Origin of the sequence: Candidatus Campylobacter infans (genome assembly GCF_013416015.1) — a bacterium.
Classification (GTDB): Bacteria; Campylobacterota; Campylobacteria; order Campylobacterales; family Campylobacteraceae; genus Campylobacter; species Campylobacter infans.
On sequence record NZ_CP049075.1, the window covers coordinates 917,567 to 975,237 of the forward strand.

50 protein-coding genes (1 of these 50 cut by a window edge) are annotated in these 57,671 nt (G+C 35.8%); 13 read left to right on the forward strand and 37 right to left on the reverse strand.

The window, feature by feature from the left end:
* Positions 1 to 195: 195 nt before the first annotated feature.
* The 10 genes from cas4 to CINF_RS04730 form a co-directional block, all read right to left on the reverse strand.
* Positions 196 to 762: a CRISPR-associated protein Cas4 gene (gene cas4 / locus CINF_RS04685; protein ID WP_275690490.1), complete on the reverse strand. Its 567-nt coding sequence runs from the start codon at positions 760 to 762 to the stop codon at positions 196 to 198.
* Complete coding sequence (gene cas2, locus CINF_RS04690) at positions 759 to 1,028, reverse strand: CRISPR-associated endonuclease Cas2 (protein WP_178695418.1); 270 nt, start codon at positions 1,026 to 1,028, stop codon at positions 759 to 761. Before cas2 ends, cas4 begins: the two co-directional genes overlap by 4 nt.
* Entirely contained in the window at positions 1,029 to 1,988 is a 960-nt protein-coding gene (gene cas1, locus CINF_RS04695; RefSeq protein ID WP_179974666.1) for a CRISPR-associated endonuclease Cas1, read from the reverse strand. It lies immediately after the preceding gene.
* Positions 1,966 to 6,372, reverse strand: a complete 4,407-nt coding sequence (locus CINF_RS04700; RefSeq protein ID WP_179974667.1) for a hypothetical protein — start codon at positions 6,370 to 6,372, stop codon at positions 1,966 to 1,968. The genes cas1 and CINF_RS04700 overlap by 23 nt, the downstream gene beginning before the upstream one ends.
* A gap of 23 nt (positions 6,373 to 6,395) precedes the next feature.
* Positions 6,396 to 7,664 carry a glutamyl-tRNA reductase gene (hemA, locus tag CINF_RS04705; protein WP_179974668.1) on the reverse strand — a complete coding sequence of 423 codons (1,269 nt, stop codon included), beginning with the start codon at positions 7,662 to 7,664 and terminating at the stop codon, positions 6,396 to 6,398.
* A complete protein-coding gene (locus tag CINF_RS04710; protein WP_179974669.1) occupies positions 7,664 to 8,554 on the reverse strand; it encodes a polyprenyl synthetase family protein in 891 nt (296 codons plus the stop codon). The genes hemA and CINF_RS04710 overlap by 1 nt, the downstream gene beginning before the upstream one ends.
* A gap of 15 nt (positions 8,555 to 8,569) precedes the next feature.
* On the reverse strand, positions 8,570 to 9,019 hold the full coding sequence (locus CINF_RS04715) for a hypothetical protein (RefSeq protein ID WP_179974670.1): 450 nt from the start codon (positions 9,017 to 9,019) through the stop codon (positions 8,570 to 8,572).
* On the reverse strand, positions 9,012 to 9,269 hold the full coding sequence (locus CINF_RS04720) for a DUF2018 family protein (RefSeq protein WP_178695432.1): 258 nt from the start codon (positions 9,267 to 9,269) through the stop codon (positions 9,012 to 9,014). Before CINF_RS04720 ends, CINF_RS04715 begins: the two co-directional genes overlap by 8 nt.
* Before the next feature lie 508 nt (positions 9,270 to 9,777).
* Positions 9,778 to 10,017 carry a hypothetical protein gene (locus tag CINF_RS04725; protein WP_178695434.1) on the reverse strand — a complete coding sequence of 80 codons (240 nt, stop codon included), beginning with the start codon at positions 10,015 to 10,017 and terminating at the stop codon, positions 9,778 to 9,780.
* Between the two features lie 14 nt (positions 10,018 to 10,031).
* Positions 10,032 to 11,588 (reverse strand): DUF3373 family protein, encoded by a 1,557-nt coding sequence (locus CINF_RS04730; RefSeq protein ID WP_179974671.1) that lies wholly within the window; start codon positions 11,586 to 11,588, stop codon positions 10,032 to 10,034.
* Positions 11,589 to 11,813: 225 nt separating this feature from the next.
* Between CINF_RS04730 and CINF_RS04735 the strand changes: the two genes are divergently transcribed.
* The 5 genes from CINF_RS04735 to CINF_RS04755 are packed head-to-tail and all read left to right on the forward strand — an operon-like array spanning position 11,814 to position 16,179.
* Complete coding sequence (locus CINF_RS04735) at positions 11,814 to 12,305, forward strand: 3-isopropylmalate dehydratase small subunit (RefSeq protein WP_179974672.1); 492 nt, start codon at positions 11,814 to 11,816, stop codon at positions 12,303 to 12,305.
* A gap of 2 nt (positions 12,306 to 12,307) precedes the next feature.
* Positions 12,308 to 13,378: a 3-isopropylmalate dehydrogenase gene (gene leuB, locus CINF_RS04740; RefSeq protein WP_179974673.1), complete on the forward strand. Its 1,071-nt coding sequence runs from the start codon at positions 12,308 to 12,310 to the stop codon at positions 13,376 to 13,378.
* Between the two features lie 2 nt (positions 13,379 to 13,380).
* Complete coding sequence (locus tag CINF_RS04745; protein ID WP_178695442.1) at positions 13,381 to 13,608, forward strand: hypothetical protein; 228 nt, start codon at positions 13,381 to 13,383, stop codon at positions 13,606 to 13,608.
* Positions 13,590 to 14,102, forward strand: coding sequence for a CiaD-like domain-containing protein (locus tag CINF_RS04750; protein WP_179974674.1), 513 nt, complete (start codon positions 13,590 to 13,592; stop codon positions 14,100 to 14,102). The genes CINF_RS04745 and CINF_RS04750 overlap by 19 nt, the downstream gene beginning before the upstream one ends.
* On the forward strand, positions 14,062 to 16,179 hold the full coding sequence (locus CINF_RS04755) for a Ppx/GppA phosphatase family protein (protein WP_179974675.1): 2,118 nt from the start codon (positions 14,062 to 14,064) through the stop codon (positions 16,177 to 16,179). Before CINF_RS04750 ends, CINF_RS04755 begins: the two co-directional genes overlap by 41 nt.
* A 2-nt stretch (positions 16,180 to 16,181) precedes the next feature.
* Here CINF_RS04755 and CINF_RS04760 read toward each other — a convergent pair whose 3' ends face one another.
* Positions 16,182 to 17,570 (reverse strand): MATE family efflux transporter, encoded by a 1,389-nt coding sequence (locus CINF_RS04760; RefSeq protein ID WP_240156092.1) that lies wholly within the window; start codon positions 17,568 to 17,570, stop codon positions 16,182 to 16,184.
* A 102-nt stretch (positions 17,571 to 17,672) separates the two neighbouring features.
* On the opposite strand from CINF_RS04760, the gene abc-f reads away from it, so the two are divergent.
* The 4 genes from abc-f to CINF_RS08965 all read left to right on the forward strand — a co-directional run bounded on the left by abc-f (position 17,673) and on the right by CINF_RS08965 (position 23,795).
* Positions 17,673 to 19,607, forward strand: a complete 1,935-nt coding sequence (gene abc-f, locus CINF_RS04765; RefSeq protein WP_178695448.1) for a ribosomal protection-like ABC-F family protein — start codon at positions 17,673 to 17,675, stop codon at positions 19,605 to 19,607.
* A 71-nt stretch (positions 19,608 to 19,678) separates the two neighbouring features.
* The gene (metG, locus tag CINF_RS04770; RefSeq protein WP_179974676.1) at positions 19,679 to 21,598 is read left to right on the forward strand and encodes a methionine--tRNA ligase; all 1,920 of its coding nucleotides are present in this window, start codon (positions 19,679 to 19,681) and stop codon (positions 21,596 to 21,598) included.
* A gap of 74 nt (positions 21,599 to 21,672) precedes the next feature.
* Entirely contained in the window at positions 21,673 to 22,632 is a 960-nt protein-coding gene (locus CINF_RS04775) for a hypothetical protein (protein WP_179974677.1), read from the forward strand.
* Positions 22,633 to 23,294: 662 nt separating this feature from the next.
* Positions 23,295 to 23,795, forward strand: coding sequence for a type II secretion system protein (locus CINF_RS08965; RefSeq protein WP_240156093.1), 501 nt, complete (start codon positions 23,295 to 23,297; stop codon positions 23,793 to 23,795).
* 791 nt (positions 23,796 to 24,586) lie between these two features.
* On the opposite strand, the gene CINF_RS04785 is transcribed toward CINF_RS08965, so the two are convergent.
* From CINF_RS04785 to glmU, 8 genes are all read right to left on the reverse strand, one after another.
* Positions 24,587 to 25,168 carry an NUDIX domain-containing protein gene (locus CINF_RS04785; RefSeq protein ID WP_179974678.1) on the reverse strand — a complete coding sequence of 194 codons (582 nt, stop codon included), beginning with the start codon at positions 25,166 to 25,168 and terminating at the stop codon, positions 24,587 to 24,589.
* Positions 25,153 to 26,508: a magnesium transporter gene (gene mgtE, locus CINF_RS04790; RefSeq protein WP_179974679.1), complete on the reverse strand. Its 1,356-nt coding sequence runs from the start codon at positions 26,506 to 26,508 to the stop codon at positions 25,153 to 25,155. The genes CINF_RS04785 and mgtE overlap by 16 nt, the downstream gene beginning before the upstream one ends.
* A 9-nt stretch (positions 26,509 to 26,517) precedes the next feature.
* Positions 26,518 to 27,699 (reverse strand): peptidoglycan DD-metalloendopeptidase family protein, encoded by a 1,182-nt coding sequence (locus tag CINF_RS04795; RefSeq protein ID WP_179974680.1) that lies wholly within the window; start codon positions 27,697 to 27,699, stop codon positions 26,518 to 26,520.
* 59 nt (positions 27,700 to 27,758) lie between these two features.
* Positions 27,759 to 28,565: a prepilin peptidase gene (locus CINF_RS04800; protein WP_179974681.1), complete on the reverse strand. Its 807-nt coding sequence runs from the start codon at positions 28,563 to 28,565 to the stop codon at positions 27,759 to 27,761.
* A gap of 115 nt (positions 28,566 to 28,680) precedes the next feature.
* The gene (gene uppS / locus CINF_RS04805; RefSeq protein WP_179974682.1) at positions 28,681 to 29,358 is read right to left on the reverse strand and encodes a polyprenyl diphosphate synthase; all 678 of its coding nucleotides are present in this window, start codon (positions 29,356 to 29,358) and stop codon (positions 28,681 to 28,683) included.
* A gap of 3 nt (positions 29,359 to 29,361) precedes the next feature.
* Positions 29,362 to 30,066: a hypothetical protein gene (locus tag CINF_RS04810; RefSeq protein WP_178696117.1), complete on the reverse strand. Its 705-nt coding sequence runs from the start codon at positions 30,064 to 30,066 to the stop codon at positions 29,362 to 29,364.
* A complete protein-coding gene (gene coaBC / locus CINF_RS04815) occupies positions 30,063 to 31,244 on the reverse strand; it encodes a bifunctional phosphopantothenoylcysteine decarboxylase/phosphopantothenate--cysteine ligase CoaBC (RefSeq protein WP_179974683.1) in 1,182 nt (393 codons plus the stop codon). Before coaBC ends, CINF_RS04810 begins: the two co-directional genes overlap by 4 nt.
* A gap of 173 nt (positions 31,245 to 31,417) precedes the next feature.
* Complete coding sequence (gene glmU, locus CINF_RS04820) at positions 31,418 to 32,788, reverse strand: bifunctional UDP-N-acetylglucosamine diphosphorylase/glucosamine-1-phosphate N-acetyltransferase GlmU (RefSeq protein WP_179974684.1); 1,371 nt, start codon at positions 32,786 to 32,788, stop codon at positions 31,418 to 31,420.
* A 102-nt stretch (positions 32,789 to 32,890) separates the two neighbouring features.
* On the opposite strand from glmU, the gene fliP reads away from it, so the two are divergent.
* Positions 32,891 to 33,619, forward strand: a complete 729-nt coding sequence (fliP, locus tag CINF_RS04825) for a flagellar type III secretion system pore protein FliP (protein ID WP_179974685.1) — start codon at positions 32,891 to 32,893, stop codon at positions 33,617 to 33,619.
* Positions 33,620 to 33,796: 177 nt separating this feature from the next.
* Here the strand turns inward: fliP and CINF_RS04830 are convergent, their stop codons facing one another.
* The 13 genes from CINF_RS04830 to yajC form a co-directional block, all read right to left on the reverse strand.
* Positions 33,797 to 34,780 (reverse strand): agmatine deiminase family protein, encoded by a 984-nt coding sequence (locus CINF_RS04830; protein WP_179975942.1) that lies wholly within the window; start codon positions 34,778 to 34,780, stop codon positions 33,797 to 33,799.
* A 41-nt stretch (positions 34,781 to 34,821) separates the two neighbouring features.
* Positions 34,822 to 35,298 carry a TlpA family protein disulfide reductase gene (locus CINF_RS04835; RefSeq protein WP_179974686.1) on the reverse strand — a complete coding sequence of 159 codons (477 nt, stop codon included), beginning with the start codon at positions 35,296 to 35,298 and terminating at the stop codon, positions 34,822 to 34,824.
* A gap of 8 nt (positions 35,299 to 35,306) precedes the next feature.
* Positions 35,307 to 36,569, reverse strand: coding sequence for a peptidase U32 family protein (locus CINF_RS04840; RefSeq protein ID WP_179974687.1), 1,263 nt, complete (start codon positions 36,567 to 36,569; stop codon positions 35,307 to 35,309).
* A gap of 5 nt (positions 36,570 to 36,574) precedes the next feature.
* Positions 36,575 to 37,252 carry a chemotaxis protein gene (locus CINF_RS04845; protein ID WP_178696130.1) on the reverse strand — a complete coding sequence of 226 codons (678 nt, stop codon included), beginning with the start codon at positions 37,250 to 37,252 and terminating at the stop codon, positions 36,575 to 36,577.
* A gap of 54 nt (positions 37,253 to 37,306) precedes the next feature.
* The gene (locus CINF_RS04850; protein WP_179974688.1) at positions 37,307 to 38,272 is read right to left on the reverse strand and encodes an asparaginase; all 966 of its coding nucleotides are present in this window, start codon (positions 38,270 to 38,272) and stop codon (positions 37,307 to 37,309) included.
* Entirely contained in the window at positions 38,272 to 39,942 is a 1,671-nt protein-coding gene (locus tag CINF_RS04855) for a DNA recombination protein RmuC (protein ID WP_179974689.1), read from the reverse strand. The genes CINF_RS04850 and CINF_RS04855 overlap by 1 nt, the downstream gene beginning before the upstream one ends.
* Positions 39,943 to 39,982: 40 nt before the next feature.
* Positions 39,983 to 41,539: a GGDEF domain-containing protein gene (locus CINF_RS04860; RefSeq protein WP_179974690.1), complete on the reverse strand. Its 1,557-nt coding sequence runs from the start codon at positions 41,537 to 41,539 to the stop codon at positions 39,983 to 39,985.
* Between the two features lie 8 nt (positions 41,540 to 41,547).
* Positions 41,548 to 42,078: an LPS assembly lipoprotein LptE gene (lptE, locus tag CINF_RS04865; protein ID WP_179974691.1), complete on the reverse strand. Its 531-nt coding sequence runs from the start codon at positions 42,076 to 42,078 to the stop codon at positions 41,548 to 41,550.
* A 39-nt stretch (positions 42,079 to 42,117) separates the two neighbouring features.
* Positions 42,118 to 44,562, reverse strand: coding sequence for a leucine--tRNA ligase (gene leuS / locus CINF_RS04870; protein ID WP_179974692.1), 2,445 nt, complete (start codon positions 44,560 to 44,562; stop codon positions 42,118 to 42,120).
* A 39-nt stretch (positions 44,563 to 44,601) separates the two neighbouring features.
* Positions 44,602 to 44,940 carry a DUF6394 family protein gene (locus tag CINF_RS04875; protein ID WP_178696142.1) on the reverse strand — a complete coding sequence of 113 codons (339 nt, stop codon included), beginning with the start codon at positions 44,938 to 44,940 and terminating at the stop codon, positions 44,602 to 44,604.
* 240 nt (positions 44,941 to 45,180) lie between these two features.
* Positions 45,181 to 46,155 carry a protein translocase subunit SecF gene (secF, locus tag CINF_RS04880; RefSeq protein ID WP_179974693.1) on the reverse strand — a complete coding sequence of 325 codons (975 nt, stop codon included), beginning with the start codon at positions 46,153 to 46,155 and terminating at the stop codon, positions 45,181 to 45,183.
* Positions 46,142 to 47,749, reverse strand: coding sequence for a protein translocase subunit SecD (secD, locus tag CINF_RS04885; RefSeq protein WP_179974694.1), 1,608 nt, complete (start codon positions 47,747 to 47,749; stop codon positions 46,142 to 46,144). Before secD ends, secF begins: the two co-directional genes overlap by 14 nt.
* Positions 47,746 to 48,051: a preprotein translocase subunit YajC gene (yajC, locus tag CINF_RS04890; RefSeq protein ID WP_178696148.1), complete on the reverse strand. Its 306-nt coding sequence runs from the start codon at positions 48,049 to 48,051 to the stop codon at positions 47,746 to 47,748. The genes secD and yajC overlap by 4 nt, the downstream gene beginning before the upstream one ends.
* Between yajC and lnt the strand changes: the two genes are divergently transcribed.
* Positions 48,027 to 49,268 carry an apolipoprotein N-acyltransferase gene (gene lnt / locus CINF_RS04895; RefSeq protein WP_476695827.1) on the forward strand — a complete coding sequence of 414 codons (1,242 nt, stop codon included), beginning with the start codon at positions 48,027 to 48,029 and terminating at the stop codon, positions 49,266 to 49,268. The genes yajC and lnt overlap by 25 nt on opposite strands.
* 128 nt (positions 49,269 to 49,396) lie before the next feature.
* Here the strand turns inward: lnt and CINF_RS04900 are convergent, their stop codons facing one another.
* Entirely contained in the window at positions 49,397 to 49,945 is a 549-nt protein-coding gene (locus tag CINF_RS04900) for an SCO family protein (RefSeq protein WP_179974696.1), read from the reverse strand.
* 148 nt (positions 49,946 to 50,093) lie between these two features.
* Between CINF_RS04900 and CINF_RS04905 the strand changes: the two genes are divergently transcribed.
* Both CINF_RS04905 and CINF_RS04910 read left to right on the forward strand, forming a co-directional pair.
* On the forward strand, positions 50,094 to 51,887 hold the full coding sequence (locus CINF_RS04905) for a biotin attachment protein (protein WP_179974697.1): 1,794 nt from the start codon (positions 50,094 to 50,096) through the stop codon (positions 51,885 to 51,887).
* A gap of 1,586 nt (positions 51,888 to 53,473) precedes the next feature.
* Positions 53,474 to 53,953 (forward strand): type II secretion system protein, encoded by a 480-nt coding sequence (locus CINF_RS04910; protein ID WP_179974698.1) that lies wholly within the window; start codon positions 53,474 to 53,476, stop codon positions 53,951 to 53,953.
* Positions 53,954 to 54,875: 922 nt separating this feature from the next.
* Here CINF_RS04910 and CINF_RS04915 read toward each other — a convergent pair.
* The 4 genes from CINF_RS04915 to CINF_RS04930 all read right to left on the reverse strand — a co-directional run.
* Positions 54,876 to 55,760, reverse strand: coding sequence for a DMT family transporter (locus CINF_RS04915; RefSeq protein ID WP_179974699.1), 885 nt, complete (start codon positions 55,758 to 55,760; stop codon positions 54,876 to 54,878).
* A gap of 118 nt (positions 55,761 to 55,878) precedes the next feature.
* The gene (locus tag CINF_RS04920) at positions 55,879 to 56,601 is read right to left on the reverse strand and encodes a transporter substrate-binding domain-containing protein (RefSeq protein WP_179974700.1); all 723 of its coding nucleotides are present in this window, start codon (positions 56,599 to 56,601) and stop codon (positions 55,879 to 55,881) included.
* Between the two features lie 9 nt (positions 56,602 to 56,610).
* Positions 56,611 to 57,342: an amino acid ABC transporter ATP-binding protein gene (locus CINF_RS04925; protein WP_179974701.1), complete on the reverse strand. Its 732-nt coding sequence runs from the start codon at positions 57,340 to 57,342 to the stop codon at positions 56,611 to 56,613.
* Positions 57,335 to 57,671 carry the final stretch of an amino acid ABC transporter permease gene (locus CINF_RS04930; RefSeq protein WP_179974702.1) on the reverse strand. 374 nt of this gene lie beyond the right edge of the window, so 337 of the gene's 711 nt are visible here — the last part of the coding sequence; the start codon falls outside the window, past its right edge — the gene reads right to left on this strand; it ends in the stop codon at positions 57,335 to 57,337. The genes CINF_RS04925 and CINF_RS04930 overlap by 8 nt, the downstream gene beginning before the upstream one ends.

The window sequence follows — 57,671 nt, forward strand, 5'->3', positions numbered from 1 at the left end:
TATCGTAAAATGCTGATTTTTTCCACTTTAAAAAAAACTGCAAAAACATTGCGTTTTGTGGAAAATTTAGCTACAATCCCATCGCAAATTATATTATAAAACCACAAAGCGTTTGAAATCACCATAAGGTGTGTTCGGACCCCGTATCTGCATAGTCACCGGGGTGATTGGCTAAGTTTAACACTTAGCCAAATTTTATTCTCTATCATCACAATAATTTCTAAACTCACATTGAGCGCAGGCTGCTAAGCTAGCTGAGCTATTTGGGAAATTTTCATTTTCTAAAATCACTTTCATTTGCTCTAAAATTTTATTAAAATTTGCTATATCTGCTTGGTTTATTTGAAAAATTTTAAATTTCAAATTCTTGCCGTGGCATAAAATTATTTTATTAAATGGCTTATTGAAAAACTCGCTAGTTAGTTTAGAATACGCAATTAATTGCATTTTAGAACCTGCGCTTAGCCTTAAAGTGCCTTGATTTTTAAACTCAGCCACGATAATTTCATCATTGCATTCTAAAATCAAATCTGCCACTCCGCACAATTCATTATTTTCCAAATAAAAATTATTGTAAATTTTAATGTATGGTATTTGAAATTTAGAAAATTTTCTGCTTTTAAATAATTCATCTTGCTTTGCGTGAAATTCCACGCCGGCTTTTACATATTCTGGGTAATGCAATTTAATATCGCAAAAATTATAAAAATAAAAAATGCGCGGGCAAAACATAAATTGCCTAATGTGGCTAATTAAAATCATAAAATTTCAAATTCTTTCTTTGTAAAATCGTCTTTTTCATAGCCTAGCGTATCTTCTATTTTTAAGCTAGCAGCGGTTATTATGGCTTTATCGCCATCTAAGCAGTATTTTTTTAAGAAAATTTTAACGCTTAATTTTTCAGCATTTGATAACTCGCCATAAAAAAGCGATTTTTGCACTGGTTTTAATCCAAAATCTTTTAATTTTTCAAATAATTTTGTGCGGTTTTTTGTGTTTTCAATATCATAAGCTATTAAATATTGCATTTACCACCTAAAAATGTATGATTTATATTTTTTATCATTTTCGCATAAAAATGCGCTGATTTTGTAAATTTGGCGTTGAATTATGCTTTCAAGGCTTAGTTTTGAGTGATTGTAAATCAGCCTTTTGCCAAGTGAGTTTAAGATATTTGTGGCAATTATTTTTTTAATATCTTGGCTAAAATCATCTTTTAGATTTGCGCGAATTTTGATGATATTTCTATCTACTACAAAACTTCTATATTCTTCCATTATATCAAGCGCTAGCGATGGTTTGGAGCTGCGCATAGTATGCAAAACGCCAAAATACGGATTAAGGCCAGCATTTATCACGCTTTTATAAATTATATTTAAAAGTATAGCGTAGCCGTAATTTAGCGCTTTATTTGTAATCTCATCGCTATTTCTTTTGGTTCGCACCCAAAAGCTAGCTGGCAAAAGATTTTGCGTGCGTAAAAACTCAAAATACGCACTAGCCACGCTACCTTCAATGCCAAATATTTTATCTTTATTAAGTTTTGTATCGTGCTTTAAAGTATAAATTGCGCCATTTAAGTAGTTTAAAATTTTAAATTTTTCTGGCAAGGTTTTGTTTCTTGTAAAATATAAAATCGTGGCGCGCTGATTTTTGATTTTGCCGATTATAAATTCTTTGGCTAGATTTATGGCTTTGCCGTTATTTTCGCTATTAAACTGCTGGCGCAAGACATTTACGCCTTTATGCTCGTATAATGAATGCGTAGCACAAAAACTATCAAAATTTTGAAAAAACACCTTGATTCCACGCAAAGAGCAAGCAAATACCAAATCACTTGATAAACTAATGCCAGGTGAGTTTATGTGGATGGTTTTAATGGATTTTAGAGCGATTTCTTTTATAATTTCTTTATTTTTATAAACTACTAACCGCTCTGATTTTAAACCCAAAAATAAGCCAAAACTATTTAGCACTAGGTGTTTCATTTAAAAGTTCTTTTATTAAGGCTTTAAAATTTGCTGAGTTGCTTGCTGTGTATTCAAAGCCCAAAATTTCGCTATCGTTTTGTAAAATTTTCGCACTAAATAGCTTTTGCTTTTCAACCCTTGGAGTGCCTAAAACAGATTTAAATAACTTATCGTAGTTTTCATAAAGTTTTACAAATTCTTTATTTGATAATGTAAAGTCTTTTAGCTCGTCAAAATTTATATCATCAAAGCTATTTTTGCGCAAATAAAGCCTTATTATGTGCCTGGCTGCTTCTGAAATCACAAAATCAAGCTTAGCGATGTGTTTAGCAATATTTTGAGGCATAATTTCGGGCGAAATTTTGGCTAAATTTATATCTGTGAAATCATAAACAAGCAAGGCATCTTTTGGCAAACTTAAAATTGTTAAAATATCACTAATTTTTTTAGGCAAAACATTTTTGCTATAAAAAGGCACGCTTTGTATTTTGTTTTTAAAAAGATAATTCTTAGCAGCAATTTTATCTCCTTTTAGCCCCATATATCCGCCATTTCGGCGTATTACATATTGGCTATTATCAGCGACCATACTCAATGAATAAATGCAACGCGTTTTATTGCGTTTGCGTTTTTCGCCCTTATCAAAGGTTTGTTTATATAGCAATTTTATGGCATTCTCATCGATTTTAACTTTACTATCTTCTATACGGCTAATTTTATCTTCGTTCTCTTTTAAAATTTGATAAAATTTAGTTATATTTGGTGTAGCATATTTTTCTTTTTTTATAATAATCTTGTTATCATTACCAATGCCAAAGATGTCTGTAATATCTTCGCGCTTATAGCTTTGTAGATAATTATCTAAAAATTTTAATTCTTTGAGCCCATCGATATTTTTATTTTCAAAATATTCAAAAATTTTATCAAAAACTTTATGCGTGCTAACAAAATACTTTTTTAGAGCATTTTCATCGATAGCTTGGCCAGCTGGCACTTGTATTTTTTTGCCATTTTTGCGAGTATGAAGCAGCTCTAAATCGCGCAAAATTTCTAAGTTTTTTATGCTAATAAATTTGCCTTTGTTATCGCATTGTTCATACACCAAGCTATACACGCTATCATCAAACAAACGCTTTCTAGCAATATTTGTTTTAAGCTCTAAATATTGCTTATTTTTAGGTGTGATTATCTCGCTTTGGCTAAGATAAATTTCATCAAAATAATCATATAAAAATTCTCTTTGGCTATTGCTATTTTTAATTAATTTGGAATTTACCAAATGAAAAACCAAGCTAGCATCAATGCAGTGGCTATGGCTATCTTGGATATTTTGTTTTCTTATATCTTCGCGCATAATTGATAATTCTGTGCGCGTAGCACTAAGCATTTTGCTATCTATAAAATTTACGCTAAATTTTTGTATTTTGCTTAATTTTTTGATTTTTTCTATTAGTAAATTCACAAATCTTTTTTGAGTGCCATTTGAGTAGCCTTTGATTTTATCTTGATTTAATAATCTCACGGCTTTGCCAAAATCTTTGCCTTCACGCAAAAATAAAGCATAACGGAAGGCGATTTGCTCTTTTTTACTAAGATTGTAAAAATTTGTGTAGGTTTTTTCATCTATGGTGGCTAAATTTTTGCTAATAAAATCTTTAATTTCAGCCTGATTGCTAGTGCCAAAAACGCTTTGTAGATGTTTTGGATGTAAATCATCAAGTTTATAAATTTTATTTGATTTTTCTAAATTTGCAGATGATTTACAAGGTATTAGATTTGCCGTAGAGTTAAACACGATATTAAAGCCATTATCATTTCTAGCTATGATATGATCATATTCGCAATTACTTTGGCTAATATCTTCGTCGCCGCTATAAGGGCAAATCAAATCGTTTTCGTTTTTAGCTTTTTTAGTTTTTTTAGCTTTTTGAGCTTTTTCATCGTTTTCATCGTTTTTTGCTCCCTTTTTTAGACCGATGGCAATCGCATTCTCTTCAAAAGCAAATTTATTCATCTCCACATTGATTTCTACCTCGTCAAAATCATCAAGTTTAGGGCTTTGCTTGATAATTTCATAAGCTAAGCGGTCTAAATACATTTCTATCTTGCCATTTATTAGCTTGCCTGAGTTGCTAGGCAGCCTTGAAGCCATAGCTTCACCACCTGAGCGGAGCAAATTCTCCATAGTATGCTCTTTACAAGTTTTCAAAAATCCAGCGTTTTTATCGCTAAAAATTATATCCCCAAGCTGTAAGAGATAGTTTAAATTTGTAGCTAAATTTGAAGCCTCAAATGGAGTTTGAAATTTACAAAAGTTAATATTTTCTTGGATACTCTTAGCTATTATTTCGTAATCTTGGACAATTTTTCTTAAATTGGCATCTAAATTTTTATCGTTATTTTCATTCAAAGCTTTTAAGGTGTTTAAAGCCTCGTTAAAAAAGGCATTTTGATAAGATTTTCTAACCTCATCTAAATCCTCAAAAAACTTAGCAATTTTCCTAGGTTTAGTATTTTTTGCTTTGCTTTTATATTCGCCAGTATTTTGCATAAAATCGCATAATTTATCAAATTCTTCGCTTGAAATTTGCCCGTGATTTTTGATATTTTTGATAAAAAGTGCTGAAATAAGTTCGGCTTTATTTTTGTGTTTGTGCGGAGTATGCAAGCCACAAACTTTTAAAATTTTACCCTTTAAAACGCCTTTTTTAGCACTATCTACTTCATCATAATAAGCCCTTGAAAATTTTAAAAATTCGGTTATTTCATCATCACTTAATGCAAAAAATCTCTTAAAAATTTCAATTTTTTGTGCGTTGTCTTGGATTAAATTTCTAGGATACAAATCGCTATCATTTAGCTTTGATTTTGAAATATCTAAAAATCTTTGTAAATACTTTGCTGTGATTTTAGTATCGTTAAAATCAGGCGTTGTAATCTCGCCATTTTCATTAATTAGCAAAAAGCCAAACTCATTATTGGCAAAAATTTTTTTCGTAATATTTGTTAGGTTTGGAGTAATTATTTTTGATTCTGGTTTTATGCTCATTGCGTTACAAGCCCTAGGATTTTTGTTAATGCGCGATTCATAAGGCGGTATAGTTAAAACCGGATCTGTGCTTTTTAAAAATGTAAGCGCTAAAAGGCTTTTTTGCTCTTTTTTACTTTTTAGCTCTTTCATTAAATTTTGCATAATTGGTTTTATTTTTTCAAAAGTGTCTTTTTCATGCTTTTTTTCGTAGCGAAAATCTCTAAAATTTCTTAAAATTTGCTTGGCAAGTTTGATATCATCGTAAATTTTAAGTTTATCTTTATCAAAATTTGGCATTTTATAATTTGCAAAATTAAAATACCTGCGCCACACCCTAGTTTGGATATTTGCTACATTGCCTACAAACTTATAAAACTCATCCTTGCTCCATTTTTTGCCCTCAACCTTATCGCGCAAATTATTAAAAATTTCATCATACTCCCAAGCTAAAATTTTATTATCACTACTATTAAGTTCTTTATTTATGTCTTTTAAATATGCTTTGCGGTGCTTATTATTGCGTTCTAATTCGCTTTTTGCGGCATTTATTAATTCGTTAAAAAATTTCACAAATTTTAAAGTTAAAGTTTTATCTTTATCTTTTAAAATTTCTACAAATTTTGGATAGTTTTTTTGTAAATTTTCTAGTTTTGTTTGTAGATTTGCTAAGTTTTCATCATCATTGCTAAGCGCATTTATTTCTTGTTGTGCTATCTCTATGGCTTTTGCGTTGTTTTTTAAGGCCTTATCGCTTAAATTATTTGTTGTATCATAAAACTCTTTAATATCATTTATAATTTTGCTTTGTTTATTTAAAAAATTAAGCATATCATCTTTAAAACTATTGCTATTTGAAAGCTCATCGGCTTTTTGATTTATAAAATTTTCAAAATCCTCCAAGCATCTACACTCGCTAAATTCATAGCCATATTCTTTTAAAAACTTAAAATTTTCAAGCAAACAAATAAAATTTTCATCATCAAATACTTCATTCTTAATCTTTATATTCTGGTAATTAAAACCGCGATTTTTAAATAAGCCAAAAATCAATTCTTTTGGTTCTTTTAATTCTTTTTTATACTCTATTTTTTGATTTTCTATTTTTTCTAAAAGTTCTTTTCTTGTTGGTAATTTATCAAGATCAAAAATCTGCCCGGCAAAACGCAAAACAAAACCATCTCTATCAAAAGAGCGGCGAGTATGCCTTTTAGCAAGCCTATTAGCCCTATCAAGCACAAAATTGTCCCCTTTATCAATCTTAATATTAAAGGCCGATTTGTTCGTAATTTTCGCGCTAGCACCTTCTACGCTAGCTAAAAACACGCCATTATTTTTAGCACCCATATCTACATTGATAGAAAATTTTTTCATTTTTATCCTTTAAACTTTTAAAATCAAACAATTTCATCATCATTTTTAATTTTTATATCAAAGAGCGTTTCTAGCGCATTTAGCGTAGTTTTATCATTTAGCGTTTTTAACGCCACGCTTGGAGAATGCAAAAAAGCCTTAAATGCTTGGTGAAGTAATTTTTTAGCTTCAATTTCATCGCTTTTTTTCAAATAGCCTTTTTTAATGGCGATTTTTAGCTCTTGCTCGCAAACTTGCCTGGCTTTATCGCGCAAGGCCTTTATGGCTGGTGCTGAGTTTTTAGCCTTTAACCATTTATAAAACTCCACCACGCCAGCTCTAACTATGGCATAAGCTTCATTTGCTTGATCTTGCCTTAATTCTAAGTTTTGGCGCACAATCTCATCTAAATCATCTACAAAAAACACCTCTACATTATCTTGCTCGCTTAATGCCACATTTCTTGGCACGCAAATATCAAAAATATATCGCCTAAACTCGCACGGCCTAATTAATTCATCTTTAATAATAGCCTCACAAGCAGAAGTTGCCACAAAAATTAGCCTGTGAGAATTAAGCAATTCATCAAGCTTTGAAAAATCCTCTACTTTAATAACTCCATTTAAATTTTGTGCTAAATTTTGCGCTTTTTGTGCGGTGCGATTTACTAGTGTGATATTTGTATTATTTGCTATCAAATGCTTACACACCAAGCTTGCCATTTGTCCTGCGCCGATTACTAGGGCATTTGCGCCGTTTAAGCTTTTATTGATTTGCTCATAAATTTGCTTAGCTTTTATCACAGCCACAGAGCTTACAGAAACTGGATTTTTAGATATTTGAGTAAGATTTTTTACATTCGCTGCTGTTTTTAGGGCAAAATGAATTAAGCTAAAAATTCCCCCAGCCGCGTTTGCGCTATTATAAGCAAATTTAAAGGCTTTTTTTAATTGTCCTGGTATTTGATTTTCGCCCACCACCAAGCTATCAAGCGAACTAGCCACCGAAAACAAATGATGCACCGCGCCTTCATTTTCATAAATTGTGGCGCGGTATTGTAAAATTTGCGGGCTAACTTGGCTTAAAAGAGAAAGTGAATTAAAAATATGTTTTGTAGCTTTTTTAATATCATCAGCGCAAACTATTATCTCAACGCGATTACAAGTGCTTAGTGCCATCGCTTCGCTGATATTTGAGTTAGCGCACACTAAGCGCAAAATTTCTTTTTGTTTGCCCTCATCGTTTAAAGCAAGCTTTTCTCGCAATTTAATATCTGTATTTTTATGCGTCCAGCTAGCGATAAGATAATGCATCAAAAACTCCTATTTATCATATCTGCTGCAATGCTTGAAAGCTCGGTATTTGGCGTGGCTTGTATGGCTAGCTGGCTGTATTGATGTGCGATTTTTTTGCATTCATTTATTATGTTGTACTTTGAAATTTTATCTTTTAGCCAGGCTAATTCATCAGGGCTTAATTCTTTTTTAAATAGGCTTTTTAGTTTGATTTTGTCGGTATTTTCTAGCTTTTGGTATAATAAAATATAAACCAAGGTGGTTTTGCCCTCTTTATAATCATTCATCGCAGGCTTGCCAAGGCTTTTTTCATCGCCTGTGATATCTAAAATATCATCAATTATTTGAAAAGCAAGGCCTAAATTTTTACCATAAATTTCATAGGGTTTATCATCAAGCCCTGCTAGCATAGCAGCTGAGCTACTAGCAGCTTGGATTAGCGCTGCTGTTTTATACTCTATCATTTGTAGATATTTTTGGAGATTATCGTTGAAATTTTGACTTAAATCCACATCCATTAGCTCGCCCACTGAAAGCTTACAAACAGCCCCAGAGATCGCAATAATAATATTTGGATTAAAATTTGCTAATTGCATAAAGCCCCTAGAATACAAAATATCACCAAGCATAATTGCGTTTTTTGTGCCATATTGTGCGTTTATGCTAGGCTTAGCGCGTCTTAGCATTGCATCATCAATCACATCATCGTGCAATAAACTTGCAAGATGAATCAATTCAATAATAGCGCATAAATCAATAGCCCTATCGCTATGGCCGGCGATTTTTAGCACAAGCTTTGAGCGTAGCATTTTGCCATTATTTAAGCTAGCAAACATCTTGCTAGCACGCTCATAAGCTAAATCCTTTACCATTTCTTGCATTCTTGCGTTTATTTTTTGTAGTGGCATATTCTCCCTTTTGGTTTAATTATCATTTAGCTCATATAGTGGGTGGTATTCTAAATCCACTCTTTTGGCTAAATCGCGCACTAATAGCTTTAAATACGCCCTGCCAGTTTGAAATTTCACAAACTCTAAATACACGCGCACTTCATCTGTGTAAGGATTAGCCATAGTAGGCAAAACGCTTTGGCTATACAGCGATAACGCGCGGCGCGTAGAAAGCATTATTTGGCGTGGATATTTGCGGAATTTAGTGTGCGTTACTAGATTTAACCCATCATATAAGGTCCAAGAAAACTCGAAAATTTCTTTAATTTGCGTTTTTTTTTCAGTGATATATAAATAAGCTTTTTCATCTTTTTTCAATTTAAAAATGCGCTCAAATGCAAACTCAGGCTCGCTAGCGCTTAAAAAGCTAAGCCAAAAAAGCGCACAAAAAGCGCACAAAAATATTTTATTGATTTTATTCATTTTGGCTTAAAATTGAACTTGTAAGCTCGATATACAAATCGCTTAAACCCTGCTCCATCTGGCCGTTGTTATTAAAAATAAAATTATTTATTTCTTCATTGCTTACATTTGCGCGCGCGCTTAATTCTCTAAGGGCGACTAGCTCAGCAAATAAACGCTCTAATTCAATCTGCGTAACGCTACGATTAGCAGCAAAAAGCACATCAAAGCAATTATCCTTTAATGAGCCTTCAAAAATTTCATCAAACATCTCTAATCCTTAAAAAAACGAAATCTTATAATAATTTTTGTAAAAATAAAATAAAATCAAATTAGAGATTTTGCTGACTAAGCTTAGATAAAGAAAAATTAAGGGCTAAATTTTAAAATTTATTTAGCTAGCGTGTTTAGTGCTAATAAATTTTCAAAATTTAAATTAAGAGAGCATTTTTACTAATAAAATTTAACTGCCAAAACAGCTAACAAACCTTAATCACTACCAAAATATTTTAAAAACATAAATTAAAATTTAGCACACAAAACGCACCACAGCCCAAAAATGCTTTAAAATTTTAAAATTTAAGCTAATTATTTGATTGTTAATTTTTTGTAACATAAAATATTTGTATTAAAAATGAGTATGCAAATTTTATTGATAAGAATTATAAAAAAGTAGTTTTAGGCTAGCAAAACTAGCCCCGGTGCAATTTAAACGCTTAGCAAAAATAAAATAAATAATTTGAATAAAACACTTGCTAATCTAGCAAGATAGCAAGTTGCTATCTGCCTGCTACTTGCTCTTTATTAGGATTGTCGGCTGCTTCTGCAATTAGACAAGATTCTAATTCTTTTGCATCGGCTGGATTATCGCCCACCTTGCGCTCTATCCAACGAGAAATTTGCGCCATTGTTTTTGTAGAAGGATCTGGCGCGTCATATTTAGCGATAAGCGCCTCGCAATTTATCCCAAATGACAAGCTAATAAGCGCAAAACCTAATAATAAAAATTTCCTAAACATAGACACTCCCGCCATTAAAATCTCACATCATACATTAAAGATATAATATCTGCTCTATCATTTGTTTTTTCAGTACCGCCTATGCCTCTGCCGTTGTTTGTGTAATCATAATCTATATGAGTAAAGCTTAAACGCAAATATTGGTTGAAATCAAGTTGCCAAATTCCATAAATATCATAGACATTTCCACGAGTATTACGAAAATCTAGCGGATCGCTAATGCCAGTACGGCTCATAGAATACCAGTATTTACTACCATGGAAAAACTCAGCGCCAAGCTTAAATTCTTTTGTAAAATCATATCTAGCACCCAAATGCACCGCCCAAGAATGTTTTTCATTCCATTTTAATGCTTTACTAAAAGCTTGCGTTAATTGCGCCTCCATCATATTGCCATAAGCTTCATAGGCCTTATATGTAGCCATATCGCCAGCCATAGCACTTATTAGTTTTAGTTGCTGTAAGGTTTGGCCACCACTTGAATCTATAGCTTCAGCCACGGCTTTTTTCGTGTTATCTATACCATTTTTGCCTTTATGCCAGCTAGCTGAAATAAACCAAGAAAGCGGAGTATCAAAGGTTTCGTAATTTTCAAAGTGTAAATTAGCCACATCAAAATCGCCAATATTATACACACTATTTAGCACGGTATGGCCTAGCATTTCTGCTCTTAGAGGTGATGAGTAATTTTCAACATGTCCATAACTAAGCATAAATAAGTTTTTACCCATATCGCCTAGTGGCAACTGTGCTTCTGCCATAGCCATATAAACGGTGCTATCTTGCTTATCGCTTACGCCAAGCAAGCTTCTACCATCAGAGCGCCCAAACTCTGAACCTTGATAAAAACGCACATAACCAAGGCGAGAAGCAAATTTATAATCTCTTAGAGCTTCTGGCTTATATGTAAGAACAACAGCATCGCCCATAGCATTTACTAGCAAGGCAGGATAAGTGCTCATTCTAACTGAGTTATTGCGTAAATTTGAGCCTGGGCCATCAGTGCCTGGCTGACGCCCTACTGTGGCTGTTAAAACACCTGGGATAATATCATAATCCAAATACGCCCTGCTTACATATAAAACTGAGTTACCATTAGGATCTCTACCACCATCAAAATCATAAACGCCACCATAAGTGCCTAAATTACCCCAATATTTTGCCATAGATAAACGACCGGTAAATTTTGTGCGATCGTTGATGTGAGCGTTCATATTTAAATGTAATTCTGTAGCGAATTTGCCATTATTATGTCTTTTGCCACCTGTGCCATCGGTATCATTAGTAGCGCGCAGGCTAGTTACGGCGTTTGAAAAATCTAAGCCAAATTTTACTTTATTGAGCGCATTTTGTAATTCATTTTCATCTACGCGCTCGTGGAGAGTGTCTATCTCTTTGTCTAGCTCTACTTTGCTTATTTTGTCATTTTGAGCGTTTTTTAACTCGTTTATTTGAGCTTGGAGAGCATTTATTTGCTCTTGGAGAGCTTGAATATCTACTTCTTGTGTAGGAGCGGCTAGTATAATGCTCGCAAAAGTTGATGAGAGCAAAAGAGTTCGTAATGATTTCATTATATACGCCTTAATTTTATAAAGTGGTGATTTAAAGGGCGAATGCTAACCAAAAAGACTTTAATTTTTTATTAAAAGACTTTTTTTAATAAAAAATAACAAAAAAATAGTAAAAGGCGCAAATTTTAAAATATAATATTTTTATAACATTTTTATATATAAAAATAATCTTATTTTAAAATTTATCTGCTAAAATCTCGCCATTTTTTATTCTAAGGATCTAAGATGAGCGCTCATAAGGTTTGGAAATTCCCAGATAACATAGACACCGATGTAATCATTGCTGCGCGGTATTTAAATACAAGCGACCCTTCGTATTTAGCCTCTCATGTAATGGAGGATTTTGATAAAGATTTTAGCAAAAAAATCAGCACAGGCGATATAATCGTAGCAGGCGAAAATTTTGGCTGTGGAAGCAGCAGAGAGCATGCGCCAATTGCCATTAAGGCTGCTGGGATAGATGTGGTAATAGCTAAAAGTTTTGCTAGGATTTTTTACCGCAACAGCTTTAATACCGGGCTTTTAATCCTAGAATGTGCCGATACCGATAAAATCAGTGGGGGCGATAATTTAAGCGTAGATTTAAATGCGGGCATTATAAAAAATGAAAGCAAAAATGAAAGCTACACATTTGCGCCTATACCTGAGTTTATGCAAGAACTTGTGCGTGCTGGCGGATTAATAAATTATGCAAAAAAATCATTAAATTTGGAGTAAAAATGCAAACATATAATATCTGCGTAATAAAAGGCGATGGTATAGGCCCAGAAATCACAGACGAGGCGATAAAAGCCCTTGATAGCGTAAGTTCTCGTTTTGATTTTAACTTAAATTATGAATACTTTTTAATGGGCGGAGCAGCAATTGATGTTTTTGGTGAGCCTTTGCCTGATGAAACGCTAAATGCAGCCCTTAAAAGCGATGCTGTGCTATTTGGCGCAATCGGTGGGCCAAAATGGGACAGCCTAGATCCAGCCATTCGCCCTGAAAAAGGATTATTAAAACTTAGAAAAAGCTTAGAAGCTTTTGCAAATCTCCGCCCTGCAATAATTTTTGATGAGCTAATAAACGCAAGCACTATAAAACCTCAAATCATTAAAGGTGTGGATATTTTAATAGTGCGCGAGCTTACTGGCGGATTGTATTTTGGCACCCCAAGAGCAAAAGAACAAACCCGCGCCTATAATACTATGGTTTATAGCACAGAAGAAATCGAGCGCATAGCAAAAGTAGGCTTTGTAGCAGCTAGCAAACGCCGTAAAAAACTATGCTTAGTTGATAAGGCAAATGTGCTAGAAACTAGCCAGCTTTGGCGCGATGTAGTAGCAAGCGTGAGTAAAAACTACCCTGATGTAAGCTTAGAATATATGTATGTAGATAATGCCGCGATGCAATTAATCCGCAATCCATCGCAATTTGATGTGATTTTAACTGAAAATCTTTTTGGCGATATTTTAAGTGATGAAGCAAGTATGGTGTGTGGTTCGATAGGACTTTTACCAAGCGCGTCAATTGGCGCTAAGGTTGGAATTTACGAGCCTATCCACGGCTCAGCACCAGATATAGCAGGCCAAGGCATAGCAAACCCAATAGCAATGATACTAAGTGCTGGTATGATGCTAGGCTACGCATTAGCACAAGAAGAAGCCGCACAATGCATACAAAAAGCAGTAGCTGCCGTGCTAAAAGATGGTTATCGCACCAAGGATTTAGCAAATTACGATGCAAAAGAAATATGCACCACAGCAGAAATGGGCGCAATAATTAGCGATTACATTCAAAAAGTTTAACTATGTCTAACACAATCTGTGAAGCATTAATGTATGAAAAGCAAGGCTTAATTAACGAAGCTTTGCTAATTTATAAAAATATATTAAGACGCGATCCAAATAATGCTGTGGCTAAAAAAAACTTAGATAATTTAAGCGCGCAGCATAGCAACCACGCTATGCTCGGGCATTTTTTGCGTTTAAATGATGATGATATACAAAAGCTTAAAAAATGGTTGGTGAGTTTATGAGCAATATAGAAGATATCGCAAAATTAGCTATTGAAGAAATAAGCGCGGAGTTTGATAATGGCATCTTAGAAGATGCTAAAACTCCACCTTTAAATGAAATTTCAAATCAAACAAATCCAAAAAATAACTCTCAAAATATCAGCGAGCCTATAAGTACAAGCGAAGATGCTCAAAATATCAGCGAGCCTATAAACGCAAGCGAAAATAACGCTAGCTCAAACGCTCAAAATAATGGTGCCAAACCCATTAAATCCATCGCCCAAGCAAATACGCAAAAATTAAATCCATCACAGCAAAATCAAGCCACGCAAGAAAGCCAAGAGCCAGATAATGAGCAAGAATTTTTAATAAAATTAAAAGAGCGCATTGAAGTGCTTTTTGCAGGACTTAACGCAAATGATGAAAACACGGCCGTGCGCTTAGATTTAACGATAAGATTTTTGGAATTTTTACTTGCAAAAATACAAAACCGACTTGAAAATCTGCCAAAATAGCGATCTTGGCGAACTTTTAAACATACTCTTGCCACACACTAAACGCGCCTATTTTGTGGGCGGATGCGTGCGCGATAGCCTGCTTGGCATAGAATGCGTTGATTTTGACATCGAAATTTACGATATTAGCCCAAAAGATTTTGAAAATCTTATGCAAAAACACGGCGCCTTGGGCGTTGGGAAAAGTTTTTTTGTGTATAAGTGGCGAAATTTTGATCTAGCCTTGGCGCGAGTTGAGAGCAAAAACGGCCGAGGCCACAAGGCTTTTAGCGTAAATGTGTGCGATGATGAGCGCAAAGCTAGTTCTAGGCGCGATTTTAGCATAAATGCCATTATGGTAAATATCTTTAATGGAGAATTGCTGGATTTTTACGATGGGATTAATGATCTAAAACATAAAATTTTAAAAATCGTTGATGAAAAAAGCTTTAAAGATGATAGCCTGCGCGTGCTTAGAGCGATCCAATTTGCCTCGCGTTTTAATCTTAACATAGAAGCAAAAAGCATTCAAATAATGCGCCAAATTGATATTAGCGATTTAAGCAGCGAGCGCATTAGAATGGAGCTTTATAAATTTTTTAATGCTAAAAATTATATTAAAGGCGTAAAAGCTTTAAAAGAGCTTAATTTAGATGAAAAAATCTTTGGCGTTAAAATTCCATTAAATTTTGCCAAAACCGCCAACACTCACCATAAAATCACGCAAAATCCGCTTTGTTTTTTATATGATTTGAGCGTGAAATTTCCAAATCTTAACATAATAAAAGGCTGTGAAAGCGTGCTAAAACAACCCGTTTTAAAAAGCAAAAGCACTAAAAATTTATTAAAATTAGCCCTTAAAATGCCATTAAAAGAGTGGCTTGGCCTAAATACTAGCGCGCTAATTAACAAAGCAAAAAAACTAAAAATCTACGATAAAAAACTTAGCATAAATATAAACAGCGCAAATTTTAAAAATCTAAGCCCAAAACAAAAAAGCCTTGCCATAGAAAATGCCCAAAAAATCGCCATTAACGCAAGAGCAAACGCACATAAAAAAGCCTTATTTTTAGGCATTGACCTTGGCTCAAACACGCTAAGAGCTTGCATAATAAATCAAGATGAAAAAATTTTATTTAGCTTTGAACGCATTGTAGGCTCAGCCAAAAACCTTAGCCAAAATGGTCTAGCAGATGATGCCAAAGCACGCATTAAAAAAGCTCTTGGCGAGTTTAAGGCCGAGCTTAAATCCTGGCTTGATGATTTTTTTAAAAATACCAGCGAGCATTTAGGTCAAAGCTTAGCTAGCAATCCCTACAAAAATTTTAATAAAATTTCAAATACAATAATGCCAATTTATTACTATGGCGCTGCTACGCAAGCTTTTAGAATTTCTAAAAACGCCAAGGATTTTTTTAAAGAAATTAAAAACGAGCTTAAAATCAGCTTTAATATCATCAATGCTAGCACCGAAGCAGCGCTAACAAGACAAGGTATCACAAATCGCGCGTGTATCTTAGGCATAAATTTTAAAAACGCGCTTTTTGTTGATTTAGGTGGCGCAAGCACGGAAATTTCAAACAACGCACATTTTAAAAGTTTTGATTTTGGCATAGTTACTTTTAGCCAAAACGCGCTTTTTGATATTGATTTATCTAAGGCTTTTTCAAGCAAAAACCCACAAAATAAAGAGCTTTTAAAGGCTAAAAACTTAGCCAAAAATTGCGTTAGCGAGGCCAAAAATTATGCTAATAGCTTTGATTTAGAATGCGTAATACTCACATCAGGCGTGCCAACTAGCGTAGCAGCCGTGCTTAAAAGGATTAGCTATGCTAATTATGATGCTAGGCTAATTAATGGAGTAAGTTTAAGCTTAACTGATTTAGAAAAATCAGCCCAGATAATTGCTAGTGCGCGCTCACCAGAACTTTTAGTAGGTAAGGATAGAGCAAATTTAGTGCTTGGGGGAATTTTGCTATTAAGTGAGCTTTTAGCTAATTTAAATGCGCCGTTTATTGTAATAGATGATGGCTTGCGCGAAGGCATAAGCCTAGCCCTAAAAAATCGCAATCTAGCGCGCAAAACATTAAAATTTTAAAGCTAAACAAGGGCTTTATTTTTCCATTTGCCACTTTTCCAGCGCAAGGTATTTAAAATCGCCCTGCCCCATTCATCGCAGCAAAATCCAGCCCAAATACCAACTATACCATACCCACAAACTATGCCCAAATAATACCCCACAGGCAAGCTAACGCCCCACATAAAAATCGCACCAACAATAAAAGGAAAACGCGCATCACCGCTTGCGCGCAAGGAATTTACCATAATAATATTAAACCCGCGCCCACTTTCAAGCACCAAAGACAAAGTAAATAACGGCCTCATAATGCTTTTAATGCTCTCATCAAGCTCAAAAAGATCCATAATATTTTCTTTAAAAATCCAAAAAAGCAAAACTATAACCCAAGTGGTGCTAACGCCGATTTTAAGGGCATAAAATGCTTTTTGATAGGCCTCATCAAATTTTTTTGCGCCAACTAAATGCCCAACTATCACCTCACACGCCAAAGAAATCGCCGTACAAATCAAAAAAACAAAAGTTGAAATTTGAAAATAAACGCTTTGAACGCTCAAACTAGCCGAACCCAAAAGCCCAACAAAGCTAAACGCCACCATATATTGCCCTATCCAAAGCAAATTTTCACCAGCACTTGGCAAGCCAACCTTTAAAATTTTAATTAAAATTTGCCAAGTAAAATTAACAAAAAGCCCTAAATGAATATGAACCTTTGCTTTATGCACCATAATCCACAAAAGCGCACAAAGCGCGCTAAAATGCGCGATAATCGCCACAATCGCCACACCGCGCAAGCCATAATTTTCCCCACCATCAAAACCAAGCGCAAAATAATTACCAACAATTACAATAAAATTTGTAGCCAAAGACACAATCACAATATGCCCTGCCATATTTTTTACCCGCAAAATACTAGCTACTACTATGCCAATGCCAGCCAAAAATAAAGCAAGCGACATTAAATGCAAATATTCATAAGCATCGCCAAATACATCATCTGGGACATTTAACGCATGCAAAACCCAAGCTGTGAAAAAATAAATAAAAATCGTACTACAAAAACCCAAAAAAGCATTAAATGTAAGGCTAATATGAATAGCGCGCAAGGCTAGATTTAGGTTTTTAGCGCCAAGACTTTGAGCTACTACAACAGCGCACCCAATGCTTAAAAAGCTAAAAACAGTAACAAAAAGATTAAAAATTTGATTGCCAGCGCTCATAGCTCCAACGAGCAAAACGCTAACTTTTGAAACCATAAAAACATTTATCATAAGGCTAATTTGCTTTAAAAAAATATCAATAAAAATTGGAAAAGCTAGCCCAAAAAGACTGAGATTATTTGCGGTTTTTTGCCCGTTTGTAAGTTCTTTAATTTTATCCAAAAACATAGGCAAGATTGTAGCTAAATACATAGAAATTTGTGTTAAAAATTTTAAAATTTATGGATATTTTAATAAATTTTAAGCTACAATTTGCGAATTTTCACATAAAATTTTAAGAAAGGGGGCAAGAGCGTGGCACTAATTGATTTAATCGATGTTAGCAAAAGATTTAATGAAAATATCGTGTTAGATAATGTTAATTTTTCTCTTGCTCCAAAAGAGCGTATTGCAATTATAGGCAAAAATGGTGGTGGCAAAAGCACGCTAATGAAGCTTTTATGCGCTCAGTATTTACCAGATAGTGGCAGGGTAATAACCCAAAATAACATAAGCGTCCAAATGCTAGCCCAAACCCCGCATTTTGATGATGCTCTAAGCGTGCGCGGTGCCCTAAAACACGAGCTAAAAGAAATTTATGATGCCAGAAATGAATACGAAGATTTACTTTTAAAAATTTCAAAAAACAGCCAAGATAAAGAGCTTCTAGCCCGCCAAGAAAAATTACACAAATTTATAGAAAGTAAAGATGGCTGGAATATCGAAAATAAAGTAGAGCGCGTGCTTGATAGCTTTGCTTTAAGAGAATACGAAAATAAACTAATGTGTTCGCTTTCAGGCGGTGAGATTAGGCGCGTGGCTCTTGGGGCTTTGATACTTAAAAAGCCAGATGTTTTATTATTAGATGAGCCTACAAACCACTTAGATGTTTATATGGTGCGCTTTTTAGAGGATTTATTGCTTTCATCATCACAAACCATAGTTTTCATCAGCCACGATAGATATTTTATAGATAATCTAGCCACTCGCTCGGTTGAGATTGAAAACGGCAAACTTAGCAATTTTGATGGCGGATATGCAAATTATTTAGTAAAAAAAGAACAAATCCTCCAAAGCATTGCCAAATCGCAAGAAACCTTATTAAAGCAGTTAAAAGCCGAAGAAGAATGGCTTCGCCGTGGCGTGCGCGGGAGATTAAAGCGTAATGAAGGGCGCAAAGAACGCATTATGCAAATGCGCCAAAGTGCAAAAACAAACCCGGGCATAATCGCAAGAGTTAAGCTAGAATTACAACGCGCCACGAAAAGTTTTAGCCAAGGTGGCATAAATCAAAACCGAAAAAAAATGCTTTTTGAATGTAAGAAAATTTCAAAAAGTATGGATAATAAATTGCTTTTTAGCGATTTTAGCGCAAGGGTTTTACAAGGCGAGCGCATAGGAATTGTAGGCCCAAATGGCAGTGGCAAAAGCACTTTGCTTAAAATTTTATTAGGTCAGCTTCAACCAGATAGCGGGCAAATTATACGCGGTGATGTTAAAATTGGCTATTTTGACCAAAACCGCACAAATATAGACGAAAACAAATCCTTAATCGAAAATTTTTGCCCAAATGGTGGCGATCATATAATGGTGCGCGGGCGTAGTATGCATGTTTATGGTTATCTTAAAAATTTCTTATTTCCAAAAGAATTTTTAGATAAACCAGTAAGCGTGCTAAGTGGCGGAGAAAAAAACCGCCTAGCCTTAGCTCAGCTTTTTACAAAAGAATATGATTGTTTGATTTTAGATGAACCGACAAATGATTTGGATATTGCTACTATAAATATACTTGAAGAATACTTGCTAAGCTTTGAGGGCGCGGTGCTGATAGTAAGCCACGATAGGTATTTTATAGATAAAATCACAAATAAACTTTGGGCTTATGAAAACGATAAAATCGAGCAGCTCTATATGGAGTATAGCGAGTATTTAGATTATGAAGAAGAAATAAAACAAATTAGCACGATTGAGCAAGAGTTTCAAACCCAAAGCACTAGCGCGCCAGCCAAGAAAAAAACCGCCAAACTAAGCTACAAACAACAACAAATCCTAGACAAACACCCAGAAAAAATCGAAGCCATTGAAAGCAAGATAAAAGAATTAAACGCCGCTTTAAGCGATCCAGCAATTTATCAAAAACTAGGCCTACAAGCACTTTTTGAAGAACTTGAAGATAAAAAAGGCGAGCTAAGCGCGCTAGAATATGAATATTACAATGTTTTAGAATTTGCTCAATCTTTGGAGCGTTAAATTTTAAAAGGCGCAATATTTAAAATAACGCAAAACATTCAAATTTTAAAATTTTAATTAAAGAGGTAATTATGAAACGCTTTATAACAAGCCCGATTTATTATGTAAATGATATAGCCCACATCGGCCACGCTTACACGACCATTATTTGCGATACCTTAGCGCGCTTTTACAGGCTAAATGGCGATGAGGTGTTGTTTTTAACAGGCACAGATGAACACGGCCAAAAAATCCAAGAAGCCGCCAAAAACAAAAACAAAGACCCACAAGCCTACGCAGATGAAATAAGCGCAAATTTTCGCTCTTTATGGGATGAGTTTGATATAAGCTATGATTGTTTTATAAGAACCACTGACAAAACGCACGAAAGCACGGTGCAAGCGGTGTTTGAGCGTATGTTAGAAAGCGGTGATATTTATAAGGGCGAATACGAGGGCAATTACTGCATAAGCTGTGAAAGTTATTTTGCGCCAAATGCTTTAATTGATGGCGAATGCTGCCCAGATTGTGGCAAAAAAACGCGTTTAATTAAAGAAGAAAGCTACTTTTTTGCGCTCTCAAAATACGAAAAAAAATTATTAAATTGGTATGAAAGCAATCAATGCATAATCCCACAAGGCAAAAAAAATGAAGTTTTAAGCTTTGTAAATAGCGGGCTAAAAGATCTTTCCATTACGCGCACAAGCTTTCTTTGGGGAGTTAAATTACCGCCAAAACTAAACGAGCCAAAACATGTGGTTTATGTGTGGCTAGATGCGCTTTTTAGCTATCTTAGCCCGCTTGGATTATATGCTAGTGATGATAAAATGTCCTTTTGGCAAGGACATAGCACGCATATTGTTGGCAAGGATATTTTGCGCTTTCACGCTGTTTATTGGCCGGCGTTTTTGCTAAGCCTTGGATTAAAATTACCTGATAAAATCGCAGCTCACGGCTGGTGGACAAGAGATGGCAAAAAAATGAGCAAAAGCCTAGGCAATGTCGTAAATCCGCGCGAGGTGGCACAAGCTTATGGTTTGGAGCAGTTTAGGTATTTTTTACTGCGCGAGGTGCCGTTTGGTCAAGATGGCGATTTTAGCCAAAAGGCATTGATAGAGCGCATAAATAGCGAGTTGTGTAATGATTTGGGCAATCTTTTAAGTAGGATTGTGGGAATGAGCTCTAAATATTCAAATTTTAAAATCATCGCTGATGATGTAAGTAGCTTTCATAATGCCGAGCTAAACACGGCTAGCGCGCATTTAAACGCAGCCATATCAGCCATAAACGAGCTAGCTTGTAATAAATACCTTGAAGAACTTTGGCGCGTGCTAAATATCGCAAATGTCGCAATAGCAAAATATGAGCCGTGGAATTTAATAAAAGAAGGCAAAACAAAACAAGCAAATGCCTTAATTGGGCTTTGTGCGAATTTATTAGCAAAAGTGGCGATTTTACTAAGCCCAGCTATGCCAAAAACTAGCCAAAAAATCGCTGAAATTTTAGGCTTTGAAATTGATGTAAAAAGCTATAAAGATTTAATCTTAAACGCCCAAATATCAAGCTTTAATTCAAAATCTTGCGAGCCATTATTTACCAAGGTTGAAAGCGAGCTAATGCCAAGCCCTAGCCTAATCAACGATGATTTAAAAGCCAAAAATGAAAATCCACAAAATAGCGCGCAAATAAAAATCGATGATTTTAAAAAATGCAAAATCCAAGTTGGCACCGTGCTAGAATGCGCTAATATCGATGGCAGCGATAAATTATTAAAATTTAAGATCGATTTAGGCGAAGATAACCCGCGCCAAATCATTAGCGGAATTGCTAAATTTTACAAGCCAAGCGAGCTAATCGGCAAGCAAGTATGCGTGCTAACAAATCTAAAACCAGCCAAAATTTTCAAACACGAAAGCCAAGGTATGATTTTAAGCGCAGAAGATGAAAATAACGGCACACTAAGCCTGCTAACACCATTGAAAAATATGCCAAACGGCTCAGTTATAGGCTAAGGTTTAATGATTTTTAAAAAGCCAAAGAAAAATTGTAAGCCAGCGCGCGCAAAAGCCGATAAAAAGGTGCTTGCGTGCGAATAGCTAGCCTTGCTAAGCTAATAGGCGCAAAAATGCTAAATGAGCCTTTAATTAAGCAAATCGATGGTTTTAGTTTTATAAGCTCAAAAGTCGCGCGCCAAAATGCTTATTTCGATATTTACGGCGATTTAGCAAACATCCATCAAGCCGCCCAAAATGGCGCGTATTGTATCATTAGCGAACTAGATATAATCCCCTTTGATAATGAAATAGCCTTTATAAAAGTAGATGATTTGCGCCTTAGCATTTATCGCTTAATGCGCTATTTTGCCACACAAAAAGAATTAAAATTTGCTCAAATCTCAAACTTACAGCTAAATATCTTAAAACATATAAACGCCGATTTTAGCGTGCTTTGCGCCGATCTAATACAAAATTTTAATCAAATCCAAAACGCTAATGCTAAAAGCTTATTTTTCACAAACGAGCCAAATTTGCTTGAAAAAATTACTTTTTGCCCCTTAAAAATCGCCCCACAAAATGCCAAAATCATTAAGCAAAACTCATTATTTTTTAGCGATTTTATCTTTAATAATGAGCGTTTTAGCTTGCAATTTCCTAATGTTTTTGTAAATGAACTTTGCGAAATTTTAGGCTTTTTAATGGAGCAAAACATTGCTTTTAGGCTTAAAGATTTTAAGGATTTTGCGCATTTTAAAGCACTTTTTGTTAGCACGCAAAACCAGCCAGCGCCCTTTGGAGCGAGCGCGCGAGCGTTTATTTGCGAAAATGACAAAAGCGTATTTAAATGGCTGTGCGCTAAGCTAAAAAATAAAATGCTTTTTTGCGTCCCGCCAAATTTTAAAAAGCACGAAAATACCGATTATTTCATATTTTCAAGCCTTGATGATTTAAAAAATTTACGCAATTTTACCTACGCTTTGGTGCTTTGTGATTATGATGAATTATTCAAAATTTTAAGCACACGCCACCAAAACGAACTTTTATTTTAAGCCCACATCGCGCTATTATTTAAAAAACAAACCATGCCCACAAACTCTTAGCCACGCACCCGTCTAGCTCTCAACCGCGCACCAAAAACCCGCACTCAAATTCTCAGCCACGCGCCATGCCATTATTTAAGAAAAACCCGCGCCCGCAATACCTAAACCACCCACCGCGCCTGCCACGCCCTTAGCCACGCGCGTGCCACACCATTATTTAAAAACACACCCGCACTACGCACCCGTGCTAGCTCTAACCGCGCGCACCGCACCCGCCTAGCTCTCAACCGCGCACCCAAAACCAGCCCAACCTACGCCAATTTTAAAGAATTTATAAAATTTCAAAAATGCAAAATCACAAAATTTTAAAGATTTTATAAAAATTTAGAGATTTTATAAAATTTAGAGATTTTATAAAATTTAGAGATTTTATAAAGCAAAAAACATTAAAAATTTATAAAACATTTACCAAATTTTAAAGAAATTTATTAAAAATTTTTTAAAAAATTGAAATTTTTTTTTAAAAAACTTTATGTAATTTAAGCTTAGTTTAACCCCCCCTATAATTCTTGCGCTTGCTTGAAGCAGGCACTAAGCAGACGGTGGCTTACTCCAAAAATCTCAATCATAGGGCTAGCGTTTGCTTAGGATTTCAACACAAGGAGTTTTCGATGAGAAAAGGTTTTACGATGATTGAGTTAATATTTGTTATCGTAATTTTAGGTGTTTTGGCGTCTGTAGCGATACCAAGACTAGCAGCTACAAGAGATGATGCAGAGGTGGCAAAGGCGGCGACAAACTTAACCACGGCGGTGAGTGATATTACGGCGTATTATACGGCGAAGGGTAAATTCTCTAGCACTCAAAAAAGCGATTTTACAAAAATCACTAACGCTTTAAATAAAAAAGGTGAGCTTACAGTAAAAGGTAGTACAGTATGCGCAAAGATAGTTTTACCTACTGATGGCACTGGGGGTACTGGCAACACCGCTTCAACCAAAGTTGAATTAACATTAGAGTTCCCAAGTACTGGGCAAACCGATGCCGTGTGCAAACAATTAAAAATATTACCAGGTATTAAAGCGATGTGTGGCAAAAGTGGCTCAGGAGAATCAATTGGTTCAAACGACTGCAAAATCCAAATTGGTGGCTCAGGTGGCATAACATTCTAATTTAATCTAATTTAATTAAAATTTTAAATATTCGCTTTAATTAAATTACCCCTTGAAATTCTAAAAATTTCAAGGGGTTTTTTTATTTTTATTCTTGAAATTTTAAATCTCTTTATCTTTCAAAATCTACACAAATTTTAAAATCCAAAAAAAAGCAAAGCCCACACAAAATTTAAAATAAAAAAAGCAAAACTCACACAAAAAAACCGCGTGCCGTGTAGGTGCGCAAAAAAGTGGTGCGCGGAGCATAAAAACGCGTGGTGGGGCATTTGGCTTGGTGGTTTAGCGTGGAGCGTAAAAACGCGTGGCTGAGAGTATGGCACAAGTGGGCAAAAAAAGTGCGTAGCAGACGGGCGGATTTAGCGTGTGGCGTGCTTGGGTGGCTTAGCTTGTGGGTGTGGTGAATTGAGCGTGGGCGCGCAAAAAGCGTGGCAGGTTTAGCGCGTGGCGGGCGGACGCAAAAAAAAGCAAATAAAATATTAAATCAAGTGCGTAAAAAACGCAAATTTAAAATTTAAAATAAACACAAAATTTTAAAATAAAAAAAATATTTATTTTAAAAAGAAAAATTTTTAAAAAAATTCAGTGCGAATTTAAACTAAAAATATTAATAAAATTTTAAAAATCCTAGCAGAATTTAAAATAAAAAAAAGCAAATTTTAAAAAAATAAAACCGCGCATAAAAAAACTACAAAAAAATAATGAAAAATTTTAAAAAAATCTGCACAGAATTTAAAATAAAAAACTAAAAAAAATAAATTAAAATTTTAAAATCAAGTCAAGAATTTTTGCTAAAAATTTGCCAAAAACCAAGTAATGCCAAAAAGTGCGCCTGCGCCTTTTGGCTTGCTTTCATCAAGCAAAAACTCATTTATTTTAGCACGCTCAATAAAGCAAAGCTCAATTTTTTCATCATCTATGCCACCACCTGCGCCACGCTTCATACTTTCATCTATAAGGGCGTAAAATATACTTTGGCGATTTGCGCTAAATCCAAGTCCGGTAAAACTGCTAGTGATGTAGCGCACATCATTTGTGGCATAGCCGGTTTCTTCAAAAATTTCTTCAATCATCGTGCGCTTTTCATCTAGCCCTTTATCGCAAAGCCCAGCACAAAACTCATAACTAATGCCAAGCTCATCGCTATTTATGCCGTTTTGCTTTTGATAATACCAAAGGCTCGGGCGAAACTGCTTGACAAACAAAAACGCATCGCGCTCTGTGTGATATAATAAGCACGAAACACTATCGTGCGCTTTAATGCAATCCCATTTACGCTTAATGCCATCTTGAACAAAATGTATGCTAAAAGGGCGAATATATTTGCTTTCTCCAAGCTCTTTAATCTCAATATCTTTTATAATAGTATCCATGTAGCAAGTCCTAAAAAGCTAAAAAATCCAACCACATCAGTAACGGTAGTAAGTAGCACCGAGCTGCCAACTGCTGGATCGATATTCAAACGCTTTAAGCCCATCGGTATAAGCGCACCAAAAAGCCCAGCTAGGCTTAAATTTATCATCATCGACATAGCAATCACCAAGCCTAAATTATTAATATTAAACCAAAAATGCGCTATTACGCCCATTAGCGTGGCAAATATCGCTCCATTAACAGCAGCTATGCTTAATTCTTTTAGCAAAGTAGCCTTGGCGTGGGCAAAATTTATCTCACCTATTGCTAGACGGCGCACGGTTACGGTTAGGGCTTGCGTGCCGGTATTGCCACCCATTGAAGCAACTATGGGCATTAAAACAGCTAAGGCTACGATTTTATTTATACTTTCATCAAAATACGAAATCACCACTGAGCTGATAATTGCTGTGATTAAATTCACACAAAGCCACAGCGCACGAGCCTTGCCTGCTTTAAATAGCGTTTCTTCATCTTCTGCTTCATCATCAACGCCAGCTAGGTGGTAGATTTGCTCGGTGGCACTGTCTTCTAAAAAATCATGTATATCATAAGTAGTAATGCGCCCAAGCAAAACGCCTGCTTTATTTACCACAGGCACAGAGCTAAGATCATAATCTTTTACTATTTGTGCTACGCACATTATATCATCGCTATCTTGGACAAAATGTGGCTCATACTCGGCGCTGTGCTTTTTCATAATCTCAGAAATTTGCTCATCTGGATCAAAAAGCAACAAATCATCAAGTGGCACACAATAACGCAAAATTCCATGCTCATCAAGCACAAAAAGCTGAAACACACGCACTAATTCGCCACTATTTTTAAGCATACGAAATTTTTGTATAACATCGCCTAGTGTTTGGTTTAGCTCGCACGAAAAAACCTCTATTTGCATATAGGCGCCGGCTTCGTTTTCATCGTAATTTATAAGGCGTGAAATTTCTTTTTTGCTATCTGTTTCTAGGCTATCAAAAATCTGCTTTGCCCTATTTTCATCGATATCGCCTATATTTTGGATAAGGTCGGTGGCATCATCGCTTTCTAGCTCTTCTATGGCATCTGCTACTTTTTCATCAGGCAGGGCAATCACATCTTTTAGCATATGATTTGGCATCTGCACAGCAGCTTCGCCCAAGCTCTCGCTATCTAATTCATTTAAAATCGCCTTATAAATCTCTTCATCTTCTTTTTTAAGAAATTTTAAATGCTCTGTAAGCTCGGCTGAGTTTAGCTCTATATCGCCTTGAATGTGGCTATTTACTAAATCTTTAATATCTTGTAATTTTTGGTTTAGCATCGCTACTCTTTACATTAGTGGTATGTAGTTTTCGTATTCTTCTTCTCTTGGTGCATTTTCGTATTCAGGTTTTAGCGCAAGATCAAAAATGCCCAAAAAGCCTTCTTTTAGCTCGTTAAATCTTTCTTTATCTCTACCAGAAAGCGCGCTTTTTACAACCCTTACGATTTTTTCAGGATTTATGGCTTTATTGTCGCGGTAAAGGCCAAAATGCAAATGCGGGCCAGTGCTCATACCGGTATTGCCCACATAGCCTATCAATTCGCCTTGTTTTACTTTTTTGCCACGCACTATTTTTTTAGCAAAGCCGTTTAAATGCGCATATAGCGTGCTATACTCGCTGGCGTGCTTTATAATGATTGTTTTGCCGTAGCCACCTTTTGTGCTAGCAAAGCTTACTACTCCATCGCCTGCTGCATACACCTTGCTCCCACGCGGAGCCGCATAATCCATACCCAAATGCGCGCGGTAACGCTTTAAAATAGGATGAAATCTTTTGGGATTAAAACGCGAGCTAATCCTTGCATTTTTAACAGGTTTTGTTAAAAAAAATCTCTCTAATTCACGCCCTTTTTCATCAAAATAGCTATTTTCAAATCTATAAGCAAATTTTATTTGTTTGTTATTTTCTACCATCGCAGCCTTTATCTCAGGCGTGCCAAAAATTTTGCCCATTCGGCGTTTTTGAGAATAAATTATTACCAATCTATCGCCTTTTTGCGTGCTTTTAAAATTTATAGTTTCGCGAAAGGCTCTAACGAAAGCTTGGGCTAGTGCCATTGAGCCAGCCTCAGCAATAATCGACATATAAGGCGAACGAGTTAAACTAACGCTTAAAACGCGCTCTTCTACTTCGTATTCAATCGGCAAAAACTCCATTTCATAGGTATGGTTTTTATTTTTGTAAATATGGATTTGTAATTCTTCATTGATTGGGATTAGGGCTTGTGCTAGGCTTTCATCTTTATCCCAAAGCACCCAGTATTGCGTATTTGCTGAAATTTCATCGGCTAATTCTTTATCTTCATATGCTAAATTATAATAAATCCTAGGCGGAATTTTATTAACTTCAAAAAATTTTAAAAGTGTGTAGCCATTTTGCCAAGTAAGCTTTTCTATATTTGGTTTTAGCGCATTTGCCTTAGTAAATACACAAAATAAAACAATAAAAAAAGTAAAAATTCTAAACATCTAAGCCCTTATTTTTAAAAAAATCAGCAATTATAACCGCTTTTAGTGATTTTGGCAAATCAAGCATAAACCATCCAAAAACTAAGTATAAACTCCCCAAAAGCAAAACAAATCATAATGGCTATAAAAAGCGCTGGTATAAATGGCGCTTCTTGGCTTGTTTTGCGCATAAATAAATGTAAAATTAGCTGTAAAATTCCAGCCAAAAGCAAGCAAGCAAGCCCTAATTTCACCCCAAAAAATGCGCCAATAATCGCTATTATGATAGTATCAGCATCGCCCATAGCCTCGATAATCTCGCCACTTTTATTACGATTTATCCACGCACTTACCACGCTTTTTACCATCGTTATACCACCAGCAAAAATCAAAGACAGCACAAAGGGCGAATTAAAGGCAAAAAACTGCTCTAAATTTTGTGGCACGCTAGCAATAATGGCGCAAAAATACGCGCTAATTAGCGGGATTTCAGGCACGGCGTGGTATTTAAAATCAATCAAACTAAGCGTTAAAAGCAAGCAAAAACTAAGCCCTAAAAATAGCGGTTTGTATAACGCCGTGAGATTAAAATTTTCTAAATCCACAGCACTAAAATACAAAGCAACAACAAAAAGCAAAGCCCCGCCAAGCTCAACCAAAAAATAACGCAAACTAATTTTATCTTTACAAAACGCGCATTTACCGCCTAAAAATAAATACGAAAATAGCGGAATATTATGATAAAAGCGCAAGCTATGCTCGCATTTTGGGCAGTGGCTAGGCGGAAAACTCACACTAAGGCCTTGTGGCATTCTGTGAATTATCACATTACAAAAAGACGCAAAACACGCCCCAAAAACAAAAAACAAAATATAAAACAAAAGCATCATAATCCTTTAAAATTTATAAATCACAATCTTTAAAAAAGCAAATTTTAAACTTAAATTTTAAAATTTAAGAGCTTTAACACAAATTTTCATTACACAGCTAGCAAATTTTAATTTACAAGCCACCAAAACGCCTATTGCGCGTTTTGTATTCATTTATGATTTTCTCTAATTCGATCACGCTAAAATCAGGCCATAAAGTGCTAGTAAATGCCAGCTCAGCGTAGCTTGCTTGCCATAGCAAAAAATTACTAATACGCTGTTCTCCACCTGTTCTAATCAGCAAATCCACATCGCCAAACCCGCTAGTATCAAGCGCGCCATTTATAGAATTTTCGCTGATTTTTACGCCACTATCGCACAGCTTTTTACACGCTCGCACGATCTCATCGCGCCCGCCATAATTTAGCCCAAGCACTAAATTTAGCCCATTAAAATCCGCACTTAGCTCTTTTAAGGCCTTAATTTCAGTTTGTAAATCTGCTCTAAGCGCGCTTATATCGCCGATTGTGTGAAATTTTATATTGTTTTTACATATCATATCGCGTTTTTGGCGCAAGAATTTTTTAAGCAAATCCATTAAAAAATCTATCTCAGCTTGCGGTCTTGTCCAGTTTTCTGTGCTAAAAGCATAAAGGCTAAGCGTTTTAATGCCTAATTTTGCGCAATAAATCGCCACATTTTCTACTACTTTTGCTCCATTTTCATGCCCTTTTATGCGTAAAAATCCGCGCTTTTTAGCCCAGCGTCCATTACCATCCATGATTATTGCTAGATGATTTAACGCATTCATAATCTAGCCTTTTAGGTTAAAAATACCAGAGTTTTGGCTATAAAATGGCATTATTTGAGCTTGAAAAACTTCACATTTTAGCTCTTTTGCTAACAAAGCCGAAAAACTATCATAAGGCGTGGCAACACCGATAAATGCGCCATCTCTAACGCGCACGATAAGCGGAGCAAATTTCCCAAAAAGCAAATACAACTCCAAAGCATTGCTAAATGCGCGCATTTGAGCTAAGCAATAAAAGCCATCATAAGCAAAAGGTAGGCTAATTACGCCATTTTTAAGGGCCAAAAGCATATCACATAAAATTTCAAAATCACTTACACTTTTACAAGCTAAAAGCCTATTTTTAATCTCATCAAACAGCCAGCTAAAATCGGCATTTTGTGGGTTTTGCATATTTTTAAAGTTTTGTGTATTAAAATTTGCTTGCTTTTGCTCATAACTTATACTAGCAAAAACGCGCTCAACCAAACTTAAAGCATCATTTAGCCCTACTCCATCTGGGCGTTTAAAAAGCGAGTTTATATTTATTATGCCACCACTTTGCGTGCGGATATTTGCGTAGTATTTTGCTCCAACTTCTAGGGATTTTTGCGATTTTGTGCTAACTATGCGCGTGCCAAAACGCAGATTATAACGCCACCAGCTCGTTTTTTCAAGCACTTCAATTAGCACCGGCAAGCTTGCGTTTATCATTGTTACTTGTTTCATAATCTTTTGCTAAGCTCTACAATTTGGCTGGCTATTTGCATTTTGTGATTTAAGGCTAGATGTGTGCTAGCGTTTTTGCTAATAAACTCTATTTCATTTTGCTCGCTACCAAAATAATTTTTTTCATCTAAAATATTTAAGCAAACCGCGTCCAAGCCTTTATTATCTAGCATTTGCTTAGCATTTTTTAGGGCGATTTTTTCATCCATTTCCATTTTAAAGCCAATTTTTTTACATTTAAGCTTGATAGAGCTTAAAATATCAATGTTTTGGGTTAATTCTAAAAGCAAATTTTGCCCTGTTTTTTTAATCTTACCGCTTTTGGCGTTTAAAGGCACAAAATCGCTTACTGCTGCTGCCATAATGAGCAAATCATCACTTTTTAATTTAAAGGAATTTATGCGCTCTAAAAGCTGCGCTGAGCTTGTAAAATGCAAGCTTTCAAAGGGTAGATTTTCATAAGAGTTTGAACTAATCAAACTAACATTTGCCCCAGCAAAAAAATAAGCATAAGCAAGATAAAAGGCCATTTTGCCACTTGAAAAATTCGTAATAGCGCGCACATCATCGATTTTTTCGCTAGTTGCGCCACCTGTAATAAGCACTGATTTTTTCTCCCAAAAGCTATCTTTTTTTAGCTCTTTAATGGCGTGCTTGATTATAAGCTGCAAATCTAGCAAAGCACCCTTGCCAAAATCACCACAAGCTAGGCATTTTTCCATAGTATCAAGCACGCAAAAACCGCGATCTTTTAGCGTTTGGAGAGAGTTTTGCGTGGCGGGATTTTCTAGCATTTTTACATTCATTGCTGGGGCTAAGATTTTGGGCGCATTGCTTGCTAAAATTGCATCTAGCATAGGATTATCAGCGATGCCAGAAGCGATTTTGCTTATGGTGTTTGCGGTGGCTGGGGCGATGATTATAAGGTCGCTTTTAGCATATTGTATGTGGCTAATGCCATTGGCCCAGCTTTCATTTTTAAAGCAAAGCACCTTATGCCCGCTTAAAGCCTCAAAGCCAAGATCGCTAGTAAATTTAAGGGCATTTTCGCTAAGTGCTACTCTAACATCAGCACCAGCTTTTTTAAGCAAACTTAAAATTTCATAAGCTTTATAAAACGCCACGCTAGCACTCACGCATAAAAGCACACTTTTATTTTTTAAAAAATCATTAAACATTGTTATCTTTCAATTTACTAGCAAGAATGCTATAAAACAAAAATATAAAGCCAAAATTTTAATCTTAAAAAGCATAAATTAAAATTTCGGCCTTTAATATTGAAATTTTAACTATTCAACCAAGCAAAATAAGGCTTTAAATTTTAAATTAAGCAAATTTTAATATTAAAATTTTACTTTTTTGAACCAAAAAGCTTGTAAAAGCCGTTTTCTTTATTTTCTTGTTTTGAGCGAGCGATTACTAAATCGCCCTTTTTGCTGTTTTGAGTAACCACAGAACCAGCAGCAATGGCCGTATCATCAGCAATACACACAGGCGCTACAAAGGCAGTGTTTGAGCCAACAAATACATTTTTGCCTATTTTTGTTTGATGTTTTTTTACTCCATCGTAATTACAAGTAACCGTGCCACAGCCGATATTTGAGCCAACTCCAATCTCGCAATCGCCAAGATAGCTTAAATGCCCTGCTTTTACTCCATTTAAATTAGCATTTTTAAGCTCTACGAAATTGCCAATTTGTGTGTGTTTTATAATGCTGTGCGGACGCAAATGCGCCATAGGGCCAATTTGGCTATTTTCTACTACGCTATTTTCTACGATAGAGCCTGCTTTAATGTGCGCATTTTTTATCTTGCTTTGGACAATCACAGCCCCGCTTTCAATCACGCTATTTTCTATCTCGCATTCGCCTTTTATTACGACATTTGGCCATAATTCGCACTCGCCCTCTAAGCTTGCGCGCGCATCTATATAAATATTATCTGGCAAATGCATTATTACGCCATTTCTTAAATGCGTTTCTTTGATTCTTTGGCTCATTATAGACTCAGCCTGAGCCAAGGCAAACTTATCATTTACGCCCAAAAAATCACTATCATTAACTAGCACATGCCCCACCCTGAGATTTAGGCCAAAGGCTAGGGATATACAATCTGTTAGATAGTATTCGTTACTGGAATTTTTATTTGAAATTTTAGGTAAAAGCTCTTTTAAAACGGCGGTTTTAAAGCTATAAACACCGCTATTGCATAATTTAATGCTTTTTTGCATTTCATCTGCATCTTTTTGCTCAACTATATCTATAATGCTTGAATCAGGCCCTAAAACTACGCGCCCATAGCCATTTGGGTTATTTGTCTTAAATACCGCGATATTCACATCTGCGCCAGTATCTGCTATGATGTGTAAATGCCTAGCTTTAATCAAAGGCGTATCAGCACAAAGTATTACCACGCGGTCATTTTTAACGCTATTTATAGCAGCCATCACAGCTCCACCAGTGCCTGGATGGCTTTGTATATTTTGACGAGCTAAATGCACCTTTTTGCGCATTTCATAAGAAAAATTTTCATTTAAATGAGCGCTTACCTCATCAAATTTATGCCCTAAAACCACGCAAATATCATCACTTGTCTTTAATGCTTCGTTTAAAACATGCGCTAGCATCGAATACCCACAAACCTCATGAAGCACCTTAGGCTTAGATGAATGCATACGAGTGCCCTCACCCGCTGCTAATATAATAACTGAAACCGCGTCCATAGCTTTCTTTCGTAAAAAATGATGGCACATTGTAACTAATCTCAGCATAAATTTACATTAAATTAGCTAATATCCACTCTTATTTTTGCGCTAGGATATGATTTGAAAAGCATTTTTTTACTTTTTGGTTTATTTGTTTGCTCTTTTGGAGCTGAGAGTATTCCTAGCATAAATCTTAGCCTAAGCGCGCCCGATACACCAGCTAGCTTAGTTGCTAGCTTAAATGTAATAATAGTTTTAACCTTGCTCGCCTTAGCACCATCGCTTTTATTTATTATGACTAGCTTTTTACGCTTGATTATAGTATTTTCATTTATGCGACAAGCCATGGGCACGCAACAAATGCCACCGACTAATATCTTAATCTCGCTTGCGTTAATTCTTACATTTTTCATAATGGAGCCAGTGGGCAAAAAAAGCTACGAACAAGGCATAAAGCCGTATTTAGATGGTAATATCAGCTACACACAAGCCTTTGATCTAGGTAGCAAGCCGTTTAAAGAGTTTATGGTAAGAAATACAAGAGAAAAGGATTTAGCGCTATTTTACCGCATTAGAGAGCTACCAAATCCAGCAAGTGTAGATGATATACCTTTTAGTATCGCCGCGCCGGCTTTTGTGATTAGTGAGCTTAAAACCGCCTTTGAAATAGCCTTTTTGCTGTATTTGCCATTTTTGGTTATAGATATGATAGTAAGCTCTGTGCTAATGTCTATGGGTATGATGATGCTTCCGCCCGTGATGATTTCTTTGCCGTTTAAGTTGCTTATTTTTGTGCTGGTTGATGGTTGGAATTTGCTTGTTGAAAATTTAGTAGCCAGTTTTAAATAATCAGCCAAATTTTAAATAAATTTTAGAATTTTGCTTAAAAACATCTTAAATTAAATAAATTTTAAAATTTAAGGCATTAAAATTTGTTGATTTTAGGCTTGCTAAGAAAGCCAAACTTAAAATTTAATTAAATAAATTTTAAAATTTGGCTTAAAAATATTTTAAATTAAATAAATTTTAATTTCGCGTTGCTTTAAAGCGGTTTTGACAGCTACAATGCAAACTACCATTTTGGCGTATAAAAATCCTAGCATCTACGCCTATAATATCTCTGTCTTTAACCACCTCTCTAAGCGTGCCAAGCGCGCGCTCATCGGCTTTTTTATCTCCATAAGTTGGCACTATTAAAGCATCATTTATAAAAACAAAATTACAATAAGTAGCCCCAAGCCTTCGCCCCATAAACTCCAAAGCACGCGGTAAAAATAACGGCACCAGCTCAAATCCGCTATTTTTTAGCTCATTTTCCATAGCTTTAAGTGACAAAAAATGCAAATCGCTCTCATCATCGCAAGCACAATAAACTATAACCTTTTCATTAACAAAGCGTGCAAGCGTATCTATATGGCTATCGGTATCATCACCTATTATTTCTCCGTGATCTAGCCAAATTATGCGCTCTAAATTAAATAATTCTTTTAGTTTAATTTCAAGCGCGCCTTTATCGCTATGAGCACGATTTTCATTTAGCAAGCATTTACTAGTTGTTAGTAAAACTCCGCGCCCGTTAAACTCCACACTACCGCCTTCAAGCACGAATGGCACGCGCCTAAGCTCACCTTTTAAGGCTCCACTTTCAAACAATAAAGCATTTACATTATCATCTAGCCCGCTTTCAAACTTACCGCCCCAAGCATTAAAGCTAAAATCATAGCTAAACGCGCCATTTTCGCCCAAAACATCTATGGCGCCATAATCTCTTATCCAAGTATCATTTGTGGCGCATTTAAAAAAGCTGGCGTTTTTTATGTGCTTAAATGGCTCAAAATATTTTTCGTCAGGGGCGATTAAAAGCAAATTTTGATATCTACAAAGCACATTTGCAAATTCCACATAAGATGCGGTTATTTGGCTAAGATACGGCGCCCAGTCGCTTTTAGCATGCGGTAAAGACAGCATTAAAAGCTCTTGTTCTTCCCATTCGCCAAAGGCTCTAAGCACGCCATTTTGATTAGTTTTCATTTGCTTTATCCTTGTTTGGCTTAAAATTCTTTCATAAAAGCTGCTTTTGAATACAAGCCCAAAAATTTCTGTTTTTCTTTACCATCTGCTGAATATATCACGCTCACAGGCGTGCCAAAAACTCCGCCTATGATATTTGAAAAATATTTTACAGATTTTGCATCATTTATGGTAGAAAACTCAACGCCCTTGCTTTTTAGCATTTTTATATCATCGGCTTTATTGGTTTTGTAATTTAAAATTCCTATTATCTTGGCCTCGCCGCTTTTTTGTATTTCATTTAATACAGGGATTTGCTCAGCACAAACAGCACAATCCTTGCTAAAAAAAAACAGCACAAAAGGCTTATTTACGCCTTCAAATTTTAAAATTTGTGTGCTTGCTTCATAAGTGCTAACAAAGCGTTCATTTGTATTTACGCTAAAATGCTCTCTTTTATTTTCGCAAGCCACAAAAAACAAAACCGCACTCAAAATTATTAAAATTTTAATGCGCATAGCTTAACTCACTTATTAATTCTACTGCGCAAAAAGCTAAAAGCTGGCATATTTTGTGGTAGTAAAATGGCGTTGGTATTGCCGCTGTGGATTTCATTAAATTCTTTACCATTTACGCTAAGCAGTTTAAAAAAGCGCAAATAAAACCTACCATCGCGCTCAAAAATTTCACCTATTTCATCTTTAAAGGGCTTTAATTTAGCGCTTAGGGGAGCTAAAATTTCATAATCTTTATTTAAATAAATTTGCCCCTTGGCCAAAAAACTCTTAGCATCTTGGCTAAAACACTCCACTTGCGCCAAGCCTTCTGAAATATTTGTGTCAAGGTTTTGCATATCTGTTTTTTCATAAGGGCGCGAAATCAAATACCCATCGCTAAAACCGCGATTTTTTAGCGTATTTAGCTCATCAGCATAAAGCTCTGGTCTAAAATTCCCACTCATCGCATCATCAATAGCCATTCTATAAGCCCTAGTAGCGCAAGCTACATAATATTCGCTTTTTGTGCGTCCTTCGATTTTCAAGCTGTCGATGGCGTTGCTTTTTAAAATTTGCTCTATATGCGCGCTTAAATTTAAATCCTTTGAATTAAAAATATGCGTGCCTTGCTCATTTTGCTCGATCTTAAAAAGCACTCCGCTATTTTCATTATGAGCATAAAGATTATAAGCAAACCTGCAATCATTTGCGCACGCGCCACGATTTGAGCTACGGCCATTTTGCACAGCTGAGATTAAACAACGCCCAGAATAAGCAAAACACATAGAACCATGGCAAAATATCTCTATTTCAAGCTCTGGTAGCTTTTCTTTAATCAAAACCACATCTTTTAAGCTAAGCTCTCTTGCCATCACAATACGGCGCGCGCCCATATCCATATAGACCTTAGCATCTAAATAATTCATTACATTTGCTTGGGTTGAGAGGTGAATTTGTATATTTGGGGCTAATTCTTTTGCAAGGCTCATAATCCCAGCCGATGCGATAATAAAAGCATCAACGCCCATTTCTGCCATAGCTTTTATGTGGCGTTTTAATGGCTCTATTTGTCCATTAAAGGCAAAGGCATTTAAAGTGGCATAAAATTTAGCACCCTTAGAATGCGTATAGCGCACGCCCTCGCTAAAACTCTCCAAATCAAACTCTTTGCCACTTCTAGCCCTTAAAGAAAAGCTCCCCACACTCGCATACACCGCATCAGCGCCGTATTCAAGTGCTATTTTAAGCTTAGTTAGATTGCCCGCTGGTGATAATAGCTCTGGTTTTTTCATTACTATTATTTTTTAGCAAAAGAATTGATTAAGGCTTCTATATCTTCATCGCTCATTAAATTATCGGTTTTATCGCCATCTAAATACACCGCGCTTGGTGGGCGTTTTTTATCATCTACATCGCTTTCAAATAAACTATTCATATATTTAATAAGCGCACGCATTACATTAATTACGCGTTCTATTTTTTGGCGATGGATATCTTGGTATTGCATCACATCCATTACAGACATACAATCATCTTGGCCATTTTGAAGCTTTTTAATTATTTCATCTACTTTATTTACTGCGTTTTGATTTTCGTCTTTTAGAGTAACAAAGGTAGAAATATGAGGAAATTTATCCATTAGTTTGCTAAAAATATCTAAATTTTTATTTAGCAATTCTTTTACCTCATTGGCTTGTGCCTCGCTATCTGTTAAAATTGCATTTAAAGCATCAATCATATCAAGCACTTGGGTGGCTTTTTCTTCGCTATCTTTTGTAACATCATCTAATTGTTGAACCATTTTATGATCGGCTGTTGGTGGTGGAGGCGGCCAATTAGCATCTGAGTTTATTTTAAAATCACTTGAAATTTCATTGCTAGGGCTTTTGCTTGTATCATCTGCGCTGGTATCAGCTTGGCTATCTTCATCGCTAGCATCATAACCCATCAAAGCATCTAGTTCTTTTTGTGTCATTGCCTATCCTTAATCAAAAATCCCGCAATTATAACGCAAAAAAATAAAATTGCCCTAAAATCTATCAAAAAAGCCTTGAATAATCTCTGTGTTTTTTGTCTGGCTAAGAGCGCACATAAGCAAAATTCTAGCCTTTGAAGCAGCCAAATCATTTGCGCGAATAAAGCCAAATTTTTCATCATCTATTTCGCCATCTTTGCTAATATCTACTGCGTTTGTCCTGCTGGTTCTAACTTTTAAAATTTTTAGCTTGCTAAGTGTGTTTAGCGCATTTTTGGGCAAATTCGCATTTCCCATAGCACATAAAATCACAGCATCGCTTTGGCTAAAATCATAAAGTTTTTCATTAAAATCAGCACAAATATATATCACATCAACTTTGGCTAAATTATTTATTTTTGCAATATCAAAAGGCGTATTTAAGGTGTGATCTTTGCTACTTTGAAAATAAAAAATCGCCTTATTATCTACAACCATACCTATTTGACCACTAAATGCCCCAAGGCTGCGAGAATGGGTTTTGTATAATTGCCTTGCACTATAAATTTTATTATCAAACACAGCCAAAACGCCCAAATTTTTAGCATTTTGGCTACTAGCTACTATAAGCGCGCCATAGATATTAGCCACGCCATCAAACACCAAAGAATCCTTAGTGTGCATAGAGCCTGTTAAAACAATATTTGCGCTAGTTTTTAGCACTAAATTTAAAAAATACGCGCTTTCTTCGATACTATCTGTGCCGTGAATAATCACCACGCCATCATTTTGCTTACTTGCTTGCTGGACTTGTTTTGCAAGTTTTAGCAAATGCTGATTATTCATATCTTGCGAGCCGATGTTAAGGATATTTTTTATTTTTATATTTATATTTAAAATTTTAGAAGCCAACTTTTTTAAGGCGGGCGAAAAAACCTCGTCAAAACTTAATTTTGCACTCTCATATGTGCTATTTGGCCCTGCTGTTTTATGGCCTGTGATCGTCCCGCCTGTGGTTAAAATAATAATATTTTTAGGCATTAATTTGCATCGCTAATGCTAAATGCTGCGCCATTTAATTGCGCATTTTGCTTGCTTTGTCTGGTTTTTAGGTTTCGTTTGCTACTGCTTTCATCGCTTGCTTGTAAATTTTGATTTTGCTCATTTGGTTCGCAAATTTTAAAACCTTTTTTGCGGATTGTTTTAACCTCTTCTTCATTTTGCTTGCTTTTATTTAGCATTTCTATTTGTATGTTTTGTGAGGCTAAATTATTTTGAGAGCTTGCTTTTTGTTCGTTTGCGTCATCATTTAAAATATCACTATTTAAACTTGTGGTATTATTTGAAATTTCATTTAAATTACTTTTTGGAGCCAAAAAACCCTCATCATTTACGCTAGCATTTGAGCTAAATTCCAAATTAGCGATATTTTTATCTTCATTTTGCGGATTTATTTCTACAATCTCGCATTCATCGCCATAATCTATTTTATCTTTTAAACTCTTATCCTTACTAGCTCTTGCGCCCAAATATCTTAAATCCTCAATGCGTTTTATCACATTGCCCTTGCCTGTGCTTAGCTTGTTTTTAGCGTTTTCGTAAGTTTTGCTTAGGGTTGAGATATTGCGCTCGATGGTATCAAAATCTAAAACAAAACCATAAAATTTATCATACAAATTACCAGCTAGCTCTAAAATTTGGCGTGAGTTTTCATCCATTTTTAGATTTTGCCAGCACAAATAAACAGTGCGTAAAGCCATTAGCATAGTCAAAGGCGTGGTTAAAAATATACCTTTTTCATAGGCGTATTGATATAAATTAGAATTACTTTGCATAGCTAATTGCAAGATATTTTCATTTGGAATAAACATAAAAACATAATCATATACATCTTTGCTGTATTTTTGATAATCTTTTGGGGCTAAAATATCTATGTGGTTTTTAAGGTCTTTTGCTAGTTCTTTGATGGCTGTAATTTTTGCGTCATTATCGCTAGCGTTTATATAATCTAAATAATGCACCAGCGAGCATTTAGCATCAATTACAGCCTTTTTATTAACGCCAAAATCCACAACCACATCTAAAAAGCGCTTTTTGCCATCATCATCTACATAATAAACTTGCTTTTGATAATTTTGCCCTTCTTTTAAACCGCTGTTTTCAAGCACCAATTCAAGCTGAGTTTCGCCCCAAGTCCCAACGATTTTTTTATTACCGCGCAAAGCACTTGCTAGCTGGGCTGTTTTTTTGCCTATTTCATCTGTGGCCTTAGAAAGTGCTTGAAAATTTGCATCAAAAATAGCATTTAAGCGCACATTTTCTTTACTATATTTATCCATAGCCTCGCGCAAAGGTTTTATTTCTTTTTCTAAAACCTCGCTTACTATATTGCTTGAATGCTGGCTAATTTCTTTGGCATTTAGGTTCAAAAGCTCAGCACTTACTTTTTGTAAATTAGCTTCATAAAATTTGCTCAAATTTACATTTAAATCGCTTAAATCCTTTTCATAGCGCGCTTTTTGTTCATTTAGCATTTCATCTTTATGCTTGATATTAGCTTCTAGGGTCATATTTTGCATACTTAGCTCATTGCCAAATTTTTCTAAAATTTTATATTTTTTATCTAGGTTAAAATACTGACCTAAAAGCACGCCAAGTGCTATAATCGCAATAGCTGCCACACATAAAGTAATAAATAAAACCAAATCCATCTTTACCCCCAAATTTTAGTTTATTTCAAGCCACAAAAGCTTAAACCTTAATATCGCTTTCATCTTTTACACAATTTCTGCCACCGTGCTTAGCAGCATAAAGCATTGAATCAGCAAAATCCAAGCACGCTTGCGCGCTAGCACAATGCTCTCTTACGCCTATGCCACAGCTCATAGTAATGCTAAACTTGCTCCCCTTATAAATAAACTCAAAATTTCTAACCGCGTTTATTATGCGCTGGGCGTATTCTCTTGCTTTTTTTAACTCACAAAGAGGCAAAATCACCACAAATTCTTCTCCACCAAAACGCGCACAAATATCTATCCCACGCGAGCTTTTAGCAATTATCTGCCCGATTTTAGATAGTATTACATCGCCAGCACTATGCCCATAAGTATCATTTATATTTTTAAAATGATCCACATCAAAAAAGCACAAACAATAAGGCAAATGCTTATTTTTATATTCATCTTCTATGCGCTCTAATTCGCTCTCAAAAGCGCGCTTTGTATAAAGTCCGGTTAAAAAATCATTTGTAGCTTGTGCGGCTGTTTTTTCAAGCTGAATTTGTAGCTCTTTAATCTGCTCTTTTAGCGATTGAATGGTATTTTTAGAGCTATTCAAGCGAGATAAAAAATCCTCTAAACTAGTGTTTATCCTAAAAGCCATATCTTCAAGCTTGGTTTTGATGTTTTTGTATTCATCTTTTGTGTCTAGCTTTTTTAAATCCTGTCTAATTGTGGTTAAGCTAGTGTCGTTTTGGCCACCAAATTTTTTAATATAAGCATCTATTTGATTTTGTGTATCATCTAAAATTTTATCTAAAATTTCAATCTTGCTTTTAAAGGCTTGCTTATCCACGCTTATGCGTTTGGAGATAAATTTTTTAATATCGCCTTGAAAATTATTATTTTCTATAAGTTCAGGCGCATTAGAAATACTTTTGCTAAGCTCGGCTAGCTCATCATTTAGCTCGGTTGTAATGCTAGGGGAAAGTGAAGTGATTAAAATTTTAGCAATCAAGCCATAATCTTTGCTTACAGCATAATCTAAATCGGCATTTAAAATATTATGAATTATATCGCGCAAATCGTCATTTGTGCTTACTCCGTATTTTTCTAGTGGCTTTAAATAACTATCATCGTGAGTATTTAAAAAATCAAACCATTTATCTTTTATTAAGTTTATATTTGTTTCATTTAATTTACCATCAAGATTTTGTAAGGTTGTGCTTGCTAGCGCGCTTGCTTTTTTGTTGTGGAGTAATTTTATGCTAGTTAAAATGCGTTTTGTTAGCATCCAAAGTGGGCTAAGTAGCTTTGAGCCACTATCATTTTTGCTTCTATTTAAGCGCGAACTAAGGTAAAAAAACAGCTCACCTTCATTGCGAACGGGCATTTTTTTCAATTCATTTTGATAGCTTACATCAAGTTTAGAAATATATTCATTTAATTTATTACACTCAGGCGAACTAAGACCGCGTTTTTTAGACATTTCACAAAAAAGTTGCTGATAATTTTGCGGTGTGAGCGTAATACCACGCAGAGTGCTTTCTTTTATTGTATCTTTAATTACTTCGCTTACTATGCTTGCCATTTTTAGCCTTAATTTTGCGATTTTAAGCCGTGTATTGCTAGCTTTGCGACTAATTCATCAAAGCAATCCTCACTAGCTTTTGTTATGGCGCGGTAACGCTCTTCATTACTAATTACAGAATCTGTAAATTCCGTGCCTTCGACCTTGCGCGTGATATAAAAATCATATTCGCCATCGCTCGTTAATACATCAACCAAGCCATTTTTAAAACGCAACTCATAAGCCAAAACAACGCTAGTTTTATAGCCATTTGCATAGCCATAAGCATCAAAAGCAAGTGGCATAAAGGTTATGCTTTTAATGCTTGCAATTATTGTTGTGTCGGCGTTTTCTTTGCTAGTTAAATCGCGCCCTAAGCGTTTTATGATTACATTACGAATGCCATCTTTTACAGCCACTGAGTTTTGTGGGTCGCTCTTAGAAACCAAAACTTCGACAAATACATTATCCCCTAGCGTGTTTTGGCTTATTTTACTTACAGGTTGATAGCCGCAAGCACTAAAAAATAAAATAAAAATAAATAAAAAATATTTTTTCATCAAAAACCTACAAAAGAGCAAATTTTAAATAATTAAAATTTATTTTACAACGATATTTACGAGCTTTTTTGGCACTACTATTTCTTTTATTATTTGCTTGCCATCTAGCCATTTAAAAACAGCTTGCTTGGCTGAATGCAAAATATCGCTATCGCTTGCATCGCTTGGCACGCTAATTTCAGCTCTTAGCTTGCCGTTTATGGTTACAGCCAAATTAATACTATCACTTAAAAAAACCTCGTTTAAAATTTTAACATTAGCTATGTTTTTGAGATTTTCACGCTCAAATAAAATTTGGCTAAGCTCAGCACAAACATGCGGAATTATCGGCTCTAAAAGTGCTAAAATTATATAATATCCCTCGCTCCAAATATCGCTATTATTTTGAGCATTTAAGGCATTGCAAGCCTCCATACAAGCAGCTATTAGGGTATTAAACGCAAAGGTATTTTCATAAACTTCGCTTGCTTTATTTAAGGCTTCATAAATTTTTAAGCGCGCATATTTTTCATTTTGATTTAAAATTTCATGCTTAATCACAGGCAAGCTCTTAGAAATTTTAACATTTTTAGCACGCTCATAAAGACGATTTATAAATTTAAACGCGCCCTCAACCGCGCTATCATTCCATTCAAGCTCTTTTTGTGGCGGAGCAGCAAAAAGTATAAAAAGCCTAGCAGTATCAGCGCCATATTTAGCAATTATTTCATCAGGATCTACTGTGTTGCCCTTGCTTTTACTCATTTTAGCACCATCTTTTAGCACCATACCTTGCGTTAATAAAGCATTAAAAGGCTCGCTATCTCTTAAATATCCCAAATCCCTAAGTGCTTTTTGAAAAAATCTAGCATATAAAAGGTGTAAAATAGCATGCTCAATCCCGCCGATGTATTGATCTACATTCATCCAGTAATTTACGCTTTTTTCATCAAAAGCACATTTATCCCAGGTGCGTTCATCACTAGCAAAGCGCGCAAAATACCACGAACTCTCAAAAAAAGTATCCATAGTATCGCTTTCTCTAATTGCGTCTTTACCGCATTTTGGGCATTTGCAAAATTTCCAGCTTGGGTGAGTATCAAGAGGATTGCCCTTGCCAGTAATTACCACATCATCAGGTAAAGTAATAGGCAAATTTTCAAGCTTTTCGCACACCAGCCCACAATCATCACAATGAACCATAGGCACAGGCGCGCCCCAGTAGCGTTGCCTAGAAATGCCCCAATCGCGCAATTTATAATTTAGCACGCGCTTACCAATGCCTTGATTTTCAAACTCGCTTATGATTTTTTGGCTTGCTTGTTTATAATCTAGCCCGTTTAAAAAGCTAGAATTTATATAAGTTGCGTCTTTTTGCGTATATGGCAAGGATTTATCATCAAAAATATTTATAATAGGCAAAGCAAACTTACTAGCAAACTCAAAATCCCTTTCATCGCCAGCAGGCACGCTCATCACAGCTCCGCCACCGTATTCATTTAACACAAAATTAGCACACCACACAGGGATTTTTTCCCCGCTAAATGGATGAAACACAAAAATGCCTAAATCCACGCCATCTTTATCGGCTTGTTGGCGTTCTTTTGGGCTTTGATTTAAAATTTGCTTTAAATGATTTTGTTTTTGCTCATCTAGCAAGTTGTGATTAAGCAAATATTTTACTACCTCATGCTCTGGCGCAAGAGCAGCATAGCTCATACCAAAAACAGTATCAGGGCGCGTTGTAAATACGCTAAATCCATCTTTGCCGCCTAATTTAGCCTTGCTTTGCTCATCAAACTTAAAGCCAAACTCCACGCCAAAACTTTGCCCTATCCAGTTTTCTTGCATAGTTAAAACTTGATTTGGCCATTTTTGTTTAAGCTCATCTAAGCAAGCTAGCAATTCACCAGCGTATTGCGTGATTTTTAGATAATATCCTGGCATTTGTTTTTGTATTACTTCATTGCCGCAGCGCCAGCATTTACCATCTTCTACTTGCTCATTTGCTAGCACGGTGCCATCATGCTCGCACCAATTTATTATGGCTGATTTTTGATAAACCAAACCCTTTTCATACATTTTTATGAAAAACTCTTGCTCCCAGCGAGTGTAAATTTCATCGCTAGTTGCTAGCATTCTACGCTTTGAAAAGCTAAACCCTAAGCTATCTAGCTCTTTACTCATATAAGCTATATTTTCATAAGTCCATTTTTTAGGATGAATGCCGTGCTTAATGGCGGCATTTTCAGCCGGCATACCAAAACTATCAAAGCCAATTGGTTGAAGCACATTATACCCACGCAAGCGGTAATAGCGTGAAAGTGCATCACCTATGCTGTAATTTCGCACATGCCCCATATGCAAACGCCCGCTAGGATACGGAAACATACTTAAAATATATTTTTTCTTTTTGCTATAATCATCGCTTGGCTCGGCATAGCCTTCACTTAGCCAAATTTCTTGCCATTTTTTTTCTATTTCTTGTGGATTGTATGCGTGCATTTTTGACCTTTTTGTGTGTTTTAAGGATTTAATAAAATTTTAATATTCATCTCTTGTGCGGTCTGCTTCTACTAAAATCAAGCTCATAGAAAACACATTAGCAACCGCTGCGCCAATAGCCAATGCATAAACAATAGTAGCGCTCCCGCCCGTTACATGCATTACAAAAGCTGGTATTAAATGCAAATCAGCCACCAAAGAACTAGCAAAAAGCTCAGCTGAGAGCATATTTCTAACGCCAATTTTTAATAAAGTAGAAATCAAACTAACACTAGCTGCTACAAAAAGCGTGATTTCATTTTTATCATATAAAAACCCAGCCACCGTAGTTAAGCTCATTAGCGCAAAAAAAGTATAAATAACCCTGCTCCAATTCATCTTTTATCCTTGATTTATATTATTTTAAAATTTGTATTTTTGCAAATAGCGTCAATTTTCATGGCATTTTCATTCTTAGGCGTTAAAATTTTATAATTTAATTAATTAAAATTTTAATTATACTTTAAAGCCCTACCCATGCAGCAAAGCCTAGCCAAAATACCAAAAAATCGCGCTTTTTAGATTAAAATTTCATTTAATTTTATAAAATTTTAATCTAAGCTCACGGCTTTTATGCGCTTACACACTGCCTTTTTCATATAATGCACGCAATTTTTCTTTTTCAGCTTTTTTGCGCTGTTTGTCTGCTAAATGCGCTCTGTATCTGCTAATATCAAAACCAAACCACACAAGGCTAGGCGCTGCTATAAATATAGAACTAGCCGTGCCTACTACAATGCCCACTATCATAATAATAGAAAAGCCATGAATCATATCTCCGCCAAAGAAAAACAAAGTAAGCACCGCTAAAAGCGTAGATACAGAGGTCATAAAGGTGCGCGAAAGTGTGGCTGAAATGCTCTCATCGATATTTTTATTTAAATCATTAGATTTTGAGTCTGTTACACCTTCTCTAATGCGGTCAAATACTATTATAGTATCATTTAGCGAATATCCTAAAATCGTAAGCAAGGCCGCAAGAGTATCAAGATTTACATCAAGGCGCAAAAATGAAATAACCCCAAGTGCTATTATAATATCGTGCGCTTGTGAAATAATAGCTGCTATGCCAAAACGCCACTCAAAACGAAAAGCCACATATATTAAAATTAGCACAATAGAAACACTTAATGCCATTATGCCCTTTTGTCTTAGCTCAGCGCCTACTTTTGGCCCTACTACATCCACACGGCGCACCTCTAATGAGCCTGTATTTTTTAATAAATTGCCCACAAACAAAGCCGGATCAGAACTTACATCATCACTAGTATTTGTGTAGCGAATCACCACCTCATCTTTACCGCCAAACTCCGTAACAGAAGCACCTTTTGTTATTTCATTAGCATTTAATGCTTCTCTAATTTGCTCAATAGGCGCATTGGCATTTGTGTATTTTACTTGCACCAAAGTCCCGCCAGCAAAGTCTATGCCGTAATTTAGCCCCCTAGTAGCAAGGCAAAAAATGCTAGCTAAAACAAGCAAGGCTGAGAGTGTAAAATACACCATTTTATAACGCATAAAAGCATAAATGCGCGATGAATCAAATACTTGCATTGTTGCATCCTTTTGCTTTTATTTTATAGCCAAACCATAATTTTGTATTGCCTGATTTTTGAATTTTATCGCCTATTAAATCAAAAATGCCATGCGTGCCTAAAATAGCTGTAATCATAGAAGCAATTATGCCTATGCTAATAGTTACTGCAAAACCCTTGATAGGCCCGGTGCCATAAGCATATAAGGCAACTGAGGTTATAAGAGTGGTTAAATTAGAATCCACAATCGCGCTCATTGCATTTTCATAGCCTTTTTGTATGCTAGTTTTTATGCTAAGCCCACTTCGCAAAAGCTCTCTAATGCGCTCATTTATAATCACATTTGCATCCACAGCCATACCCACAGTTAGCAAAATACCAGCCATACCAGGCAGGGTTAAAGTAGCACCAAATAACGCCATAATCGCTATTAGCATTAAAATATTTACCACAAGGGCGATATTTGCTATCACGCCGGCTAATCCATAAACTACAACCATAAAAGCTATAACCAAAATCGCACCGCTAATCAAAGCTAGCATACTTTGTTCTATGCTTTGCTGTCCTAAACTTGGCCCAACAGAGCGTTTTTCTAGCATTTTTACAGGGGCTAATAACGCACCAGAACGCAACGCAATCGCTACATCATGGGCTTCTTCAACGCTAAATCCACCGCTGATTTGCCCGCTACCACCACCTATGCGCTCATTTATCACAGGGGCTGAATACACCTTTTTATCAAGCACGATAGCCAAACGCTTGCCCACATTTGCGCCCGTAAAATCCCCAAAAATACGCGCGCCCTCAGCATTTAAACTAAAATTTATAATAGGCTGGTTGTTTTGTGGATCAAAAGCCACGCGCGCATCAGTTAGCATAGAGCCATCAAGCACGGCTAATTCTTTTATAAGGTATTTTATTTGCGGATCTTTGGCATCTTGGTAAATCACATCGCCGTATTGGCTAGCTTCTTTTGGGCTTAGCGTGCTTGCCATACTTTGACGCTCTTCATCTAATGCCATTAATTGCAAGTGTGCTGCTTTTTCTATCAAATCAAGCGCCCTGCGTTCATCATCGGCACTTTTAATGCCTGGCAATTCTACTAAAATATTTTCACTGCCTTGCTTAGCCACTGTTGGCTCAGCCAAGCCAAATAAATCCAAGCGATTTCGGATAACCTCCACAGCCTGCTCTAAGGCGTAATTAGCCGTGCTTATTTTTTCTTCATCGCTTAGCCAAAGCTCGTAATTTAGGGCTTTTTTTTCTATTTTTAAGCCAGTTATTTGCCTTAGCATTTCATCTATTTTAGGCTCATCATCGCTATCTAGTAAGCTAAAACGCACATAACCATCATTTACTTTTAATCCGTCAATCAAAATATCATTTTTGTTAGAAAAATAGCGAATGCTTGAAGCTATGGATTTTATCTTGCTCTCAATTGCAACATCAGTTTCTACGCCCAAAAGCATATGCAAACCACCTTGCAAATCAAGCCCTAGCGTAATTTTAGGGCCATTTTGCATATTAAAAAACGAGGGCGCGCTAAGCCCAAAGCCAAAAAGTGCCGCGACAATCAGCACCACTAGCTTATAGCCGATTTTACCTTTTATCATTTAAGTTTGCTTTCAGCTTCTTTGCTCTGGGTATTTAACGGCTCGTATTTTTTAGCCACAAAAGCTCTATCTAAGCGCACAACCACTTCATCATTAAGCTTAACTTTGATAAAATCCTCTTCTGGTTTTAGCACCTCGCAGATTATCCCGCCATTTGTGATGATTTTATCGCCTTTTTCTAAGGCATCTACCATAGCTTTGTGCTTTTTTTGTTGCACTTGCTGAGGTCTAATAACCAAAAACCAAAATATCGCAAAAAGCACGATCAGAGGTAAAAATGAGCTTAAAAAATCCCCTTGCATTTGTGTCCTTTAAAAAAAATTTAAGGGCGCATTTTAGCTTAGAATTTATAAAAATAGGCTTTATAAATGCGCTTTTGATGAGTGCTTTTATATTTTTTGCTTTATTTGAAGCTGATTTTGGGCGTTTTTATGATTTTGTAGCTAGTTTTGCTTGCGCTTTATTTATAATAGGATTTGTTTGTATGATAACGCGCAATCCAAATGCTAGCACTTGGTTTTGGGGCGGATTTTTTATAGGCATTTTTTGGTTTTACTGGATTGCTTATAGCTTAATTTATTTTGAACTTGCTTGGCTGATACCATTTGAAATCATTGCCATAGCGTGCTTATATGGGATTATTTTTGCATTTTGTTTTTTGATTTTTAAAATTTTTTATATAATTAGTATTAAAATTTTAAAATTAAAATTTCAAAAGCTCTTAAAAATAATATTTTTAAGCGTGGCTTTATTTTGTGCGCAATTTATCCACCCTTTTGGCTTTAACTGGCTAAATTTTAGCCTGCCTTTTTTAAACACGCCCCTTCAAAGCATTCTAATAGGCAAGCCAAGCACGAAAATAACGCCATTTAAAGTATATTTAAACCCACCGCAATTTAGCCAAAAAGAAAAATGGAGCAAAAGCGCAAGAGCCAGCATAATAAAAGCCAATCTAAACGCCATAGATCAAGCAATATCCCAAAACGCAAGATTGGTGATTTTGCCTGAAACCACCTTTGCTTTTTCGCTCTCATCTAATTCCACTTTGCATAAAATTTTACTCGAAAAATCCCAAAAAATAGCGATTTTAGCGGGCGCGATAGGTTTTGATAAAAACTTAAATTATAATTCGGCATTTTTTTATGATAAAGGCGCGTTTAAGCGCATTGATAAATATATTTTAGTGCCTTTTGGCGAGCAAATTCCTTTGCCAAATTTTATGCGAGATTTTATAAATGCTAAATTTTTTGCTGGCGCTAGCGATTTTGCTAGTGCTAAAATGCCAGAAAACATTCAAATAGACGGCGTTAGTATGCGTGTGGCGATTTGTTATGAGGGCACAAGGCCAGAATTTTATGAAAGCAAGCCAGAAATTCTAGCTCTAATTAGCAATAACGCGTGGTTTAAGCCATCAACGCAAGCAGTTTTACAAAAATTATTATTAAGGTATTATGCGCGCAAAAACTCCACCCTAATCTACCACAGCGCAAATGGCTCACAAAGCCAGATATTACGCTAAAATCGGCATTAAAATTTTAAGCTTGTTTGAAATTTTAAACCTAAAATTTCAAAGCTTAGCTTTTTTTACACCTAAATTTTAAACCTAAAATTTCAAAGCTTAGCTTTTTTGCTAAGGCGCAAATAATCTTATTTAGCCCTTTTTAGCTGTGCTAGCTCGTTTTTGAGATTTTCATATGTTAGGTTTGTTACTTCTTTAATAAAGCGCCCTTTTTCATCAAGCAAATAAATAAAAGGCGAATGCGCCACGATGTATTCATTATTTGCCTTGCTTATTTCATATTTTGCGCCATAATTTTTTACCATTTTTTTTAGCTTATTTTCATCATTTACGCGAATACAAAGCGCATTTTGATAAAAATATTTGGCAAATTCATCACAACTTTTTATATCATCGCGCTCCAAATCAACGGTAAAAAATAAAATTTTAACATCTTTTACATCAAGTTCTTCTAGCGCGCTTGATACCATCGCAAGCGTTGTAGGACAAACATCAGGGCAAAACATATACCCAAAATAAACCACCTTAAAAAAGCCATCAAAATCTTGCATGCTCACATTTTTATCCACGCTTTGACCCTTAAAATCATACCTAGCTACTTTCATCTCGTAACCAACAGCCAAAAACATCGCTAACGCCACTATAAGCACAGCTCCAAAAAGCACGATTTTTTTCATTTTTTGCCCTTAAATTTTAAAATTTTAAGAATTATACTTTAAAAAAATAGCCCAGATTGTAGCAAAATTACGCAGTTTTTTAAAAAATTTTAATGCAATTTGTAGTAATTTTTCGCTAAACTTCGCAAATTTTTCAAAAGGGGCTACAATGGCTAAAAAATACATCGATGTGATGGATACGACATTTAGAGATGGCTTTCAATCCGTCTTTGGTGCTAGGGTTTTATTAAAGGATTTTTTACCAGCAGTACAAGCTGCGCGAGATGCGGGTATAACGCATTTTGAGTTTGGCGGAGGGGCGAGATTTCAAAGCCTTTATTTCTACCTTAACGAGGATGCCTTTGCTATGATGGATGCTTTTAGAGAAGCAGCTGGCAAAGATGCACGCTTACAGACCTTAGCACGCGGTGTAAATACAGTTACCCTAGATACTGGTAGCCGCGAAATAATCGACTTGCACGCAAAAATGTTTGCCAAGCATAACACAGATATTATTAGAAATTTTGACGCGCTAAATGATGTTAAAAATTTAGAATACAGCGGTGAGCGCATTAAAGCTCACGGATTAAGCCATGAGGTGGTAGTTACGATGATGGATTTACCGCCAAATTGCACAGGCGCGCACGATGCAGCATTTTATGAAAAAATCCTTCGCCAAATTTTAAATGCTGGCATCGCCTTTGATAGCGTGTGCTTTAAAGATGCTAGTGGCACAAGTAGCCCGCAAAAAATCTATGACACCATAAAAATGGCGCGTAAAAATCTGCCCCAAAACACGCACATTCGCCTGCATACGCACGAAACGGCTGGCGTGAGCGTGGCTTGCTATTTAGCAGCCCTTGAAGCAGGGGCTGATGGCATAGACTTAGCCGCAAGCCCCGTAAGTGGTGGCACGAGCCAGCCTGACATACTCACAATGCTCCACGCCGTAAAGGGCAAAAACTATGATTTAGGCGGGCTTGATGAGGAAAAAATTCTTGTCTATGAAGAGGTGCTTAAAGACTGCTTGAAAGACTATTTCTTGCCCCCAGAAGCCACTATGGTAAGCCCGCTCATACCTTTTTCGCCGATGCCAGGCGGCGCACTCACCGCAAACACCCAAATGATGAGAGATAATAACATTTTAGACAAATTTCCAGAAGTTATCAAAGCTATGCGCGAGGTTGTAGAAAAAGGCGGCTTTGGCACGAGCGTAACGCCTGTAAGTCAATTTTACTTCCAACAAGCCTTTAACAATGTAATGTTTGGCAAGTGGAAAAAAATCGCCGATGGCTATGGCAGAATGGTTTTGGGCTACTTTGGCACCACACCAGTTAAGCCAGATGAGCAAATCATCAAAATAGCAAGCGAGCAACTAAACCTAGCCCCAACAACTCGCCCAGCCATCGACCTAGCAGACGAAGACCCAGCAAAATCACTCTCAACCATCAAAAAACAATTACAAGAAAATGGCCTAGAAACTAGCGATGAAAATTTATTTATAGTAGCAGCTTGTGCTCAAAAAGGACTAGATTTCTTAAAAGGCAACGCCAAAGTAATGGTGCGCAAAAACGCAAGCGCAAACGATGGTAAATACATCATAAATGTAAATGGCAACAAATACCATGTAGCCCTTGATGGCGATGAAATCAGCGTAAATGGTAGTAAATATAATGTAAATATCAGCATAGACGATAGCACGCCAGCTAGCAAAAAACCAAGTAGCACAAAAACCAGCCAAAACGCCAATGAAAACGAGATTTGCGCCTCTATGAGCGGCAGCGTCTTTAAAGTGCTAGTAGCACCAGGCGATAAAGTAATAACCGGCCAGCAATTAATCGTGTTAGAAGCGATGAAAATGGAAATTGCCATAGAAAGCCCAAAAGATGGCCAAGTAGAAGAAGTGCTAATCAATAAAGGCGCAAATGTCAGCACAGGCGATGTTTTGGTAAGATTAAAATAATTAAATTTTAATACCTTAAATTTTAAAATTTACTTAATTTAAAGTGGATTTTCTCTAATCCACTTTTACATTTTGCTTTTTAAAGAGATTAAAATAACTTCAATAAATTAGCGCAAAGCAAGTTATTATCTAGCTCACTTTAACGCGTAAATTTTAAAATTTTCTTTTTAATCCACGCGCAAAAAACCCAAAATTTTAAAATTTTCTTTTAATCCACACGCCAAATTCTTAGCCAAAATGAAATTTTAAAATGTTAAATTCGTTCAAAACACCACAAACCCACGCCACTCAAATTTTTATCCGCCAAAACACCAAAATTTTAAAATTTCATTCATAAATTCACCAAATTTTAAACCCGCACCCCGCTTTGATAAAACCCACGCTAAATTCTCAACCAAAATCCAAAAAAAAAAAAAACAAATTTTCAAATTTCATTCAACAAATCTGCCAAATTTTAAACCCGCGCCACGCATATTTTTATCCACCAAAACCAAATCTTAAAATTTAATTTTTAAACCACGCACTAAAAACCCAAATTAGCCCCGCCTTTATAAAACCCGCGTGCGCGCACACAGCTAGCCAAACCGCCCGCCACGCCATTAAAATTTCGCGCCAAATTCTTAGCCAAAATGAAATTTTAAAATTTTAATTTTGTTAAAACTCACACAAACTAACACCCAAATTTTAAACCCACGACAAATTCTCAGCCACACAGTCGCAACACCCAAACCACCCAGAACGCGCGCGCCAAATTCTTAGCCAAAATAAAATTTTAAAATTTTATTTCATTCAAAACATCACAAACCCGCGCACCTGCAAATTCCTAGCCAAAATAAAATTTTAAAATTTCATTCATAAATCCGCCAAATTTTAACCACGCGCCACGCAAATTGTTATCCGCCAAACGCCCAAATTTTAAAATTCAATTTTTAACCCACGCGCCAAATTCTCAACCACACACAAATTTTAAAATTACTTTTTAATCCGCCCGCAACGCGTGCGCCCCGCTATTCTATTCTCAATGCGTGCCAAAAAAATATAATCCACAATTCGCAATCCACAAACTCCGCGAACACACAAACACGCGCCCAAACCACCCACCCGCGCGCGCCTTACTCCGCTAGCCATTTGCGCCACGCTAAATAGCAAAACCGCACGCTCTTTATTCTCACCGCACAATCACAAACTAAACCCAAAACCAACCCAACCTACGCCAAATTTTAAAGAATTTAGAGAATTTAGAGAATTTAGAAAGCACACTTCACCAAAAAATTTTTAAAGAATTGATAGAATTTAAAAAATGTAAAATCACAAAATTTTAAAGACTTTATAAAATTTAGAGAATTTATAAAGCAAAAAAGTATTGAAATTTATAATACATTTACCAAATTTTAAAGAAATTTATTAAAATTTTTTAAAAAATTGAAATTTTTTTTTAAAAAAACTTTATGTAATTTAAGCTTAGTTTAACCCCCCTATAATTCTTGCGCTTGCTTGAAGCAGGCACTAAGCAGACGGTGGCTTACTCCAAAAATCTCAATCATAGGGCTAGCGTTTGCTTAGGATTTCAACACAAGGAGTTTTCGATGAGAAAAGGTTTTACGATGATTGAGTTAATATTTGTTATCGTAATTTTAGGTGTTTTGGCGTCAGTGGCGATTCCAAGACTAGCAGCTACAAGAGATGATGCAGAGGTGGCAAAGGCGGCGACAAACTTAACCACGGCGGTGAGTGATATTACGGCGTATTATACGGCGAAGGGTAAGTTTTCAAGCAATGCTAAAAGTAATTTTGATAAAATTACTAACGCACTTACAAAAAATGGCGAGCTTCACATGAAAGGCACAAAATGTGCAAAAATAGAGCTACCTACTACCACCCAAAACCCCGCTCCAAATGCAAGCGATAAAGTAGAAATTACCTTAAAATTTGAAGGCACCGACCAAGCCTGCAAGACATTAAAAGGTCTTTCAGGCATTAAACAAATGTGCGGTAAAGGAACAAACGAAAGCATTAATGGCGATTGCAAAATCCAAATCGGTGGCTCAGGTGGCATAACTTGGTAATAAAATTTTAACAAACTTTTGGTTTAATTAAATTTTAATTCACCCCTTGAAATTCTAAAAATTTCAAGGGGTTTTTATTCTTATTCTTTAAATTCTAATTTTCAAAATCTTTAAATTTTAAAATTTCAAAAATATTTTTCAAAATCTGCGCGGAATTTAAAATAAAAAAAGCAAAACTCACAAAAAACGCGTGGCATGCGTGGCGTAAAAAAGCACGGCTAAGAGTGTGGCAAGGGATTTAGCGCGTGGCGTTTAAGTGGCTTGGCGCGTGGGCGTGCGAACAAAAAAACGCGTGGCTGGCGCATTTGGCTTGGCGGTTTAGCGTGGAGCGTAAAAGCGTGTGGCTAAGAGTGTGTCGAGCGGGCGCAAAAAAAGTGGTGTGTGTGGCGTAAAATATGGCGTGGCAGATTAGTGCGCAAAACGGGAGCAAAAACAGGCGCGCGAATGGCGCAAACAAAAAAACACTCGATAAAGCATTAAATCAAAAGCGCAAAATCATAAATTTAAAATTTAAAATAAATACGAAAATTTCAACATTTAAAAAATCCGTGCAGAATTTAAAATAGTAAAAATAATTAAAATTTTAAAAAATAACCGCACAAAAAAAATAATCAAAATTTTAAAATTTTAAAATCCGCATATAATTTAAGATAGTAAAAAAATAATTAAAATTTTTAAAAAAATCCGTGCGAAGTTTAAAATAAAAAAACACAATTTTAAAATAAACACGAAAATTTTAAAATCAAAAATGCTGATTGTAAAAATTAATTTTAAAACATCCGTGCAGAATTTAAAATAAAAAAAAGCAAATTTTAAAAATAAAACCGCGCATAAAACACTACAAAAAAAATTAATAAAATTTTTCAAAATCCGTGCGGAGTTTAAAATAAAAAACTAACAAAACAAAATTTTAAAATTTGCCTTATTTTTGCTTAGCGATTAAAAGTCCGCTAATTATGATTATAACGATGCCAAGCATTACAAAAGCATTTGGCAAACTATCGCCTAGCAACACGCCAAAAAGTACGCCAAATGCGATATCAAAATAGCTTATGGCTGCTGGAATGCCAGCTTTTTTGCTAGCAGAGTAAGCCTTTGTCATATAAATTTGATAATAATACCCACAAAGTCCCACCACAGCGACTAAAACCCAGCCAAAAGCGTTAGGATTTTTATAAGAAAAATCGCCAAATTGCATCAAGCCAAAGCTCCCAGCCACGAGCAAAGCCCCCATCACCGCCACGCCACAAAACATAAAAGAAAGCACAATTTGCGCAGTAGAATAAAATTTGCGTAGCTCATGAACGCTAGTCATCGCCATACCGGCAAAAATCCCGCCAAAAAGCCCTATAATGTGATTTATATCAAGCCCATTTATGCTAGGCCGCATAATAAATAAAATGCCCGCAAATCCTAAAAATATCGCAATCCAGCTTAATTGGCTTAATTTTTCTTTAAGCAAAATTGCTGAAAAAATACAAATGAAAATCGGTGCTGTTTTTTGAAAGGTAAAAGCCGTGCCAAGGTCGATATTTGCGATATTATAAAAAAAGCAAAGCAAGCCAAGCGCCCCACTAATGCCCCTAAAAACCAGCAAGCCAAAATGCCCGCCTGCGCCAAAATGATGTAATTTTTTAAAGGCAAAAAGCACTATTATTAGCCCGATTAAATTACGAAAAAACACGATCTCAACGCTATTTATTTGCTCGCTTAAAATCTTTGAAGCAGCACCAACTAAGGCAAAATAAAAGCAAGCAATAAGCATATAATAAATACTAAGATGGCGCATTAAAAATGGTGAAAACATAAAAAATGCCTTTAAAATTTTGAAAGAATAATTTTATTAAACTAGAATATAGCGCGCTTTAAGGCTGATTGAAAGCCTTAAAAATTAATAGCGCGTTTAAAATTTATAAACTTAAAGATTATTTAAGCCCATGTTTTTGCATAAGCTTATCATAACTGCCATCACTTTTCATTTTTTCAAGCTCGGCGTTAATTTTAGCAATTAGCTCGGTGTGCTTGTTGTTTTCAAAGCCAATTGACATACCCTCGCTACCATCTGGTTCTTCAAAAAACTGCACCAAATCAGCATTTTTTTTCAAATACTCCATACCAACTAATTTATCAACCAGCACGACATCGATCTTGCCAGATTTTAGTGCCATTATACAAGTAGCGATTGTTTCATTTACATTAGTTTTAACGCCCGCAAGCTTTGTAGAGGCTAGTTCTTGGACGGTGCCGATTTGAACGCAAACTTTTTTATTTTTTAAATCGTTTTTATTATTTATTTGCGTGTTCGTAGCTTTTTTGATGTATAAATTTTGTGTTATAAAATAAGGATTTGTAAAATCTACTGCTTTTTTGCGCTGAGTAGTTGCGCTCATAGCTGAGATAATGGCGTTGATTTTGCCGGTGCTAAGTGCTGGTATAAGCGCGTCAAAGCCCATATTCGCAAGCTTAACTTCAAAGCCTAATCTCTTGCCTAATTCGTTAATTAAATCCACATCAAAACCTGCTATATTGTTATTTTGATCTATATATTCAAAAGGCGGATATTCAGCATTTAAACCAAATTTTAATTCCTTAGCATTTGCGCTAAACATTAAAGCAACAATGCCCAAACCTGCGAAAAATTTTTTCATTTTTACTCCTTAGTGATTTAGTATTTTATTTAAAAATTCCCTTAGTCTAGGGTGTGGCGGATTATCTCCAAATGCCGTATGCGGCGAGCAATCGCTAGCTATATATCCGCCGTCCATAAATATCAATCTATTTGATACATTTTTAGCAAAACCCATCTCATGCGTTACTACAAGCATACTCATACCTTCATTTGCCACATCTTTTATCAATGAAAGCACCTCGCCTATCATCTCAGGATCTAGCGCGCTTGTAGGCTCATCAAATAAAATCGCTTGCGGGTTCATCGCAAGCGCTCTTGCTATGGCTACTCTTTGCTTTTGCCCGCCTGAGAGCTTATGGGGATAAACACTAGCTTTATCTTTTAGGCCGACTTTTTTGAGTAGATTTAGGGCGTGTTCTTTGGCCTCGTCTTTACCCATTAGGCCTGTTTTTATGGGCGCAAGGGTTAAATTTTCAAGCACGGATTTATTTGCAAAAAGATTAAAATGCTGAAAAACCATAGAAATTTTTGCGCGAATTTTATTTATATCACAAGTTTTTGCCGTAATATCTACGCCATCAATATAAATATGCCCGCTACTAGCACTTTCAAGCGCATTTATACAACGCAAAAAAGTGCTTTTACCACTACCACTTGGGCCAATAATTGCTACAACTTCGCCCTTTTTAAACTCACAATTAATGCCCTTTAAAACTTCTAATTGTCCATAATTTTTGTGTAAATTTTCTATCTTAATCATTGCGGTTTAATCGCCTTTCAAGCAATTTTGCAAGGGTTGAAAAAATCTTAACACTAGCATAATACACAACCCCAGCAAACAAAATCGGCTCAGGGCTAAAAAGCGTAGCTTGTAAGCTTTTGCTTTGCATTGTTAAATCAAAAATGCCAATCAATCCAACCACTGATGTTTCTTTAAATAACGATATAAACTCATTTGCAAGGGCTGGCAAGATATTTTTAATGGCTTGGGGGAAAATGATTTCTTTCATACTAGTAGCATATCCTAAGCCCATCGCGCGCGCAGCCTCCATTTGCCCGCGATCTACGCTATTTACGCCACTACGGACT

What these genes read in the sequence shown, in the direction of transcription:
- cas2 (WP_178695418.1), bottom strand. Translation starts at nt 1,028, where the DNA reads ATGCAATATTTAATAGCTTATGATATTGAAAACACAAAAAACCGCACA.
- hemA (WP_179974668.1), bottom strand. Translation starts at nt 7,664, where the DNA reads ATGCATTATCTTATCGCTAGCTGGACGCATAAAAATACAGATATTAAA.
- lptE (WP_179974691.1), bottom strand. Translation starts at nt 42,078, where the DNA reads ATGAAAAAATATTTTTTATTTATTTTTATTTTATTTTTTAGTGCTTGC.
- CINF_RS04710 (WP_179974669.1), bottom strand. Translation starts at nt 8,554, where the DNA reads ATGCCACTACAAAAAATAAACGCAAGAATGCAAGAAATGGTAAAGGAT.
- metG (WP_179974676.1), top strand. Translation starts at nt 19,679, where the DNA reads ATGAAACGCTTTATAACAAGCCCGATTTATTATGTAAATGATATAGCC.
- CINF_RS04750 (WP_179974674.1), top strand. Translation starts at nt 13,590, where the DNA reads ATGGTTGGTGAGTTTATGAGCAATATAGAAGATATCGCAAAATTAGCT.
- coaBC (WP_179974683.1), bottom strand. Translation starts at nt 31,244, where the DNA reads ATGTTTAATGATTTTTTAAAAAATAAAAGTGTGCTTTTATGCGTGAGT.
- glmU (WP_179974684.1), bottom strand. Translation starts at nt 32,788, where the DNA reads ATGGACGCGGTTTCAGTTATTATATTAGCAGCGGGTGAGGGCACTCGT.
- cas1 (WP_179974666.1), bottom strand. Translation starts at nt 1,988, where the DNA reads ATGAAACACCTAGTGCTAAATAGTTTTGGCTTATTTTTGGGTTTAAAA.
- CINF_RS04730 (WP_179974671.1), bottom strand. Translation starts at nt 11,588, where the DNA reads ATGAAATCATTACGAACTCTTTTGCTCTCATCAACTTTTGCGAGCATT.
- CINF_RS04915 (WP_179974699.1), bottom strand. Translation starts at nt 55,760, where the DNA reads ATGTTTTCACCATTTTTAATGCGCCATCTTAGTATTTATTATATGCTT.
- CINF_RS04925 (WP_179974701.1), bottom strand. Translation starts at nt 57,342, where the DNA reads ATGATTAAGATAGAAAATTTACACAAAAATTATGGACAATTAGAAGTT.
- CINF_RS04700 (WP_179974667.1), bottom strand. Translation starts at nt 6,372, where the DNA reads ATGAAAAAATTTTCTATCAATGTAGATATGGGTGCTAAAAATAATGGC.
- secD (WP_179974694.1), bottom strand. Translation starts at nt 47,749, where the DNA reads ATGATAAAAGGTAAAATCGGCTATAAGCTAGTGGTGCTGATTGTCGCG.
- CINF_RS04735 (WP_179974672.1), top strand. Translation starts at nt 11,814, where the DNA reads ATGAGCGCTCATAAGGTTTGGAAATTCCCAGATAACATAGACACCGAT.
- CINF_RS04760 (WP_240156092.1), bottom strand. Translation starts at nt 17,570, where the DNA reads ATGTATTTAGCTACAATCTTGCCTATGTTTTTGGATAAAATTAAAGAA.
- CINF_RS04850 (WP_179974688.1), bottom strand. Translation starts at nt 38,272, where the DNA reads ATGCCTAAAAATATTATTATTTTAACCACAGGCGGGACGATCACAGGC.
- CINF_RS04910 (WP_179974698.1), top strand. Translation starts at nt 53,474, where the DNA reads ATGAGAAAAGGTTTTACGATGATTGAGTTAATATTTGTTATCGTAATT.
- CINF_RS04785 (WP_179974678.1), bottom strand. Translation starts at nt 25,168, where the DNA reads ATGGATACTATTATAAAAGATATTGAGATTAAAGAGCTTGGAGAAAGC.
- CINF_RS04840 (WP_179974687.1), bottom strand. Translation starts at nt 36,569, where the DNA reads ATGAAAAAACCAGAGCTATTATCACCAGCGGGCAATCTAACTAAGCTT.
- CINF_RS04900 (WP_179974696.1), bottom strand. Translation starts at nt 49,945, where the DNA reads ATGAAAAAAATCGTGCTTTTTGGAGCTGTGCTTATAGTGGCGTTAGCG.
- CINF_RS04845 (WP_178696130.1), bottom strand. Translation starts at nt 37,252, where the DNA reads ATGACACAAAAAGAACTAGATGCTTTGATGGGTTATGATGCTAGCGAT.
- CINF_RS08965 (WP_240156093.1), top strand. Translation starts at nt 23,295, where the DNA reads ATGAGAAAAGGTTTTACGATGATTGAGTTAATATTTGTTATCGTAATT.
- CINF_RS04860 (WP_179974690.1), bottom strand. Translation starts at nt 41,539, where the DNA reads ATGGCAAGCATAGTAAGCGAAGTAATTAAAGATACAATAAAAGAAAGC.
- CINF_RS04875 (WP_178696142.1), bottom strand. Translation starts at nt 44,940, where the DNA reads ATGAATTGGAGCAGGGTTATTTATACTTTTTTTGCGCTAATGAGCTTA.
- CINF_RS04745 (WP_178695442.1), top strand. Translation starts at nt 13,381, where the DNA reads ATGTCTAACACAATCTGTGAAGCATTAATGTATGAAAAGCAAGGCTTA.
- CINF_RS04795 (WP_179974680.1), bottom strand. Translation starts at nt 27,699, where the DNA reads ATGTTTAGAATTTTTACTTTTTTTATTGTTTTATTTTGTGTATTTACT.
- CINF_RS04810 (WP_178696117.1), bottom strand. Translation starts at nt 30,066, where the DNA reads ATGAAACAAGTAACAATGATAAACGCAAGCTTGCCGGTGCTAATTGAA.
- leuB (WP_179974673.1), top strand. Translation starts at nt 12,308, where the DNA reads ATGCAAACATATAATATCTGCGTAATAAAAGGCGATGGTATAGGCCCA.
- CINF_RS04835 (WP_179974686.1), bottom strand. Translation starts at nt 35,298, where the DNA reads ATGCGCATTAAAATTTTAATAATTTTGAGTGCGGTTTTGTTTTTTGTG.
- CINF_RS04800 (WP_179974681.1), bottom strand. Translation starts at nt 28,565, where the DNA reads ATGCTTTTGTTTTATATTTTGTTTTTTGTTTTTGGGGCGTGTTTTGCG.
- leuS (WP_179974692.1), bottom strand. Translation starts at nt 44,562, where the DNA reads ATGCACGCATACAATCCACAAGAAATAGAAAAAAAATGGCAAGAAATT.
- secF (WP_179974693.1), bottom strand. Translation starts at nt 46,155, where the DNA reads ATGCAAGTATTTGATTCATCGCGCATTTATGCTTTTATGCGTTATAAA.
- uppS (WP_179974682.1), bottom strand. Translation starts at nt 29,358, where the DNA reads ATGAATGCGTTAAATCATCTAGCAATAATCATGGATGGTAATGGACGC.
- CINF_RS04715 (WP_179974670.1), bottom strand. Translation starts at nt 9,019, where the DNA reads ATGAATAAAATCAATAAAATATTTTTGTGCGCTTTTTGTGCGCTTTTT.
- lnt (WP_476695827.1), top strand. Translation starts at nt 48,027, where the DNA reads ATGAGCTTAAAAAATCCCCTTGCATTTGTGTCCTTTAAAAAAAATTTA.
- CINF_RS04725 (WP_178695434.1), bottom strand. Translation starts at nt 10,017, where the DNA reads ATGTTTAGGAAATTTTTATTATTAGGTTTTGCGCTTATTAGCTTGTCA.
- mgtE (WP_179974679.1), bottom strand. Translation starts at nt 26,508, where the DNA reads ATGCTAAACCAAAAATTACAAGATATTAAAGATTTAGTAAATAGCCAC.
- CINF_RS04855 (WP_179974689.1), bottom strand. Translation starts at nt 39,942, where the DNA reads ATGGATTTGGTTTTATTTATTACTTTATGTGTGGCAGCTATTGCGATT.
- cas4 (WP_275690490.1), bottom strand. Translation starts at nt 762, where the DNA reads ATGATTTTAATTAGCCACATTAGGCAATTTATGTTTTGCCCGCGCATT.
- CINF_RS04905 (WP_179974697.1), top strand. Translation starts at nt 50,094, where the DNA reads ATGGCTAAAAAATACATCGATGTGATGGATACGACATTTAGAGATGGC.
- CINF_RS04920 (WP_179974700.1), bottom strand. Translation starts at nt 56,601, where the DNA reads ATGAAAAAATTTTTCGCAGGTTTGGGCATTGTTGCTTTAATGTTTAGC.
- yajC (WP_178696148.1), bottom strand. Translation starts at nt 48,051, where the DNA reads ATGCAAGGGGATTTTTTAAGCTCATTTTTACCTCTGATCGTGCTTTTT.
- CINF_RS04720 (WP_178695432.1), bottom strand. Translation starts at nt 9,269, where the DNA reads ATGTTTGATGAAATTTTTGAAGGCTCATTAAAGGATAATTGCTTTGAT.